Consider the following 57,671-nt stretch of genomic DNA (forward strand, 5'->3'; position numbering starts at 1 on the left):
CAATAAATTGCTCCGCTATATCTAATGGTACTTCTTTATGTATACGAGCACCGATCCATTTTCCATAAAGCGGACCTGAAATAATTGCAGTTGGAAGTCCGACAATTAATGCATATAAAATTGTCTTACCTACATCCGCTTTAAAAATACCTACCGCTGCCATCGCTGCTGGATGCGGCGGAACGAGTCCGTGTACAACAGATAGCCCTGCTACAAGCGGGATACCGATTGTAATAAGTGATACCCCAGTTTCTAACGCAATTGTAAATACTAATGGAATTAATAGTACAAATCCAACTTGGAAAAATACCGGAATCCCTACTAAAAATGCAACAAACATCATTGCCCAGTGAACACGTTTCTTCCCAAAACGATCAATTAATGTGTTAGCAATTCGTTCAGCACCGCCAGATTCGGCCATCATTTTTCCAAGCATCGTTCCTAGTGCTAAAACTATCGCTAAAAACCCTAACGTATTACCAAGCCCTAATTTAATAGAATCAATAATCCCTGGATCTTTTGGTGAAGTTCCAATCAATGGCATTCCCATTGCCAGCCCTACACCGATTGCTGTTAAAATTAATGCGACAAACGGATGCCATTTTACTACCGTAATAAGTAAAAGTAGTATGACAACTGCCGCTAGTACGATCCCAACTACCATTTCTCCCAATCCCCCTATTGTTTACGTTGGAAAGCAGCTATACAATCAAATTCTTCTTTCAGACGATTGTAAAGTCGTTCATACATATAAAACATTTCTAAATAAATAGCCGTATTTTCTTTATTCGGTACATGGTGATGGACAATATCAATCCAATCCTTTACCTCTTCAAGAGAATCGATTTTTCCTACCGCATATAAAGCAACTGCCGCTGCCCCAAGCGCAGATGCTTCATGACTTTCAGGAACAAGCAATTCTTTCCCCATCATATCGGATAACATTTGTCTCCAAAATGCAGACTTCGCAAACCCTCCTGAAACACGTATTTCAGTAAGCGGCCCTGTACAATCCCTGATTGCGAGTGCTACTGAATACACGCTCATACAAACGCCTTCCATAACGGCTCGTATAAAATGTTCTCGTTTATGCTGAAGGTTTATTCCAAAGAATGTACCACGAGCATTCGCATTCCAATAAGGTGCGCGTTCTCCAGATAGAAACGGTAAAAATAACAATCCACCCGCTCCAGCAGGTACACTTTCCGCATACTTAATTAATAAATCATACGGATCAATTCCAAGCTTCCTTGCTACTTCTTGCTCTGGACTACCAAATTCATCACGTAACCATCTCAATAATATTCCGCCGTTATTCGTTGGTCCGCCGATCACCCAATGTTCGTCTGTTAATGCATAACAAAATGTTCTTCCTTTTTCATCCGTATTAACACTTGATGAAATTGTTCGAACTGCACCACTTGTTCCAATCGTAATTGCAGCTGAGCCAGGCGATATTGCACCAACGCCTACATTTGCAAGAACCCCATCACTTGCACCAATAACAACTGGAGTATCTTTACGAATCCCCATCTTTTGTGCTAATTCTGGTTTCATACCCGATAAAATATATGTAGTCGGCACAGGTGTCGATAATTGTTCTGAAGAAATATTTAATATTCCCAACACATCAACATCCCAATTTAACGTTTCTAAATTGAATAACCCTGTAGCAGAAGCAATGGAATAATCAACTACGTAGCGTGAAAATAATTGGTAAATAACATACTCTTTAATAGAAATAAATTTATAAGCACTTTTATATAATGCTGGTTCCTCTTCTTTCATCCATAACAACTTAGATAGTGGAGACATTGGATGAATTGGTGTACCTGTACGTTTATAAATTTCATGTCCATTCATATGTTGTAATAATTTTTCTGCTTGTTTCGTACTACGATTATCTGCCCAAATAATAGAGTGCGTTAACGGCGTACCATTTTCATCTACTGCAATTAATGCGTGCATTGCTGTACTAATACCGATTGAAGAAATATCTTCTGGTAAGACATTACCCTTTTCGATGGCAACGCTTACAGTTTTATAGACAGCGGCACATATTACATCAGGATCTTGCTCAGCCCATCCGACGTTCGGTTGAATAATTGGATAATCAACTGCATGTGATGCAACGACTTTTCCTTTTTCTGTGAACACAACCGTTTTTGTACTTGTGGTACCGATATCAATCCCGATTACTCTCCCCCTTGTTTCCATGCGAATCTTCCCTTCGTTTCTAGCAAAATACGATCTAGTAAACCGTTTACATGAATTAGTATATAAAATATTTTTTCTTTAATCAAGTTTTAAAAAGAAAATTTTTTTCATAACGAAAAATAAATCCCCTAATTCCCTTTCATTTACATAATACCCTTTTTGAAACACACTCTTTTTCTAGTTTTTGGGTAACTAGTTCTTTAGCTTGATGGGTATGTGGTTCGTTGTACAAAACTAACATTTTTAGTAAGATTTCATAAGGTATTAGGAGATAAAAAGTTTTAAATTCCTTAACCAAATTGTTGTAATAGATCAGATACAAAAACGCCATCCTTTCCTATGATTCTATAGAAAGAATAGCGTATTTTTTCATTAAGGTATATTATTCTAAATTTATTGATGTAATTGAGATGGACTCACTTTTTGAATTTGAACAAGTATATCAAACGCTTTACCTAATGATATATCAACAGTTTTTGGTATATCAGGCCCTTCGGTAGTTACTCCAGCGAAAATTGGATGTTGTTCGTTTAACCAAGTTTTTGTCACGCCGTTTGCCTTACGTAAATCAATAAAAAATTGATCTTTTTTAACTTGTCCAAAGATATAGTTATAACTGTTTGGATCATCCGATTTTAATATTCCATATGGGCCAAATTCACCATCGCTATTCTTGACATTGTATTGTCCTTCATAAACTGACGTTCCAATAGATACGTACCGTTTTCCATAATACTCTGCTAAATGCTGCCCAGCTACTTTAGGGTATATAAAAGGAAGCATATTTGTTTTCGAAACGTGTCCATTATGTCCCCAGACAATGGTTTTTCCTAAATGTTCTTCAGTCCACTTCGCATTTTCATACATTGCAATATCATGTTTCAAATATAAATCAGATGGTTTATCAGGAGGTGACGTTAACATTGTAGTAAACTGTTCAATAATACGAGCATTTTGTTTTATCCATGCGAACTCTTTAGATTTCCCATTTAAATAATTCTTATTTCCCTCTAATAAAGCACTAATTTGTTTAGCATCTGAAATATACTTTTCTTTTTCTTCTTTCGTAAGGCTTTCAAAAGTATTCATATCCTTTGTTACAGGAATAAGACCTTTTATCTTCTCTTCTATCCTCGGCACAAGTTTTGAATTGGTTCTTTTAACATATTCTATTATATTATTATAAACATTCTCGTTTACTGATTGAATGTCCATCCCGATGATACGCACTTTAGATTTATGTTTTGGATTAGCATTATATTGCCGAATCCAATCAAGTAAATCTAACATTTCTTTCGTCTTAAATACAGGTGATAGATGTTGGCTTGGATTTCCCTCACCAGTAAGAACATATCGATCAAGTTCTAAAGCTCTGTCCCACCCCTCTTCTAAAACTAGGTTGGTAAAGCCCTTTTCAGATACTAAATAATTCACAATACGGTTTTTCATCATAAAAACTTCATGAGCCCCATGCGTAGCTTCACCTAAACCTACAATTGAAGCAGAACCTACCATATTTTTAAGTGGTTTTAAATCATTAAAAGATGCATTTGGATTCGTTGTTTCTAAAGGCTTTGCGTGCATTTCTAACCATTCCGTTATTTGACTTTTATTGTAGGGAGATGTAACAGAAACTCCTGTTTTCGAGTCTGCATAAGTACTTCCTACAAAATTGGTTAGTATTATAGCAGAAACACCAATTGCAGTAATCATGTTCTTTTTCATAAAACCCTCCTGAAATATTTTCTTAAAACGATAGCGTTCTTTTATACTTAATTACGAGTATTAAATTTTTTAGAGCAAGTTGTTTTTTGCACCAAAATGATATATTTTAAACTATAAACCTATGATAAAACTTATCCATTTCGCCTTTTTGCCTACTTCCTAAATTCAGCAAGTAAAATACTTTTAAAAGGATCCGGATTACTAAAGTTAAAGCTATTCAAATTGACGGCCAATGTATGTTTGCCTCCAAGTGTTCCACCAACAAAAGTGGAAAACCCTAGAACGCTACCTCTATGTCCCCATACCGTGACACCATTCGGAAGCTTAAATTCAACGATTCCAAGACCATATCCCGTTCCTTCTCTATCTGTAGGAACTGTAGTAAGCATTTGATTTAGCTGCTGTTCCTTCAGCAATTTACCACTGAGTAAGTATGAGAAGAATTTATTTAAATCGTCAGCAGTAGAAATCATATCCCCATCCGAGCTACCTGGGTTAATATACGTAACGTCTTTTAGCTCACTTGCTCCGTCTAGTTGGATATAGCCACGGGCATGCTTCGTGCCTGGAATTACGCTTGAATTACCAGGTAGAAATGTATTTGACAAATCAAGCGGTTCAATAATCCGATTTTCAATCTCTTCCGCATAGCTGTTGCCAGTTACTTTTTCAATAAGGATCCCCAGTAATACGTATCCTGTGTTTGAATAAGACCAACCCTTTCCTGGGGCAAATTCTGGGGGAAGTGAAATCCCCATCTTTACAAATTCTTCAGCCGTATACGATTTTTTTGTATCCATAATATCGAAGTCTTTTGAATTCATATAGTCAGCAATACCACTTGTATGATTCAATATTTGCCGGATCGTAATCTGGTTACCATCATATCCGTTTCCTTGAATGACACCAGGCAACCATTTTTCAATGGAGTCGTCTAAATTCAAACGATTCTCTCCAGATAATTGAAGTAGAACTGTTGCAATGAACGGTTTCGTTACACTGCCAATACGAAAGCGAAAATCTGCTTTCATTGGGTTCTTGGTTCTCACATCCGCTATCCCAGCGGCATAACTCCAAGTTTTACCACCCTTAGAAATGTTAGCGAGTATTCCCGGGTATCCAAGTTGTAGTGCATCCCGTATTGCGTTCTTAACGGAAGTACGATCGCTTTGCGTACTTGTTTGTAACGAACTAGATACATTTTGCGTGGGTTCTGCTCTTACAATTGATGTTGGTGTTATGTATAACAGGGAACTTCCAGCTATTAAAAGTGCTAGACTTGCACATGAAATTTTACTGCGTGTTTTCATAAAGAATTCCTCTCTTCTATTTAAATTGTATTGATGGTTGATAGCTATGTCATATGCTAACCACATAGCTATCAACCCTCCCAATGATAAAAGTCAACACTGAATTTGCAATCATCTATAGATCAATTATTTCTACAAGCAACTCTCTGACCTAATAAATGATTAATCCCTCTTCTTCAGATGTCTGTTAACATCTATAATTTCTTCTTTTCTTCCATAGAGTTTTATTAATTTGTTTTTATAAAAATATATAGTAACTATTCCCCCTCTCGTTCTTCTCTATATTTTGATCATACACATTGAAAATCTCTTTTTTCTTACTCCTTTCTTACAAATTCCTTACGTTCAAAACTACTTCTATATTTCGGTGGTTTTTATTTCAAGAAAACTTAGTTCTATTAACTTAATAACAATGGAATAGCACCAAATGCCAATCAACTGAAGAAAAGTAAATGCCTCGAAAATGGAAATACTGCGCATTTTTCTTAATAGACATAGGAATCGGCTCCTTACTACGACCTTTTAACAATACAAATACATATTACGCATTCCAAATATAAAACCTAATTAATTTCTTATTTTTCAGAAAAATAAGACAGTAACATTAAATTTATTGTATAATGTTGTAAAAAGATGTCGGAGGGATTTAATGTTAAATAAAATATCTCAATTCACAATAAAGCTTTCATCGATTCTCTTATCACTCTTATTGTTATTAAATTTACCTTATTTATTTATCACTCAAAATGGATTTACCTTTCAGCCAATTCTTTTTTTTAATCAGATCGTTACTATGTTAAAAGACGTTTTCTCCCCTGAATCATTAGTGGTTATAGGATCAGACCCGAAATTTGGTAGTTTCAAAAAAACACCCTTATTCCCAACCGTTTTAGAACCTTACCTATACTCATTTACTGTATTATTTTTAGCCTTTTTACTTGCGCTCTTTCTATCATCTAGCATGGCATTTTTTTATTTTTTAGCAAAAGATTATATAAAAAAATGGATAAATCGAATTGTGTTCATATTAGAAGCTGTCCCTGATATGATGATGATGATTTGTTTGCAAATATTTTTCATATGGGTACTTAAGAAATTCGGGGAATCTCCTGTCACCATTATTTCTTTTAATGAAAATCGAGCTTATTTACTCCCTATTTTATCTTTAGCAGTCTTACCTACATTACAAATGTTTCGGATGATGGTGTTATACATAAAAGAAGAACATGGAAAAGATTATGTAGAAGTTGCCTATGGAAAAGGCCTTTCATCAAGTTATATACTATGCATTCATTTATTCAAAAATATATCTATCCACTTCTTCCACCATTTAAAAACGATTTTTGTTTTCTTACTTTCTAATTTATTCATTTTAGAATTTGTTTTTAATATGGAAGGCATTATTCAATTTTTATTTAATAAGGCGTTTGTTTCACCTCCAGCTGCTTTTATCATACTGGTTATGATTATTTTACCGTTTTATACTATTTTTCAAATAATCTCATTCATGATGAATAGATGGCAAAAGCAATTGAAAGGAGTAGCATTATGAAATCTATTTGGAAATCAAAACGCTTTTTAATCGGCTTTACTTATTTATTCATACTTATTTCAGCTAGTTTTATTTATAGTTGGTTCTTTAAAGATAACATCCCAAAACCGCCTCAGTTACTTTACAATGACAATAACGAATTACTTGGAAAGGCCCCCTTTCCGCCATCGTTAATTCCGCCTTTTGGATCTGATCGTTTTGGAGAGTCTGTTTTCTTACAAATTATAGAAGGAGCAAAATTCACTATTTTATTAGCCGTGGCAATTAGCTTCTTTCGAATTTTATGCGGAACATGTATAGGGATTCTCTTAAGTTTATTCGCTCCAAAACTCAAGAGATTTTTCCAGGCATGCTCAGAAGTTTTTTATTATATTCCCACTCTATTTATCGCATTCATACTCATCACGCCCGTTAATATTGTAATCACATCAAATGTTGATGGGTTAAATCCAAATATTTCATTTACGTTTTATCAAGTACTCGTACTTATTTTCGTTGCTCTGCCTACACTTTCTTTATATATATCCTCAGAGGTTGATGAATTTATGAAACGAGATTACATTTTAAGTTCACAATTATTGGGTGCTAGCCGTTTTCATATTATGAAAAAACACTTACGAGTCTTATTACTTGACCGCTTATTTGTATTATTTATGGAACATATCGTCCAAACACTCATACTCGTTATCCATTTAGCGTTGCTTAACATTGTAATCGGCGGGATACAAATGCGTGAACTCTATGACGGAGTGCTCAAACCTGTTTCTCTATCTAATGATTGGGCAGGCCTTATTGGATTAAATCGTAATGAAATGAATCTTTCATGGTGGATTATTTTTTATACTCTCTCTTCATTCTTTATTACGATTCTATTTATTAAGCTTATGACACTCGGGATTCAAGATGCACTGAAAGCAAGAGATTCGCAAACTGTAGCAATTCAATCCGTTCCAGATCAAAAGAAATTTGTTAAACATAAAGATTCTTTTTCGTTTGCAAATAAAGTGAACCTTTAATCATGTCTTATTAATCAAGTATGAATTGGCATTGATATTAGTAGAATATAAAAAAGATGATCCCTATTGAATACAGGGATCATCTTTTTTATGCAGTTTAACTTTTTTACATGTACTTTGTTAGACTCATACTTTTTATATTTAAAGTGAATTATTTGCAATCACAATTATGCTGTTTAAAATCTATTACCATACGCCCTTGAATTCTACCTTGCTCCATTTCTTCGAATACATTTTGTACTTTATCTAAAGAACAAGTTTGAACAACCGGCACTACTTTCCCTTCTGCCCCGAACATAAATGCCTCCTCTAGATCCTTACGAGTCCCGACTAGAGAACCAACCACTTCAATTCCGTCTAGTACAAGACGCGGAATGTTCAAATCCATAGTTTCTACTGGTAAACCTACTGCAACGACCTTACCACAAGCACGTACTGCGTCAACTGCTGAATTGAAGGCTACTTTTGAAACAGCTGTTACTACAGCAGCATAAGCACCACCAAACTCCTCTTGAATAATCTTATCAGCAGGACCTTGAGAAATTGGATTGATAGTCATATCAGCACCAACCTCTTTTGCTAAGGCTAGTTTATCATCATTAATATCTACTGCAATTACCTTGGCACCAAATACATTTTTAGCATATTGGATAGCTAAGTTACCTAATCCACCACAACCATAGATTATAATAGGTTGACCAGGTTTAATATCTGATACTTTTATTGCTTTATATGTAGTTACGCCCGCACATGTGATTGATGATGCTTGAGCAGGATCTAATCCTTCTGGTACTTTCACCGCATAATCAGCTGTAACAATACATTGCTCAGCCATACCACCATCTACTGAATAACCAGCATTCTTAACTTCACGGCAAAATGTTTCTCTACCAGTCACGCAATATTCACAACGTCCACAAGATTGAAACATCCATGCAATACTTACACGGTCTCCTATCTTTAGTGAAGTAACATCATCAGCGATTTTCGTCACAATACCTACACCCTCATGACCAAGAATACGGCCATCTGTGTTTCCAAAATCATGATTTGCAACGTGTAAATCAGTATGACAAACCCCACAATACTCTACATCTACTAGTGCTTCACCTGAGTGTAACGGACGTAATTCCTTTTCAATAACTTCAATATTTGCTTTACTATTTTTATTAACTACTACTGCTTTCATATGTGATCTCCCCTTTAGTGTTTTAGAATTTTTTATGAGTTCATCTCACAACTTCTATCTTCACTAGTTTGGCTAATCATCGTGCCAAATGTAAGTGTTCAATCATCATTACATGTTTATCATAACATGACACTTCATAAACAAATTGTGAAATTATGAACAATATTTGAATTATTGCATAAGTCGGTTTTTATTTTATATTTTTAAAGATGAGATCCTATCACTGCCTAAAAGTAAGTCACATATTTATACAAGAAAATAAATCAGCAAACTATTTACCAATAAAAAAAGCCCTTCATTTGAAGAGCTTTTTTTATATTCGTTTCATCGAAATTGTTTCACGTATACTTTGTAAATTTTGCAATGTTTCTTCTTGGCGTTGTAACGATAAACCAACGTATAAAGTATCTAACAAACTTAACTGTGCTAATCTTGATGAACTTGCTTCTGTGCGGAATTCTGTCTCACGTGTTGAAGTATAGAGCGTTATATCAGCAAGTTGACTTAATGCCGATTTCTGATAGCTCGTAATCGCAATAATTTTAGCTCCTCTTGCTCTCGCTATTTCTAATGCTTCAAGTAACCCTTTATTGCTACCAGAATGAGAAATGCCGATAACAACTGAATTTTTCGAGAGTAAACCCGCTCCCATAATTTGAAAATGCGAATCAGTATGAGCGATACATGAAATACCCGTTCTCATAAACTTATGATACGCATCCATCGCAATAATACCAGAGCCACCATTTCCATAAAACTCGATTCGATCTGCTTCTTGCAATGCTTTTACAGCTTGCTCTAATGCTGTGTCATTTAACAAATGCAATGTATCTTGCAGTCCTGTAATATGTGAATGAAAAACTTTTTTAGCAACAGTTACCATACTATCTTCTGCTGATACTTCTTCATGAATATTTTGCATCGGTGTATGTACAATTTCACGAGCTAATGTAATCTTTAAATCTTGAAATCCCTGCAAACCAAGGTGTTTACATAAGCGGAATATCGTAGCTTCGGAACTATTCGTAACTTCTGCTAATTCAGTAATAGATTTATGTACAACATCTTGTGGATGTTTCAAAATATGTTCGGCAATACTTCGTAATTTCGGTGACAAACCGTTTAACGAAGCCTGAATCTTTCCAATCCCACTTCTTGTTCCAGGCATAGCATATCTTCCCCTTCCATCATAGCCTTATCCCGTAAAAACCCAATTGATGTGAGCTAATAATTAGCAGGAATAGACCCTCCACTAATTAAAGTTTCACTTTATTGTACCTAATTATTGAAAGAAGAAAAACCTTTATTCAGCTTTACTATAAACTTTTAATTGCTCCTATGTATTCTTTCATAATATGTGACACAATTATTCACACTTATTATTTCTCCCCGTGTTTCACTGCGTACAATGCAGCTTGCGTACGATCATCTACTTCCAATTTAGCTAAAATATTTGAAACATGTGTTTTCACAGTTTGTTCTGTAATATGAAGCTCTGCTGCAATTTCTTTATTACTTCTTCCTTTCGCAATTTCACGAAGTACCTCTTGCTCCCTTTTCGTTAACATGGAAAAAGGGTTTTCTTTTTCTTTCTTAACTGCTGACCGTCCTAATAGTGCTGGTGTTACTTTCGGATGAAAATTCGTATTTCCTTGATGTACTGCAATGATAGAAGCTACAAGTTGTTCAGGTTGTACTTCTTTTAATTGGTAGCCATCTGCTCCAGCTTCTAGTGCTGGTAAAACATAATCTTGCTCTGAAAAACTGCTTAGTATAAGTATCTTTATTGTTTCATCGTATTGTTTTATGTATTTTGTTGCTTCAATACCATCCATCTTCGGCATTGATAGATCCATTAATACTACATCTGGCCTTTCCGTTCGGACAAATGTTAATGCCTCTTGACCATTTTCTGCTTCCCCAACAATTTCAAATTCTTCTCTCGTTTTCAAAAAGAATACAAGTCCTCTTCGAACGATATGATGATCCTCAACTAGTAATAATTTAATCTTCAACCTTCTTCTCCCCTTCAAATTGGCAATTGAATTTCAATTTTCGTACCCTTTTTCAGCTCAGTTTTTATTTGAAATGATCCCCTCATTAACTGAATACGTTCCTTCATACTTTTTAACCCGAGCGCTGACTCTCTTACGCGATCTTGTATAAATCCTATTCCGTTATCCTCTATGTAAAAATACAACTGATTATTTTCTATTTTTAAAAGAACATTTACCTTTTCACACGAAGCATGTTTTTTACAATTATGTATTGCTTCTTGACTGATACGCCATAAAACTTCTTCTATTTCATCTCCAATTGAAACCATTCCCTCAATTCGGACTTCCACATGAACCCCTAACAACTTTCCATAATTTTGAATTGCTTCTGCTAATCCTTTTTCTAATCCTTCCGGTCGTAATTGCCAAATTAAAAGTGTCATCTCTTGTAATGCTTCTTGCGATAAATCTCCAATATAACTTAACATCTCCTGCAATTCTCTATCTTGTGTCATATTTAGTGTCCCTTTTGCTGTTAACATAATAGAAAATAACAATTGTTTTACTGAATCATGCAAATCACGAGCTAATCGATTTCGTTCTGCTACAACTACGTATTTACGTTCTTTTTCCACTAACTGAATACGTTGTATTGTCGTTCCTATTTGAAATGCAATTGATTCTAATAATGCTAATTCTTCCTCTGAAAAATTTGTTTTTTGAGGCGCAGCTACATTTAAGAGACCAAACTTCTCCGACCCAGACCTTAATGGAATTGTCGCATGATGCGTAACATCTTCGGTCTCTCCCCAATTACATTCAATCGCATCCTCTATTCGCTTACATTCAATAATATTAGTCGCTTTTTCCAATCTGCCATTCACAAAACGCTCTACACACCAGCAGTCTCCTTCACACATCGGCTTTTTCTCTTGCCACGTAAGAGCTGGCGGTAATTTTTCGTCTACAAGCATACGGTGCTTTCCACTTTCATCAATAAAAAAGATCCACCCTGTTTGCAAATTCATTACTTGTAACAATGTATGTAACACTTTTTCTAACATGTCCTGTAAGTCTGTTGCTTCATTTAATAATTCAGCAATTGATTTTAATGCTTCTAATCGATGCATCTCTTTTTCTTCAAAGTTCATTTTCATCACCAACTACCATTATAACATTAAGAAATTTCTAAATTCTACAAATAAAGAAAGAACCGAATTCCTTCAGCCCTTTCTTTATATCATTCATTTTATTATTGTTATTCTATACAATGTTGAAAGCAGAATTTTTGTTAACAAACTGTTCTACTTTAGCTGTCCGATAAAGATTGCCCACTGTGGATATGCTGTAAACTTTCAGTAGTAACAACCATATTGGCTGCTGGCATTTGCACTTGATTCTTATGAAACATAGACATTAATTCAAATCTTACTTGTCTAGAAGTTTCAAAATAATCTTCTGGCTTTATCAAACCTGTAATACAAAATTCATATCCAACGTATTTAAGATTCGGATTTAAATCTGTAACACCCACATATTTAAACGGTTCTGCAGCTTCATCATCTACTTTATAAAGACTTGGAGCCAATTTTTCATTACAATTAACACAAACTTCTTCTAACAACCCCTTAACTCTTGTAGGATCTTCCTGATAACTTACCGTAATCCGTTCAATTACTCGCATCCAGCCTTTATTAAAATTTTGAATCGTTCTAATCTCTCCATGTGGTATGGTAAGGAGTTTTCCTGACCATTCACGAATTTGCATAAAACGAATACTAATTTCCTCAATCGTTCCTGAGTTTGTTCCGTTAAAAGTAACAAAATCGCCAACACGAAACTCTTTGTCCGCTAATCTCGCAAAGCCTAATATAACATCTTTTAACATCTGTTGTGCAGCAAAACCGATAACAACCCCCGCTATCCCTGCACCTGCAATGATACTTTTTATATCTACAAATTGGCTAATTAAATATATGATTAGACTGATGATAATGATATATCTAAAAATAGATCGAATCACACTTTGAATCGTTTGCTCTACCTCTTCATCAAAAAAGCTTGATTTCCTAAAAAACCAATCAATAATGCGGTTTATTACAAAAGAAATAATGATCAGCACTAAAGCAAATAGTAAAAATCTTAAAAGCAAAAACTCCCTTACATAATTAAAAAATTCTTCAGTATACGTTAATAAACTCATCTAACCACTTCCTTACTAATTAAAAAATTCATAATCGTCTCAGTTTGTTCTAGAAAAATCTATTATCCTACTCTAAAATGCCGCTACCCTTACTATGTATTTTGACTTTAAACAGTATGTCTAGATGTTCTTTTCCTTTCCCTTTAAATATACCCTTTTTAATAACGTAAGGGGAGCTAATAGTAAAATTTTTTTAAACGTTAAAACTGTATTCAGCTCATTTCGATTTCAACTAACTTATGTATTAAATAAGTACAAAAAAAGAGCTGAATTTATCAGCTCTTTTATTCAATATTAATTGTTTTTTTACTGTTTTTTTCTTCTTTCAATTTTGGCAATTCAATTGTCAACACGCCATCTTTGTAATTCGCTCTAACATTTTCTTCCTCAACTTGTTTAAAACTAAAACGTCGAGTTACAGAACCTATAGAACGTTCTTTACGAATATATGTGCCATTCTCATTTTTTTCTTCTACTTTATTATGGTTAGTTGCTTGAATCGTTAATACATCTTGTTCAAATTCAACTTGAATATTTTCTTTTTGAAAACCTGGTAAATCTGCTTTCACAGTATATTTATCAGATTGTTCATGCACATCTACTTTAAAAGTATCCATGTTCATCGGTTTAAAGAAAGCATCTGTCATCCCCTCTAATAAAGAAGGCCCAAAATCAAAAATACCATTTTGACGTTTTGTTATTTCTGGAAATAAATCACGCATATTTTTTCCTCCTTATTGTTTATGAATGAAAGATTATCTCTTTCTGTCTTTATTATAACATTTGGTCAAAAAAGGTCAAAGATTTTGTTTGACCTTTTTTGATGTATATTTTACCAAATAACACAAATAAGTTATATGTCATCTCTCCCCTTATAAAGAGGAAATATTAACATAATAACGAATAGTTTATTTGCTCTTATTTTTTCTTACGGAGGTTACATACAATGGGATATATTGAAGAACTTAGAAAAGTTGTCGGATCGAGACCACTCAATCTAGCAGGAGTTGCTGTAGCTGTTTTCAATGAACAAGGACAAATATTACTTCAACAAAGGCAAAATGGTATTTTGGGTGTCCCTGGTGGATTCGTTGAACTTGGTGAATCAACAGAAGAAGCTGGGAGATGAGAAGTGCTCGAAGAAACAGGGACTGAAATAGGAACCTTACAGTTAATAAGCGTATTTTCTGGAAAAGAATTTTTTGTAAAATTACCAAACGGGGATGAATTTTATCCTATAACAATCGCATATCTTTGAAAAGATATTAAAGGCGGCTTGCTAAAAGCTGATGGGATCGAATCATTAAGTGTACAATTTTTTAATTTTGATGAGCTACCAGAGAATATTAGCCCATTTATAAAAAAATGAATTGAGCAAAACCTCGTCTCAATTTAAACGTAAAAAGAGACCTTTTTAAAGGCCTCTTTTTTTCACTTCACTTCTGCATGTAGGCATGACTTAAAATGTCCAAGTGCAAATTCATGCCCTTGCGCATTAAAAGATGCAACCGCCTTTTCAAAAACTACAATTTTAAATCCTTTATTATAAGCATCTACCGCTGTATGAAGAACACAAATATCAGTGCAAACACCTACAAGATGAACTTCTTCTATTCCTCTTTCTCGTAACTTCATCTCTAGGTCTGTTCCTGCAAATGCACTATATCGTGTTTTATCCATATAATATACATTCTCTGCATTTTTATATGTTTCGTACACATCTTGTAATTCACCAAACAACTCTCTTCCATTTGTACCGGCTATGTTATGAGGCGGGAATAACTTTGATTCTGGATGATATACATCGTTTTCTTCATGTTTATCGATCGCAAAGACAACGTAATCTCCATTTTCAATATATTGCTTCGTAATATGTACAATTTCCCTCTCAATTTCTTGTCCTGGTTTCCCGCATGTTAAAGCACCTTTTTCAGCTACAAAATCATATGTATAATCAATATTGATAAGAGCTCGTTTCATAACTACTATCTCCCCTTTTCCTGTTTCACAGTAAACAATAGAAAATTTGTTATTACGACATCGTATGTATTATTCGACATTTCAAATGAAATACCTACATTTTTCTTCTGAAACTTACCTTAGTCCGAGTTTATCATATAATAGATAAACAAAGGTAAAACAAATAGCTCCTATTAGCAAGTCATGAATTTGATAATTGAACGTAATTTGAATCACCTCTTGTATCGTAAACCAAAATACTGCCATCATCATACTAATCAAGACGATACGAATATACCGATTCACATCTTCAACCGCTTCCTCTATCATAGAAGTAATAAGTGATTTCTTTCTATTTAATCGTATTTGAAAACGAAACAAGTTATTCGCTATTGCACACTCTAATTCAAACAAAAAAGCACACTACTTTTTTTGAGTAATGTACTTTTTATCCTTATTAAGACGCAGGTTTTGTCTCAAATGTTGCTTGATTAAAACTAATAACCTTTCCTTTCGGGTCATTGTTTTCATACTGAACTGCAGTAATCGTATGACTACCTGTTTCAAGCGTCTTTTCTTTTAATTGTACTGTTGTCTGTGTTGTACTAGTTACTTGATGTTTATCTGCAAACACTCGATCTACAAATACGAATGTTTCTTTATCATTTTGAAAATTAGAAAGCTCTAATTCCACGTGTTGAATTAAAGTATCCTTTTTGATGAATACGGTTGGTATATTACCATTCTCAGAAGTACCATCTGGAGTAATAACTTTCACTTTTCCTTCTCCAATTGGCATTACTCCTTCAGGAAATACAACTATATTCTCATTACTTGCATTTACGACTTGTTCTTCTGGTTTTGATTGTGTCCCCTCTTTTTCCTTTGGAGCACCGCAACCAACTAATAACAATACAGACAATCCAGTGATTATGAATTTTTTCAAAATTCATCCCCCCTGTCATTTGATTATAATTTATTATACAAAAATAACTTTTGAATTTTAAAACTACTTTTAACACTTTCATGAACAATTAGAATCTTGCTCACGATTAATGTATCATACTTTCCTTAATAGAACATTAATTTTTTTTATGAAATAAATAGTAATTCCCTCTTATCTATCATTTTAGCCTAACAGATTAATTACATACCTATCCAAAATAAAAAGACATTGTTTATTCAATGTCTTTTTATTTTCGGCTTTAAAAAACAAATGTTGTAATCTCATCCACTTCTTTTCTCGGAAGTTTCTTCGGCTTATCCTTCGGAAAACCGAGTGAAATAACCATATTTATTTGTTTTTCAGACTCAATTTCTAAATATTGTCGTAGTTCATCTTGAGCTAATAATACCGGTCCTGTCATTGGGCATGTACCAAGCCCCTTCGCATGTGCAGCCAACATTAAGTTTTGTGCCGCTAAACAGCTGCTTTTAATTCCTTCTTCTTCCCAAACTGAATCTGGAACAAAAGCAATTGGATCAAATATCTTTTCACGAAACTTTGATTCATATGGCGTTGCCAAACATACGATTAATACTGGGGCCTCCGAGAAAGCTGTTGCATATGGTCCGAAAGATCGTGTAAGTAATTTCCCTGCTTTCTCTTCTCCGTTTTCTGCCGCTTTTGTCGCAAGTTTATGTAATGCATCCCATGTCATTTGTTCAATTTCTTTAATTTTCTCTCGGTTCATAATGACCAAGAACTCCCAAGTTTGCGAGTTCGTATCACTCGGTGCATAACGAGCACAATCAATAATTTCTTTTATATCACTAGTGGATACTTCTTGCTCTGTGAACTTTCTAACACTTCGTCTACCGTGAATTACTTCTTTAAAATCTTCATAATTCATACATTAAATCCCCTTTTTACAGCGTTTTCAAATCTTGTCCTATCCTTGAATTATATCATGAAAAAAAGCTGGAGGAATACCAGCTTTTTTTCATGATATTAGTTCGTAACTTTAAACAAACGAATACTTTCTTCATATGCAACTTGGAGTTTCTTTGTAATTGGCCCTCTTTCGCCGTTTCCGAACTGCTCGTCACCAATTTGAACGACTGGGAATATTTCAAGTGGTGTCGCTGTGAAGAAGCACTCATCGGCCTCATACACTTCTTGAAGTGAAAATTCTCTTTCTTCTACTTCAATATGTAACTCTTTCGCTAATGTAATAACGTAGTGACGTGTAATGCCGTGTAGAATGAAATTGTCAGCCGGATGTGTAATCAATTTATTATTTTTCACCATAAAGAAATTTGAATGACACCCTTCCGTTACAATTCCATCTCGTACTAATATCGCTTCTTGATAGCCTTGTTCGTTTATTTTATTTTTAATCATAATATTAGGCAGCAGATTTAAAGATTTTATATGACAGAACTTCCAGCGTATATCCTCTTCTACAGTGACTTTTATTCCTCGTTCCATAGCAGCAATTGGTCGTGGAAAAGAAACAATGTTTGCAAAATATGTTGGTTGCATATTTGACTCATATACATGATTACGTGCTTGAGCACCTCTTGATATTTGCAAATATACATTCCCATCTTCTTGAAATTGATTTTTTTCAATCATTTGATATAACTCTTCCACCAACTCTTCCTTAGTAAACGGAGGAATTAGTTTTATTTCTTCCATAGAATGAAAGAATCGTTCTAAATGTAAATCTAATAAATGTGGCTTCCCGTCATATAGTCTGAATACCTCGTATATACCATCACCAAATTGAAAGCCTCTCTCCTCTAATGGAATCATCGGCTGTTCTTCCTTCGTATTTACAATTCTTCCGTTAAATAATATCCAATCTTTATGAGTAGCTTTCATTTATTCCCACTCCTTTATTTCATGATTGTTTTAATTGTACAACTTATCTACACTCAAAAGAAGGAATTTTCTGTATTTTAATAAACAAAAAAATGCATCACCTATTTTAAGTGATGCACTCGTTAATTTACTTACTTTAGAAAATATTTTTCAATATCATCTAACATAAGGTTTGCAGCTACAATACCACCTGCTGTATTCCAAATTACTTCATCTACTTGGAATACTTTATTATCTTTAGAAGCCTTCAGCTGTTTAAATAGTGGATCTTCTGTCCACTCTTTTGCTAACGTGTTTCCTTCATTATTTTTATCTGCATCTTTATCAGATGTGAAATAGAATAAATAATCCCCATCCATATTCGGAATTTGCTCTTTTGTAATTCCTTTTATCGCAAATTCATCTTTATCTTGTAGTGGTGGTCGTTTAAATCCAATATCATTTAATACAACGCCTGAGAATGAATTTTTTTGATAAATACGAACATCACCAGGGACGAAGCGAATAATTGAAACTTTAGAATTAATTTTATCACCTAATTGTCCTTTTATTGCTGCAATACGCTTTTTATAATCATTAAGAGCATTTTGTCCTTCTTTTTCTTTATTTACAGCTTTAGTATAAAGTGTAAAGTTTTCTTTCCAATCACCGCGTAATGTTTCAGCATATACTGTTGGTGCGATTTCTTTTAACTGCTCGTATATTTTTTCGTGACGCATTTTATTTCCGATAATTAAATCCGGCTGAAGCTTCATTACTGCTTCTAAATTAATGTCACGCTCAGTTCCTACTACTTTCGTATCTTTTAACTCTTTTGCTACATGAGGATACCATTCATCACCAGCTCGTGGTTTTGTAGTTCCAACTGGCGTTACTCCAACAGTTAAAAGTGCCTCGGCACCTTCATTTGTTAAAACAACAACTCTTTTTGGCGTACCATTTACTGTCGTTTCACCCATTGCATGTTTTATCGTATATGAATCTTTCGCTTTAGCTGATGTATCATTTTCTTTCTTTTCTTCTTTACTACACCCTGCAATTATGATTGTTAGTAGCATAATGCAAAATATAAGCATATTTTTAGTGCGTGTCATAAGCCCTCCTAGTTGAAATTGATTATCATTTACATTTTAAAGATTAATGTATATCTCATACATTGTCAATAGATATATCAGAAAACTTTTTTAATATATATAATTTAGACCTCATTTTTATTCAAAATATTTTTGTGCTTATTTGCTACTCGCATTTTTTAACTGTAACATATGAAAAACAAGGACATAAGAAAGCAATTGGAATGCCTGTTAATACAAAAAACCGCCTTATGTAAGGCGGTTTCTATCATTTTGCTTTAACCAATTTAAAATAAATATATACGATTGATAGTGAATATAACGTATGCAAAATAAAAGAAATAAAAGGGCTATTCCAGTGATACTATACAGCAAACCGAACTTCAAAAAAATATTTAACAGCGGTGGAAAGTTCGTTATGTTTTGTAATGTAAGTAGCATACAAAACAAAAGGAAAAACACTGGAGCATATTGTAATTCATACGGCTTTCTCTTCTTATTCATTCTTTTTTGAATAAGCATATGGCTTAGCTCCGCTACTAAAAAACACCCTCCAATTAATACAAGACCAGAAGTCATCGTCATACATCCACCTGCCTTATATTTATCCCGCATAACTGCTCATCACTATATTTTCTTCACATATATCCCATCTTCCTCATTAAACCCAAAGCTCTCTATAAATGATTTTGCTTGTTCTGTTAATTCCGTTTGTACTACCTTTATCTCTTTCACATTTCTTTCTTTCATCATTGTTTCAAATGTAAAATACGTATTTGTTCCATAACCGTAACTTTGATAATCAAAGTGAATAATTAGCTGAGATAAAATCGCACTCTCTTCCTGAACACGATAATCTATTACACCAATATATGTATCATCGACTTTCACACAATACTGTACCTGCTTCTCACTTAAACTATGTGAGCGAAACATTTCTTTAACAACGCTTTCATTTTCTAGTGTTACTTTTTCAAACGTAATCATATGTTGTCCATCCTTTTACTATTATTGTATCAATTATACGTCCTATTTATGAAAAAAACCTTAAGACCGTATGCGATCTTAAGGTTTTTCTAATTAAACTAAGCTATACGCACGTTTCGTTTCTTCGTGGAACTTATTCGTATCGTATTTATGCTCAACATAAATTTGATGCCATACCATAAACGCAAGTACAGTCCAAATTTTACGGCTATAATCGCCTTTATCTGCACAATGCGCTTCCAGTAAGTTTAATACATACTGTTTGTCGATTAAATGCTCTGTTTTACTCTCGTTTATAATATTGATAGCCCAATCATGCATTTCGTCTTTTAACCAGTGACGAATCGGTACTGGGAATCCAAGTTTTTTACGATCTAATACGTGATCTGGAACGATTCCGCGTGCTGCTTCACGTAAAATAGCTTTCGTAGTTCCGTTAGCAATCTTAAATTCAGTTGGAATTTTAGATGCAACATCAAACACTTCTTTATCTAAGAACGGTACACGAAGTTCTAATGAATTCGCCATTGTCATTTTATCAGCTTTTAATAAAATGTCACCGCGTAACCATGTGAACATGTCAATGTACTGCATTTTGCTTACATCATCATAATCTTTAATTTCGTTATACAATGGTTTCGTGATATCCATATAGTTAACACTCTCATTGTAATACTTCATTAATTCCGCTTTCTCTTCTTCACGGAAGATTTTCGCGTTTCCATAGTAACGCTCTTCAATTGGCGTACATCCACGCTCTAGGAAGCTCTTTCCTTTAAAGCCTTCTTTAAGAGCACCACTTAATGCTTTTAGGACGCTCTTTCCTGGGCTAGGAATGTAAGAGAACATTTTTAGTGAGTTCGGCTCACGATAAATGTTATAACCACCAAATAGCTCGTCTGCACCTTCACCTGAAAGAACAACTGTTACATGCTTACGCGCTTCTTTTGCAACGAAGTACAATGGTACAGCTGCTGGATCTGCTAAAGGATCATCCATATGCCAAATGATTTTTGGGAACTCATCCATAAACTCTTTCGCTGAAATGAATACGTTATGGTTTTTAACGCCTAATTTTTCAGCAGTTTCTTTCGCAACATCAACTTCACTGAAACCACGTTGCTCAAAACCAACAGAGAATGTCAATAAGTTTGGATTCATTTCTCTTGCAATAGAAGCGATAATAGATGAATCGATACCACCAGATAAGAATGAACCTACTGGTACATCACTACGCATATGCACTTTTACTGAATCATATAGCACATCACGAATCGCTTGGATATGCTCCTCTTTCGTTGCACTTGAAGCATTGAAATAAGGCTTCCAGTAGCGATGGATTTCCATCTCTTTACCGATTTCTTTTACGAAATAATGACCAGGCTCGATTTTGTTAACATCAATTGTTAATGTTTCTGGCTCTGGACCATATTGGTACGTAAAGTAATGTTGCAGTGACGTTGGATTAACGCCTTTATCTTCCATCACATGCATAATACTTTTCTTCTCAGATGCGAAGAATGTAGTATCACCTTGTTGTGCGATGTATAAAGGTTTAATACCGAAGTGATCACGTGCACCGAAAAGTTTCTTCTCTTCACGATCCCAAATCATAAATGCAAACATACCACGAAGATAGTCTACACATTTTTCTTTCATATGTGCATACAATGCAATGATAACTTCTGTATCAGATTGCGTTGAAAACGTTGCACCTTTTTCAAGTAACATTTCACGTAATTCTACATAGTTGTAAATTTCACCATTAAAAATAATTACATATCGATCATTTTCATAAGTTAGCGGCTGATGTCCTGCCTCTAAGTCAATGATACTTAAACGGCGGAAGCCAAATTGTACATGTTCATCACGAAAATATCCTTCGTCATCTGGACCACGGTGGAAAATCATCGTGTTCATATTTTCAAATTGATGTTTTTCTGTTTCTGAAAACTCTCTAGGGTTTTCACATAAACATCCTACAAAACCACACATACTTCTTACCCTCTTTCAGTTTTCATTCTGTCTCTATACTACTATATCAACCCTATTTATACTAGCATAATCAACTGAATATGGCGACCAAAAACTATAAAAAAATCACTCCATTTCACATTTTTAACAATTTTTTATGAAAACATGAAAACTAGGCACTCACCTTTCTCCGCTTTTGTCATATGATATTGCAAATTGATTTTTAGGAGGGAATATCATGAGTGAAGAAAAAAAAGACTCTTCTCGCCCACCGGTTCGTAATTATTTAAAGCAAATCGATGATTTCTTCGAGCAAACACCACTTCGTAATGTAATCGCTGATTTAAATCATTTTTTCCAAAAAGGAAACCGTTTATTAACATTCCCTGTAGATTTATATGAAGTTGGTGAAGAACTCGTTGTTACAGCTGAACTACCAGGTATACAAAAAGAACAAATTCAAATTGAAATACAAAGTGAATACTTAAAAGTCTCTGTAAAAGAAGAAATACTCGAAGAGGCTGAAGAAGAAACATCTCATAACTATTATCGCCGAGAACGTTCCATTTCAGAAGCATCCAGATTGATTAAATTACCGTACTCCATTAATAAAAAAGCTGCGAAAGCTTCGTATCAAAATGGCGTGTTAGAAATTCGGGCACCAAAACTTCCTCAACAACATGACATTTTATCCATAGACTAATGTAAAAAAAAGAAGGGTGCTTTGCACCCTTCTTTTTAATCCGCTAATCGCTTCATATCACGTATAATGTCTTCGTACGGCGTATTACTAATGCCACTATACTTTTTCATTACTTTTCCGTTTTGATCAATTAAATAAAATGATGTACCATGCATAACTTGACCATTCTCAGGTTTATCTACAAGTGACTGAAAATTGTCTTTTGCAAACTTTGTAATATCTTCTAACGAATAACCCGTTAATAAATTCCAGTTACTAGTATCCTCTGTAAACTTTTGAATGAAAGCCTTCAAATTCTCCGGCTTATCAAGGTCTGGATCTACACTAAACGAAACAAACTGAACGTCTAATTTCTCTTCTTTTGCCATCTTTTGCAGTTTTGCCATATTAGCAGTCATTGGCGGACAAACTGTTTGACAGTTTGTGAACATAAAATCTGCAACCCAAACTTTCCCTTTTAAATCTTTTGTGCCAAATGGCTTTCCATCTTGATTTGTAAATTGGAAAGTTTCTAAATCCCAATTCAATGGTTTACGAAGCTTTGAACCTGATCCACTACATCCAGCAAGTACAAAGAGACAAAATACAACCATAAGACCAATTACTTTTTGATATCGCTTCATTTATAAACCTCTTTTCTCTCTCCTAAATTTAAATAGGTTATGTTTATCATAACAAAAGTTAACACTACGAGAAAATTGTTTACTACATTTGTTCACGAAATCGTACGAATTTACGTATGTTACTTCTTTATTTCAAGCGAATTACTAGACAAAATATATTTTCCCACTATTATTTCTCTAAATAGAAGTTGCAAAACTAATTTTATTTTTACTTTTGTAAATACCTACCCCTATTTTTTTACAATTACTTAAACATTCATCCATGTTATACACTGTATTCCTTAACAACATTTCGGTACAATACAATTACAACGATTTTAAATGAGGTGATGTTCATGGCAAAGCGCTATGAAAATATGGATAATGTTAGCACAAAAAAATCAATTCGCTCTTTTTTACGCTGGCGTAAAGAACGAAAGCAAAACAAAAAAGATTTTTCTTTCTTAGTAGAACAATCACCCGTTAAACAAAGTGCATTTTTGCAAAGTAATGTTGAAAAAACGACTGTCACATGGATTGGGCACTCCACTTTTCTTATCCAAACGAATGGACTTAATATATTAACGGATCCAGTATTAGCCAATAAATTAAAGCTAGTTCCAAGACTTACAGAACCTGGACTTTCTATAAAAGAACTACCTAAAATTGATATTGTCCTTCTTTCACATGGTCATTATGATCATTTAGATTTTTCAACACTTCGCCAACTTAACGATGACGTATTATACTTAGTACCCATTGGGCTAAAAAAATTATTTACTCGTAAAAAATTCAAAAATGTACAAGAGTATAAATGGTGGGGAAGTACGACTATTGATGACGTTTCCTTTCACTTCGTCCCTGCTCAACACTGGACGAGAAGATCATTATTTGATATGAATACTTCTCACTGGGGTGGCTGGATTATTAAGAATGACAATATGGAGGAAACCATTTATTTTTGTGGAGACAGTGGCTATTTCCAAGGTTTCAAAGAAATTGGTAAACGCTTTTCAATTGATATTGCTCTTATGCCAATTGGTGCTTATGAACCAGAATGGTTTATGAAAGTATCTCATGTTTCACCTGAAGAGGCAGTGCAAGCTTATTTAGATTTAAACGCTACGCATTTTATTCCAATGCATTACGGAGCTTTTGCACTCGCCGATGAAACACCCCGCGAAGCAATAACTAGACTTCGAAATAATTGGAATTTGCGTATGTTACCGTGGGAACAACTACATGTACTCTTCTTAGGTCAAACTTTCACTTATAATAGCATAACAAATGATAAGCAAGTGAATGAAAAAATTGAAACATTACATGTATAACTGAGCTACTTATTTTCTATAACTAACATATAATATAGAAAATTATAAAGGGTGCTTTCTATGAATGAATATTTACAGACGCGCTATATCATTAGCGGTAGTGCCTGTATAGCCCTACTTATTTCTTACTTTCTATTTACATAAAAAAGCTACTTGAAATATATTTTCAAGTAGCTTTTTTATTACTCTGCTAAATACATAAATCCGATTGCACCCGGACCTGTATGAGTACTAATAATAGGCGTTGTATAGAAAATTTCTGATTGAGCAAACCCACTCACTTTTTCAACCGCCTCTTTTACACTTTCAGCTAAAGGAATTGCTTTCGCATGCGGAATTGCCACAGCTTTTACAACTTTTCCAGCTGTATCTTCCTCAAATAACTTAGCTAACGTTTTTACAATTTGGCCTTGGCTACGCACTTTCGTTACAGGGTTATAAACACCATCTTCAAGGCTAGCAATTGGCTTTATATTAAGCAGTGAACCGATAAATGCTTTTCCTTTACCGATACGCCCACCCTTCACTAAGTTCTCCAATGTATTTACTACTACATATAAACGAGTATTCTTTCTCACTTCATCTACACGTTTTAAAATTTCTTCTAGTGGGTGTCCTTCATTTGCCATTTTCGCAGCTTCGATTACTTGATATGCTAAAGCATGTGTAATAAATTGCGAATCAATAACTGTTACTTTTGTATCAGTCATTGATGCAGCACTATTTGCAGTTGCCACAGTACCACTCATTCCACTTGTCATATGAATGGAAAGTACTTCACTTCCATCTTCACCTAGCTTGTCATACATTTCTACAAATGTACCCATTGCTGGTTGTGATGTTTTTGGTAGTTCCTCTGATTTAAGCATTTCTTCAATAAATTCATCCGGTTGTAGATCTACGCGATCTAAATATGTTTGTCCGTTTACAGAGATTGATAATGGTAGAACATGAATGTCATACTTATCAATTACCTCTTGTGATAAATCTGCCGTTGAATCTGTTACAATTTTAATTTTTTGCATATTATATTCTTCCCTTTCCAATACGCTCTCCCTGTTATTATACTAGTATTCCCATTGCTTTCAACAATTTGGAACGAAATTTCATCAAATTAATTATATTTTTATATCTAAATCGAAAAAGACAGAGTTTCTAACCCTGTCTCTACTCTATATCATGCATTTTTTTCAAGAGTATTTGTTTTATATACATTTAAATAATCATTCCACTTCAAACAATTTTGTAAATATTCACGGAAAGAATACGAAAATCTTGGGTGTTTTTGTTTTTGAATTTTTGCAATAAATAATTGAAGACGAGACTGAATTAGAAACGATAATGGATGCTGCGCCTGTAGGACAGGGATTTCAAATATTTTAATACAATCCCCTGTTGAATGAGTGAAATAAAAACTTTTCGTAATCACAATATCAATCCTCTTTTTCATTGGATTTTGAACTTTCTCTACTTTACGCTGTAACACGTGTTTAAAGTGGAGACTCCTATGAATACAACAGTATCCTTAGACAATCCCTTTAATCCTTATAGTTTGAAGATTTATCCTCTATTCATCTCCACCTAATCCATCCCCCATCCTAAATATCCTTTAAGACAGGAATCTCATTATCCGTAAATTACTTAATACATTCAGTATAAACTTATAAAAGCGCAAAGTTTGTCTAAATTTTGGAGATTCTATAATTTTTTTCTTCTATATATTGTATACGTTTATAGCTAGAGTATAACAAATAAATAAAAAAAGTGCCTTCATAACGAGGCACTTTTCGACTGAATTTCTTCTCTTTTCTTTTTGCGCTTAATAACAATCTTTGATAGAGCGATACTAATTTCATAAATACAAATAAGTGGGACAGCTACTAAACTGTGTGATAAAAAATCAGGCGGTGATATACACGATGCAATGATAATTAATGCTACGTATGCATACCTTCTTATTTTTATGAGAAATTCCGCTGTCAACAATCCAATACTTGTTAAAAACATTACAACTACAGGTAATTCAAAGATTACAGCAAATGGAACTGTTAAATTAAGAACAAAATGAAAATACTTTTCTGTCGTAAACATCGTATTAAACATTTCGTTACCTATCGTAGTTAAAAAATGAAATAAAAACGGCATTACAACGAAATATCCAAAACATAAACCAGCAATAAATAATATGGACAATACCGGTATATACATCACTGTCATCTTTTGTTCATTTGGATGTAAACCCGGTTTTACAAATAACCAAATTTGTATAGCAGCAAAAGGAATTGTACAAACGATAGCAAATACTGTAGCAATCGAGAAAAAAATCCACAATACATCACTCGGTCCCAGAACTGTTAACTTCATCGGCAAGTCTTTTACGAGCCAAAAATATATATCCTTCGTAAAAGTAAATCCAATAATTAAAAATAATACAAATGATAAGACTGTATATATTACTCGTTTACGAAGCTCAACAATGTGTTCTACTACGCTCATTTCTTGATCTTCCATCTCGTTCACCACACTTTATTTATCCATTCCAAGGAAAATACATTACATTTTTTCCTTCTTTTCCTTCTCTTGAAATGCGTCATCTGTCAATTCTTTCGTTGATTTTTTAAACTCTTTTAACGTTTCCCCTAAAGCCTTTCCGATCTCCGGCAATTTTTTAGGCCCAAATAAAATGAGTACAGCTACTAAAATTAAAATTAACCCTGGAAAGCCAATATTTGAAAACATTTCTCCATCCCCTTTATTAGTAGATTCCTTGTCCTACTATTACATAATTTTATTTTGTCAAAAAAGTTTGAAAACGTCAACAAATCCATTGCCTTTTGTCAAAAAAATTCAAAAATATAATCAATTATACAAATTTCATTTTCTATTGCCCTTGTGTATGATATGGTAAGGGAAACGACATATTATTTTATGATAGTAGAAAGGATTTGCATTATGACTGAAAAAATGACACGAATGACACAATTTGTTAAAGAAGAAATTGCAAATGCAATTACACATGGTATCGGTGCCATTTTAAGCATCCCTGCCTTAATTATATTGATTATTCACGCCTCTAAACATGGTACCGCATCTGCAGTAGTTGCCTTTACGGTTTATGGTGTAAGCATGTTCTTACTGTACTTGTTTTCAACATTGCTACATAGCATTCACCATCCAAAAGTAGAAAAATTATTTACTATACTAGATCACTCAGCCATTTATTTATTAATCGCTGGCACATATACTCCTTTTTTACTTATTACACTTCGCGGAACATTAGGCTGGACGTTACTCGCTATTATATGGACACTAGCAATCGGAGGTATCGTCTTCAAAATTTTCTTTGTACGTCGCTTTATTAAGGCATCAACATTATGTTATATCATAATGGGATGGCTCATAATCGTAGCCATTAAACCACTTTATGAAAATCTAACTGGACATGGTTTTTCACTACTTTTAGCAGGCGGAATTTTATATTCTGTCGGGGCTATATTCTTCCTTTGGGAAAAGTTGCCTTTCAATCATGCCATTTGGCATCTTTTCGTCTTAGGTGGTAGTGCGATGATGTTCTTCTGTGTACTCTTTTACGTCTTACCTGCAGCATAATAAAAAGGTTTCAGCTTATATCAAGCTGAAACCTTTTTTATTACTTATGTAATTGTGATGCGATAACTTCCTGTGTATGCTTCGTTAACTCTTTAATATCCATATTCGCATACTCTTCAGGTGTAATCGGCTTAGAAATTGTTACTGTTGCATGAGCTGGTTTCATACGGTTTCCATTCGCTTCAAACATTTTATATGTCCCATCTAGTGTTACAGGTAAAATTGCTACACCAGATTTTACTGCAAGGTGAAAACTTCCAGCTTTAAACTCTCCAACTTCGCCACCCTTACTTCTCGTTCCTTCAGGGAAAATTACAATAGAATGTCCATTCTTTAAAAGTTCAATTCCATCTTTAATCGCTTGAAGAGATTGACGACGATCGCTACGATCCATAAATACACAATTCATCAGTTCCATCCAAGTTGGTACAACTGGAAACTTTTTAATCTCTGCTTTTGAAACGAATCCAATTGGTTTATTTAAGTAACCTAGTAAAATAGGGATATCCATATTACTTTGGTGATTACTTACAACTAGTACTGGCTTGTCTTTCGGAACATTTTCAAGTCCTTTCACTTCTACTGTCCCTCCAGCTACACGTACCATTTTCTTACCAAACCAATTTGTTGTTTTATACACAGCATTATCTTTTTCTTGTGGCGCCATCGTATTTACTTGTCTTTTAAGACGCCACATTCTCGGTGTAATCGCAATTACGATTAAAATTAAATAAAAGATTTTAAAAAACGTTTGAATCATACAGAACCCCCACCTATTATCATTCCGACCTTCATTATACTAGACAAACGAAGGAAAAAGAAGAAAAAAAGTCCAAACAGCAAGTGTTTGGACTTTTTAAGCATTCTATATTAGAAACGTTTTGCTAATTCACGAGCATTAGCAATTGCTGCTTCTTTAATTTCTTGTGCTTTTTCAGGGTTTGCATTCATACCTTCAACTGCAATATATTCAGTATCATTTACACCGACAAATCCTAATACAGTTTTTAAGTGATTGCGACCGAAGTCTACAGCTGCGTATGCTCCTTCAGAATATACGCCACCTGTTGCTTGAATATGAAGCGCTTTTTTACCTTCTAATAAGCCGACTGGACCATTTTCAGTATATTTGAATGTTTTACCTGCGATTGCTACGTTATCTAAGTATGCTTTTACTACTGGTGGGTAGCTAAAGTTCCACATTGGAGTTACGAATACATAACGATCTGCATGCATAAATGTTTCTAAGTTTGTGTTCATTGCTGCAACTTTTTGTTGTTGAACTTCAGTTAAAGTTTCAAAACCTTCACCTGCTGCAAATTTACCCCAAGCAGCAAATACATCTGCATCGATTGCTGGTACTGTAGTGTTGAATAGATCAATTGTTACAACTTCGTCTTGTGGATGTTCGTTTTTATAAGCTTCGATGAAAGCTTCCCCTACTGCCATTCCGAAAGAACCTTCTGCTGAATTTGGATTTGCTGTAATAAATAGTACTTTTGTCATTGTATTCTCTCCCTTTTTTCTTTTTATCTTTAATTCAAGATTTGTTTTTTAAAAGTTAATAACTTACCTTATGTAAGTATAATACAAAAAGTTTTAATCGATGTCAATAAAAAATAGCTACTTTTTTTTCGTAAGTTAATGATTTATTTCGTTTCCTTAAAATTCAGTATACAAATATTAAGAATTCCTTCATATAAAAAGGCTAGCTCTACAAATTATAGAGCCAGCCTTTTATTACATATTATTTTTGAAATACATGTTTTACTTTTTCAGCTGGAATGTTACTTCCACCTCTACCTTTTACATCTTCAATCATCATGGTAATGACCATATCTGGTGAATTTAAATCAAATGCAGCGAACCAGCCTAGTTCTTTTCCTTCGGCCTCTTTTGATACTTTTAATTCTGCTGTACCTGTTTTTCCAGCAAGAGTCATGCCATCAATTTTAGCAATTTTCCCAGTACCATCTGGATCATTAATTACTTTCGTCATAGCAGTTTTTAATATATCCTGATTGCCTTTTGAAATTACATTCTCTTTCCAAACTTTTGGTTGCTTATCTGTTTTAATAATATATGGAGAAGGTATGTTTCCATCATTAACAATTGGTGCGTACGTTAATGCTAGATGGAGTGGCGTCATTAATACTTGCCCTTGTCCATAACCTGTGTCTGCCATTTGAATATCATTTTTAATACCATCATTTGCGATTTTAGAAGCTGGGAATCCATATTCAATTGGTAGTTTCTCATCGAATCCGAATTTTTTCGCTTCACTCATAAACTTGTCTTTTCCGATTTTCAAAGCTTCTTGTGCGAAGTAAATATTATCCGAGTATTTCATCGCCTTATCAAGATCAATCGGATTTGCATCTTTTACACGCGTTACATAATAATTACCCCAAGAAGAATCTTTTGTCCATTTTAATCCTTCAATTTTCAACTCTTCTTTTGGATCAATCGTTTTCGTTTCAAGACCAATTGCAGCTGTAATTGGTTTAAATACAGAACCTGGTACCGACAATTGTGTAAATCGATTTGTCATTGGTTTTTTCGGATCATTATTCCATGCTTCGCGTTGTGCTTTTGATGTCCCTCTTGCAATTATATTAGGATCATATGCTGGACTACTTACTAGTGCAATTGTTTCTCCACTTTTCGGATTAATTGCTGCACTTGAACCAGCTTCGCCCTTCATTTCATTATACGTTTTTTCTTGAACAGCACTATCAATCGTTAAAGTTACATTTTCTCCATCAACAGCATCTGTTTTTGCCAAGTTTTTAATTTCTTTTCCTTGCGCATCTTCTACAAAGACACGGCCACCTTTTTTACCGCGTAGCTTTTCCTCTAATACTTGCTCTAAACCAGCTTTACCAACTGGGTCATCAGCTTGATAGCCTTTCTTTTGTAGCGTTTTTAAATCTTCAGCATTAACCTTTCCAATATAACCAGTCAGATGAGCTGCCGCTTCCCCTAACGGATATGTACGAACATTTACAGGTTTTGTTGCAACACCTGGTAAATCAATGTACGTATTTTGTGTTGCCCCTTCAGGCAAAATTCCAATTGGTACGAGATACCCTGGTTTTACCCATTTAGCAGCTAATTTTTGATCAATTTCTTCTACAGACATATTTAACAACTTCGCTACTGTTTCTTTCGTTTGCGGAGCAGCATCCCCTAGCTGTTCAGGAATCATTCCGATTTCAGAGGCTTTACCATTTACCGCAAGATATTTACCGTTACGGTCATATATTTCTCCTCGTTTTGGTTGCGTCGTTTGCATGCGTACTTTACTATCTTTCGTCATGCCTGGGAATATGAAATCAGGAGTCCAATCTACTTTCCAAGATTCTTTATCTCCATCTTTTTCTTTCACCATTTTTGCTTCATGGCCAAAAGTGATTTTACCACCCACTGTATCCATGCTTACTTTAAAAGGGACAGGACCTTCATCTTTTTTATCTTCTTTTACTTCCCCTGTTTCTACTTTTAAATCTTTCACTTCAATGCCAGAATAAATTTTTTCATATTTCTCAGTGAACTCTTTCTTTGAAATATCTTTTTTTGCCTTTTCTGATAATTGATCATACATTTCTGCAAATTTTTGTTTATTCCATGCTTTTGCATATGTATCAAATGCTTCTTGTGGTTTTTCTTCTTTACCACATCCAACTAACATGAATGTTAAGCAAAGAAAAAGAATCCCCCATATCTTTCTCAATCGATTCTCCTCCTTTTTCTACACAAATACTTTAGAAAATTTTAGCATTTTTACATGCATCTTTCATTATAGCACTATCGAATGTCATCTATAAACTCATATTGATGAATACAAATAAAAAGATTGATGTGAATTTTCACATCAACCTTTATTATTATTGCTGCTTCTCATATACATGGTAATAGTACGTATAAGGATTTTTTTCATCTGTTAAACCTTTTTCTACAAAAACTTCTTTCCAATTTGTCATATCGATTTCTGGGAAGAATGTATCTCCTTCAAATGCATGATGGATTTTTGTTATATATAACTTGTCTACGTAAGGTAAAAAGAGATCATAAATTTGCGCCCCGCCAAAAATAAAAATTTCCTCTTCATTTTTGCATAGCTCAAACACTTCTTCTACAGAATGTGCTACTTCACAGCCTTCCACATGATATCCTTCATTACGAGTTACAATAATATTACGTCTTCCAGGCAGTGGTCTACCAATCGCTTCATAGTTCTTTCTGCCCATAATAAGCGGATGACCCATCGTTGTTTTTTTTACATACTGTAATTCACTCGGTAAACGCCAAGGTAAATTATTATCTTTACCAATTACTCTATTCTCGTCCATTGCGACCATAAATGAAACTATCATCTTTTCATCTCCTCTACAATTACACTGCAACTGGTGCTTTAATTGCTGGGTGTGGATCATATCCTTCAATCGTTAAGTCTTCCATTTCAAAATCGAACACAGATTTCACATCTGGATTTAATGTAAGTTTCGGGAATGGACGTGGTTCACGTGCCAATTGCTTTTCTATTTGCTCAAAATGATTTGTATAAATGTGTGCATCTCCAATTGTATGAACAAATTCACCCACTTCAAGACCACATTCATGTGCAATTAAATGTGTTAGTAATGAATAACTTGCAATGTTAAATGGAATTCCAAGGAATATGTCACCACTTCTTTGATATAGCTGACAAGAAAGTTTGCCATCTGCTACATAAAATTGGAATAGCGTATGACAAGGCGGTAATGCCATACTTGGTACATCTTCAGGGTTCCAAGCAGAAACGATTAAACGACGTGAGTCTGGTGTTTTTTTAATCATTTCAATTACATCTTTTAACTGATCAAGCGTCTCACCAGCTGTCGTTTTCCAAGCACGCCACTGCTTACCATATACGTCTCCTAAATAACCATATTTATTTGAGAAATCATCATCTTCTAAAACGTTCTTTTTAAACAATTCCATTTGCTCATCGTACTGCACTTTAAATTCCTCATCTTGTTGTGAACGAAGACCGAAATCAGTCATATCAGGACCAGTATACTCATCGCTTTCTACCCAGCTCTTAAATGCCCATTCATTCCAAATGTTATTATTATGCTGCAATAAATAGCGAATATTTGTATCACCTTTCATAAACCAAAGCAATTCACTTGCTACAAGGCGAAACGGCACTCTCTTTGTCGTTAATAAAGGAAAACCTTTACTTAGATCAAAACGCATTTGATAACCAAATACAGATACAGTGCCTGTCCCTGTACGATCTTCTTTCTTCGTACCGTGCTCCATTACATGACGGCATAAATTTAAGTATTCATTTTCAGCATGTTTCATATGTAGAAAAACCTTCTTTCAATCTTATATGGAATTTATCATAACATGAAAAATAGTAAATTTAATCATCCTAACCAATAAAAAATATTTCTATATAAACAGAATTCTACTCCAATATATTTTTACAAAAAGTAAATTTATAATCGCCCGATCCTAAATCCCTTTCCATATTATGTTCTGCCTGCCAATTCATTTCATCTATCCGTAATGTAGCGCTTGTATTAGGTGGTACAGAAATTTGTAGAAGGGCTTGTTCATTTTCTACACGCCACTCAATCTTAATTTCTCCATAAGCTGTCTCACGTTTTACTCTAATCCATTCTAAATTCGAATCAAAATGTGGTTGTACATAAAAATGTTTATATGCGGGATTTGTTTCATCCACTTCTATTCCAACAATATATCGATATATCCATTCAACGATAGAGCCATATGCGTAATGATTGTACGAATTCATACTATCATTCCAAAGTGTTCCGTCCTCTTTCACGCCATCCCAATGTTCCCAAATCGTTGTGGCACCTTTTTTCACTTGATATAACCATGATGGATAATCTTCATGAAATAGAAGCTTACAAGCAAGGTCATGACGGTTAAACTTGCTTAATATTAAATTTAAATACGGTGTTCCTATAAAACCTGTTGTTAAATGATTTTTATTTTCTTTTAAAAGCTCAATTAAGCGATTAAATACTTTCTCCTTCACATTATCTTTCACTAGTTCAAAAAGAAGTACTAATATGTGGGCTGTTTGGGTATTTGAAATTAACCTACCATTCGGTGTAACGAATTCATTTTGAAACGCTTGAACTATATTTCCATGTAGCTCTGCATAAAACTTAGCATCTGTATTTTCACCTAAAATCTCAGCAACCTTTCGTAAAAGCGATGTAGAATACGCATAATAAGCTGTCCCAATAAAATGCTTGTCTGTTCCGCCTTCATATACATCAGGTTTCGTATCTAATGCGAGCCAATCTCCTAAATGATAGCCTGTATCCCATAAATACTCATTTTCACCTTGTGAACGTATGTAATCTATATACTTCTTCATACTGTCATATTGTTCTTTTAAAATCGATACATCTCCGTAATGTAAATAATGAACCCACGGACATATAATTGCTGCATCGCCCCAACCACCAGAAGTATGTAAATCAAAATCCGCTCTTTTCCCAAACGCATCTGGAATAACTAACGGCACAGCTCCATTAACATTTTGATCTAATGATAAATCTTGGAGCCACTTTTTAAAGAACAATTGCACATTCATAATTTGCGTAGCTGTCCCAATAAACATTTGTGCATCTCCTGTCCATCCAAGTCGATCATCTCGCTGAGGACAATCTGTTGGCACATCAAAAAAGTTCCCTCTTTGAGACCATTCCACATTATGATGCAGTTGATTAATTAATGGATTCGACGTTTCAAATTCAGTCGCTTTTTCCATATTTGTATGTAATACAACCCCTTCAAAATCTGCTATTTGAGGTGGCTGGGTTAATCCACTTATTTTCACATACCTAAAGCCTTGATATGTAAAATGAGGTTCAAACGTCTCCTCTTCCTCTCCTTTTGCTATATACACTATTTTTTGTTTTGCCTTTCGGAGATTTCCAGCGTAAAAACTACCGTCTTTATTCAATATTTCAGCGTGATGCAATTCTATCTTTTGGCCACTATAAACATAACGGACTATAAATTGAACCCAACCTACCATATTTTGTCCCATATCAATAAGCCATTCATGATTTGGTAGTTTTGAAATAGCGATCGGTTTTATAATTTTCATTTTACGAATTGCTTCATTTTCTTGTGCAACAATTATTTGCTTAGAATGCACAATTACTTCAACATCTTCTAGCTCTTGATCACTTTCTTCTAGCCTAGCGTCATAAACCTCCCCTTCATATATTTCCGAATACAAAATAGGGCTTGGCGTTACTTTCCATGTTTCATCTGTTACAATTTTTTCTTTCGTTCCATCTTCATATGTTATATGTATTTGAGCAATTACCGCACGTCTTTTCCCATAATAATTACGTACATGATGCATGGTAATCGGCCCTTTATACCAGCCGTTGCCTACTAGAGTAGAAATATCATTATGCCCAATCTTTAATACATGCGTTATATCATATGTTTGATACAATACCCTTTTATCATAACTTGTCCATCCGGGAGTAAAATAACAATCTCCAATACGCTCTCCATTTATAGAAGCATCGTATAATCCTAAACTAGTAATATATAAACGTGCTTTTTTAACTATTTTTTTAATAGAAAAGCTTTTTTTAAAGGACATAACTTGCGTGCACTCTTTTTTCGCAGCAATCCAATTCCCGCTCCAGTTATCTTTCCCTTGTAATCCAGTCTCCCAAAATGCAACTTTAGACCAAGATGATTCTTCTCCGTAATTATCCCATACCTTTACCCGGTAAAAATAACGCGTCTCTGCTTTATATGAAAATGAATTGACTGGTATATGTACACTTTGATCTGTTTCTACTTTTTGTGAATCAAACATTATAATCTCAAAATCTCTATCCTTCGCAACCTGCAATTGATAAGCAAGTTGTTTTACATTTCGGTTCCTCGACTCAAGCTGCCAACTCATTTTAACAACTTTTGAATCTATACCTATCGGATTTTTTTTATTATCACAAAGCACTCTCTTTATTGTTAGCACACTTCTTCACCATCTTTTCTAAATCTTAATTTAAATTAATTATAATAAAAATAAAATTCTAAATAAATAATAATTTTATTCATTCTTACAAAATTATTAACTTTCCATATTTATAAAGGTTTTTATTTTCTATTACCGAAAGTATAGTGCGGTAGAACAAAATTTATATTTGGAGGTTAGAAGTATGTCTAAAATTGAAACGCCTGTTATGACATCTTTACAAACAACGGTTGAAAAAATGATGAAGGATTTACATGTTCCTGGTTGTGCTGTAGCTGTTATAAAAAATGGTGAAGTTATTATTTCAGAAGGTTTCGGCTATCGTAATATAGAGACAAAAGAGGCTGTTACACCGAGTACTCGGTTCGCAATTGGTTCCTCAACGAAAGCTTTTGGCACACTTTCATTAAGTTTATTAGCACAACAAAAAAAATTTAATTGGGATAGTCCTGTCCAGTCTTATATACCTAACTTCTCTTTATCTGAACTACTTGCTAGCTCACAAGTTACCGGACGAGATTTAGCTTCTCATCGAACTGGTGTAAGCCGTCATGAGGCTCTTTGGTATAGCTCTTCCTTATCTCGAGAAGATCTTGTCGAAAAAATAAAACATTTACCGCTTGATGCACCGTTTCGGACTTCATTTCTTTATAACAACTTAATGTATGCGACAATTAGTTATATTGTAGAAAACATTACGAATCAAACATGGGAACAATATGTTACAGAACATATTTTAGAGCCTTTAAATATGAGGCATACAAACTTCTCTGTTACAGATTCACAAACTACAGATGACTATGCTTTACCTTACATTGAAAATGAAGGTGATATAAAAGAAGTTCCATTCCATAACATCGATACAGTCGGCGCTGCTGGGTGTATTAATTCTACAATTGAAGATATGGCAAATTGGGTACTTCTTCACTTAAACAAAGGGAAATTTGGAGACCATGAATTACTCTCCTCTGAATTATTACAACAAATGTATACACCACATAATTCCATTCCAGATCAACCAGTTTTATCACTTCCTGAATCTCCATTAAATAGTTACGGTCTTGGATGGTTTATAAGCGCTTATCGTGGTAAAAAGGTGATTCATCATGGCGGTAATATTGATGGATTTTCAGCGCTTGTTTCATTCATGCCAAATGAAAATGTGGGTCTTGTTATATTAACGAATGCCGGAGGCACATTACTACCTACTTATCTCGCTAATCAAATTTATGACGAACTACTTGAATTAGAATCTATCGCTTGGCATAAACGTGCTGTAGAAGATACTGAAAATATGAAGGAAATGATGAAAGAAGCAACTGAATCACTTCCTGAACAAATTAAAGGGACTACACCTTCTCATAAATTAGAGGATTATACTGGTAATTTTGAACATCCTGCATATGGAACATTACAAGTATACAAACGAGATAATTCGTTATTTGTACAATTTATGGAGATGGATATTCAATTAGGGCATCATCATTACGACATCTTCTCTGCAAAAGTTGATTTATTCCAAATGAAAATGAGTTTATTATTCGCTTATGAAATGAATGTAAGTGGTGATTTCCCATCTCTTCAGTTACATGTGCCAGCTATGTTAAGTACTCAGCCGCTTGCATTTAAGAAAATTAAATAAAGTTTTAATAGAGGGATGATAACACTTCCCTCTATTTTCCATTACAATTCCCATCCAAATAAAGGATTTTACGTATTGAACAAAGAATCACTTTATTTAACTATTTAAATTGTAAGGAGGAAAAGCCGTGTACTCAGAAATTTTTAAAGAAGTTGTTTCGATTACTCATCACGATTATTCAGGCTGTATAGATAAGGAAGGATGGGACGATCCTACTACTTATTTACAGGCAGTTGAGAAACTAGAGAGACTAGGGGAACTAACACCAGTACAATTTACTGAAATCGTACGTGATTACTTACTAGACTTTAAAGACAAGCATATGTTTTTCAAAATGTACTCTAACAATCAACCTCTAAACAGTGTTGGCTTCCAGGTGAAAAGATACGAAGACCGCCTATATATTACATCTACGTCTGAAGAAAAACGAGTAAAAAAAGGACAAGCTATCCTTGCATTAGACAATATGAAAATTCCTGATCTAATAATAAAATATAAGAAATATTTAAACGAGAATACATATGAACATGAAAAATGGGATTATGTTTTATTACAATCATCAAATTGTACACTTATAGATGAAGATGAAGTAACCGAAACCATTACTTTACAAAAGTATAAACAAAGCGAATACACGCCCATTTATTCATTTAAACAATATAATAAAGATACACTCTTAATTACTTTGACGGATTTCGCAAATGCTGAAGCTATTAATACATTATTAGACTCACACAAAAATAAGCTTAATGCTTTTCCGAATTTAATTATAGATGTGCGATTAAATCGTGGCGGAAGTGATGATGCATTTTTTAACCTACTTCCTTACTTATTTGAAGACAAAGAAATTTCTCTTTTCGATTCTTCAGAAACAATGCAATTAAATCATACAGAACGAAACTTTCATTTAAGAATGAAAGACATAGAAATAGAAGATTATGATTCTTTAGATGAACTTTCCAAATTATTCACTAATATGTTTATTCAAGATTTAAAAAAGAATTATAAAAAAGGATTCGTTACATTTGATACTTCTGGGTTACCAAAAGAACTCCAGACATTAAAAATACATGGGCGAAAATTACCGAGTAGAGTAGTTATATTAACAGATGTTACATGTGGGAGTTCTGGTGATTCTTTTGTAGAAGTTGCAAAAAAATCATTGAAAGTAAAAGTAATAGGTCGTCCTACTGCTGGTTTAAATGATTATTCTAATTTAGCAGTAATGGAATGGGCTGATACATTCGCTCTTTACTACCCTACTTCACGACTTTCAATTATAGATAAGGGCAAAGGAATGTCCGGAATTGGTATACAACCACATATACATATCCCGTGGACTCCGGAACATATACAAGAAGATGTGGATTTAAAATTAGCATTGCAACTACTTCAAAACGAAGAATGGTAAAAAATAAAAGGTAGATGTGACCCACACCTACCTTTTCTATTTCATATCAATTTTTTCTGGTTGAAACCAATTTGGCTTTAATAGCTCAAAGTCTTTATGATCCTCTAAAACTACAGCAAGACGTTCTAACGTATCATCTAACATATGCGGTGCTGCTCGTAATGTCCAGACAACTGAAGAGAAAACCGTCATGCCAACGTACACCGCATATAATCTCCAGAACTCCTCAGGTATTCTTCCGTTATAATATCCAGTAATTTGTCCAATCGCATATGGGATACTAATGTCCCGTGCAAATAGTGCGATTTTTACGAAATCATGAAGTGGGTCGCCCCAGTCGTAGCCATTAAAATCAACAACTCCTACATACTTTCCATCCCGTACAATTATATTTTCTAAATGAAAATCATCGTGTTGAAATCGATTGGGGCGGTTTTGTAAATATTTTTCATTTTCATCGATAAACTTAATGATTTTATCATCATTTTTTATTTTTATTCCGCATGTTTTGTATGCCTCTAAATATTTCCGATGTTTTTTCATAGCCCTTTCATACCATGGAAGTATATCATTAGGAGCTTTATATGTATGCATTTTTGCTAAATCTTTTCCTGCCTCTATACCAATATTATATTGTTCTTTTGGTGAATACGTAGGCAATAGCTTCTTCGCATCTTCCCCTTCTAAATATGAAAAAATGCCATAGCATAAACCTTCTTCTGCCAACAAACCCATTTCAATTGGTTTTTGTGCTTGCACACTACGGTTTTGCATTTCATTTAAAATTTGAAACTCTATTTTCTTTCTTTCATACTCTTTTATATCGCCTGTCCGCAATAAATATTTTTCATTATTTGCACTCGTAATTATATATTTCTTATCAGGTGAGAAACCTTTGAAAATTTCCTCAATACCCACTGCTTCTTTTACTATTTGTATATTATTTTGCCATGCTGTAATTGTCTTCATGTTTATTCCCCTTACATTTCTACATTTGGTGTGTAAGCTACTTCTATAATAAACCCATTCGGATCATAAAAATCAATCGTATAGTACCCTTCCGAATGATGATTCCTTTCAATCGGACCACGTATTACGTTAACTTTCATACTAGAAAGAAAATTTGCTACCTCATCAACAACTTCTCTTTTAATAGCTCGGTAACAAATATGTCTTGGTCCTAAAGTCTTTACAATCTCCCCATCTACTTCTTTAAAATATATTTCACTTTTACCTGCACTATATGATACATCATTTAACTTCCTCTATCCAATTGTGGAAAATAATACATCATAAAAAGAAATGGACCCCTCTAAATTTGCTACCCAAAATTCAATATGATGAATACCTGCTCGAAGTGTATTCATATTAAGAATACGCTCCTTGTACTACTTGCACAATTTCCATCGGCTTATGAACCATATAATCTGGTGCATCTTTTTTCACTGTTTCAATGACATCATATCCCCAAGATACCCAAATTACGTTCACCCCAGCCTTTTTACAAGCTGCTACGTCTCGCTGTTCATCACCGACATACAACATATCTTTCTCTGTTATTTTTTTCGATTTTAAAAACTTTTTTATCATTTTATCTTTACCGAACAAATTTTTAGAACAATACACTTCTTGTATATTTTCTATACCATTATTGTGTAAAAATGCCCGAATATGCTCTTCTGAGTTCGATGATATGACTGCAATTCCGTAACCTTTTTTATGTAGTTCATCTAATACTTCCTTCATCCCATGGAACAAAATAAGATCTTTTATGGCAGGTTGATACAATTTATAAAACTCCAGCGCTAATACTGGTAGTTTATATAGCGGTACATCGAGTTGTTTACATCTCTCCGGCATCGTTAACTTGCGTAAATACTCGATTTCGTCTTCCCTTACCGTTTTATATCCGTGCTTTTCAGCAAGTTGATTATAAATTGGTACAAATATATTTTGTGAATCTACTAATGTGCCATCAAAGTCAAAAACAATATATTTTTGCATTTCCATACTCCCTCTGCTTCTTTTTTCTAAACCTATCTTATTCAACAACATAGTTGTCTTACCCTTTTATCAACATAAAAAAAGAACAAGATTTTCACTTGTTCTTTTTACGAAAGCCATTTTGGTGGTACATTCGTATTCCAATAAATATTCCCTAATTCATGATGCCCATTGTATCCATCATCAAAACGATGATAATGGAAATTAAAATAATAACCATCTTGCGGTGGATGATCTCTTCTTACGTGGAAACGCAATAAGTCATTTCCTGTTTTCGTATCGTAAACGTGAAAAATCTTTTCATTATTTCCACCAGCTGGCTTTTGAGAAATCGCTAATGATTGTAGCGAATCTTCCGGTACATCATTTGCTAGTTCAGCAATTGCCTCTTCAATCTTCGGTAATATTACATCTTTAAACTCATCTTCAATTACTGGACCAATTTTAGTGCCAAACTTTTGCATCGACTGCTTCTCTGCTTCTTGCATTGCATAAGTAATAAAAGTATCGGTGGTTAACCTGTCATTCGTTTCTTCATATGTATAGGACGTACTCTCCAAATTTTGTTGCCCAGCTGTGCTCGTAGGCTTGTCCGCAGCTTTGGCATTATCAAGCAATATGGAAGGAGGCGTCACTAGACCAAATGTAAATACGGTAATTAATGCGACTAAGGTTTTTCTAAACCAATTTGGCATGTATGTTTCCTCCCCTTTCACTCATTATATATATAACGGTTGTTTCCTCTATTATACAAAATGATTGTAATTTTTGCACTTTACAATTTTGTTAACGTTCACATATTTTTCACTTGAATATGAAATTGTAAGATTTCATACAATAAAAATACAACAATAATGAGGAGGAGATCCGATGACTTTAGATGTCATGTATTCCGCCGCAAGCATCCTCGTTTTAGTATATTTTATTTATCAATGTGTTACGGATTAGAAAAAAGAGCCATTTTCCGGCTCTTTTTTCTATGGTAAGAATACTATCCAACCAATTAATACTATAAAAATAATCCCGGCAATTGTAGCTGGTAATAAATAAAAATGAGAAAGTATAACTATTCCATACAAAAGTATTACTGGCAACAATAAATAGCGATCGGCCTTCCATCTTAACAAGAGTAATTTGCCTTCATCACAATATAAATGAAGAAACATTTTTTTCGTAAATTCAGTCCAATAATCACGCGCATAGCGGGAAATTGCAACTAAAGTAAATACAAGAATTATAGCTGAAATCCACCTCGGACTCATAATAATACTTACAGTGCTTATACATACAATTTGAATATAAAATATTCGCGCACTACTTGTACGGAAAAATTCTTTCAAAAAGGATTCAACAATACGATAATCCTTTTTCTTCCCTAAAAACTTTTTAGAACGAGGAAACATCCACGGTTTTTTATTCGAACTACTCGGTTTAGCCGCATGACCACCAACTTGCATAATCCCACTCGTCCAGCGCATACTTTCTTCTTTCTCTTTCTCAACCTCCTTAAAAAAGGAATTTTTATAATTTAGTTTTTCTTTTATCAATACGATAATGAGAAAAACTGCTAGACCGATACATAGTATAGAATAAAATGGATTTTTATAAATAAAAAATAGACTCACTCCAAAAAAGGATAGACTTATAGAAAATATTACATTTTTGATAATCCACAGTAACCATCGTTTCCCCACACGTACATGAATACATCTCGTTAATAACGACAACATAAATCGAAATACAGTAAAGAATAGCCAAAATAATACGACTTGTACCTTCGTCACTCCAATACTTTTCAGCAACACTGGTAACATAACAACTACTACCACTACATTCGTTATCACTATCCGAATAAACGTATATGTCAGACCATACTGGATTAACTTTTTCATATGAGCAGGATATGAAATTAAAAATAAACTATCCGCTTGTTCAAAAAATGAACGAACTCCTCTTACATATGTCATCACGTAAAATGCAAGTAGACCTAATCCGAAATAAACCGTCTCTCCCATCGATAGTTCTTCTATCCATAGTGAACGATAATAAATCCCTATAAATATAAGTGCTGGAATGATAATATATAGCGCAACCGTCCAATCAGTTATAGAACGTATAGACTTCCATTTCCGCCTTAGTTCATGGCGCAACCTATTATAAAATTGTTTTTTAATCATGCTGTTCACGCCTTACGATTACATCAAAACAATCTAACAGTGAATTCCCTGGCATTTCTGCTAACGTTTGAATTGCCTCTAAATGGCCATCTGCGACTAATGTACCTTGTGAGATGAGTAAAAATCTTTCGCAAATTCTTTCAGCTGTATCTAATACGTGCGTACAAAGTAAAATTCCTGCCCCGCGTTCTTTTTCTTTATATAAATAATTTAAAAACTCTTTCGTAGCTACCGGATCCAAACCAATAAAAGGTTCGTCAATGATATAAAAATCTGGCTCAGTTAAAAAAGCTAATATAAGCATCGATTTTTGTTTCATTCCTTTTGAAAACTTTGATAAATACTCATGTTTATGTTTATCCATTCGAAACATATGTAATAATTCTTCAGCTTTCCGTTCCCAGCTTCCGGCTTCGTTCTCACGAGCAGCCATTAATAATTCAATATGTTCCCAGAGCGTCAAATAATCATAATAAGTTGGATGTTCGGGCACGTATGCATACGGATTTTTCTTTTCGCCAAATGATATTTCACCATTCACATTTACGAGTAACCCGAGCATCGTTTTAATCGTCGTACTTTTCCCGGCACCATTTGCTCCAATAAGAGCAACTAATTCACCTTGCTCAATCGAAAAGGCAATATCATGAATTGTTTTTTCACCTATTTCATATCCAGCAGAGCGGATATTTACTTCTAACATACATTCCCCTTCTTTCCATTTCCAATACAAACAAGGAAAAGAATAACATATAACTATCTATATATCATTATAAATATTTATTTTCCTAGCAGGAAAAAATATTTTTTAACAGAATAATAAATGTTTGATTACATTTTATTGGAGTGGATAATATGTCTTTTCAAATTCGTGAAGCAACGATAGACGATATAGATGCACTTTGCTCTTTGACGAAAGAATTAAAAGGTTCCTCTATTTCCTATGAAGATATGAACAACCGATTGCAATTCGTACAAATGAGTCCTTTTGATTTTTTATATGTTTATGAGGAAGAAGAAACTATATCTGGATTACTTGGGTTTCGTATACGTGAAAATTTAGAAGATGTAACTCGGTATGGAGAAATTTCAATTATTAGCGTCGATTCTACAATACGACGAAAAGGCATTGGACAAGTGTTAATGGCTTATGCAGAGCAATTAGCAAAGAATCATAATTGCATTGGCACATGGCTAGTTAGTGGAACAAAAAGAGTAGAAGCTCATCCTTTTTACAAAAAATTAGGATACGAAGTAAATGGTTACCGATTTGTAAAATATTTTTAAACTACTTTTTAATGGAAAGGACTATAACTATGACAAACATTCAAGCAATTTTCATTGATCGTGACGGTACAATTGGTGGCGATACTACAATACATTACCCAGGATCTTTTACATTATTCCCTTTTACAAAAACATCCTTACAGAAACTAAAAGCTAATAATATAAAAATTTTCTCTTTCACAAATCAACCAGGTATTGCGGATGGAATAGCGACTATAACCGATTTTTCACAAGAATTAGAAGGCTTCGGTTTTGATGATATTTACGTATGTCCTCATAAACATGGTGATGGTTGTGAATGCCGAAAACCAAGTACAGGCATGCTGCTTAAAGCAGCAAAAAAACATGGGCTTGATTTAACACAATGTGCTGTAGTGGGTGATCGCTGGACTGATATTGTTGCAGGAGCAAAAGTAAACGCGACAACGATTCTAGTCCGAACAGGCGCTGGATATGATGCTTTACATACATACCGAGACAAATGGGCTCAGATTGAACCAAACTACATTGCAGAAAACTTTGAAGATGCAACAAATTGGGTTTTAAATCAACTATAATGCAATTTAAAAGAGACGCCTTCAAAATGAATGCGCCTCTTTTTCATCTAATATTTTTTAAAACGTTAATTCATAATGGAAATAACGATTATCTCTCAAATATCCATTTTCAGCGTATAATCGCTGCGCTGATAAATTGTCTATCTCTGTTTGTAATTTTACACCTTTTGCACCATTTTCTAAGGCAAATTCTTTCGCTGCTTCTAATAATTTTTTTCCTGTTCCTGCTCCGCGCTTAGCAGCTTGTACAAATAAATCATTTAAAATCCATAATTCTTTCATCGAAATAGACGAAAATGATGGATATAATTGCGTGAATCCAATATATTCACCGTCTTCAACTGCCACAAAAATAACAGATTCTTTTCTCTCCATTCGATTTCGTAAAAATACTTTTGCTCCTTCTATATCAGAATCTTGTCTATAAAACATACGATAGTTATTAAAAACTGATGCTAGTCCATCTAAATCTGCAATTGTTGCCTCATATATTCTCATTTTACTCCGTTCCCCTTCCAATACTGTCTCATTATATCCGTTGCCCATTTAGGCTGTAGAATTTCTTCTTTCGGCATAAACTCTTTCATTATTGGCTTTATATCCAATATAGGGGTGCCATCAATAGCATCTAGCCCCTCAACAATAATTGATTTACCTTCTCTTTTAATCACCTTTACAATTGTTGCTCCTATGCGATTCGGACGATTTTTCCCACGCTGTGCAAAAATGCCTACTTTAGGATAATCATGATTATTTCTAGGGTGTCTAGCAACATATTGAATTTGTTCATCAGTTACTTTATGAAAATAAAAAACTACTTCAATATGAGAAAAATCTTCAATCCCTTGTATACTTTCCTCTGTATACATTTCAGTTAAAGTAATATAGGATCTTACTTCTCCCCACTCATCATCTTTTATTTCCCTTCTTTCATTATGTACAAATGCGATTGGTTGAACTGAAAACATACGCATTCCCCCTTAAATGTAACCACTTACATTATAAAATATTTTCTGAATGTTTTCCACACATGCGAACTAGGTTACATAATATAATTATACTCTATTTTTTAAGGCGAAATTAACTGCTTCAACTGCATGTATATGGGTTGTGTCGAATATCGGAATGGATACGTCTTCCTGCTTTATTAATAATCCTATTTCTGTACAACCTAATATGATTCCTTGTGCCCCTTCTTGTACTAGCTCTTCTATAACTCTTTTATAATATACTCTAGATTGAGATGTTATCTTTCCTAAACACAATTCCGTATATATTACTTCGTTTATCTTATCTCTATCCTTTTCTGATGGTACCATTACTTTTATATGTTTCTCTTCAATACGTGATTTATAGAAATCTTGCTCCATTGTATATTTAGTTCCAAGCAAACCAACTGTTTGAATATCTTTTCTTTTAATTTCTTTTGCAGTTGCATCAGCAATATGTAAGACTGGAATATGAATATTCTCCTTTATTTTCTCAACTACTTTATGCATTGTATTTGTACAAATAATTATAAAATCGGCTCCTCCCCTCTGTAACGAATATGCTGCATTCCCTAATACTTCTCCTGCTCCATTCCAATCTCCGTTAGACTGGAATCGTTCAATCTCTTCAAAGTCCACACTATTAATCATACATTTTGCTGAATGTAACCCTCCTAATCTCTCTTTTATTTCTTCATTTATGATTCGATAATATTCAGTAGTTGATTCCCAGCTCATACCACCAATTAATCCTATTGTTTTCATAACAACACCTACCTCACACTATTTTTTTAGCTAATTATAACATTTTATTGTATATATTATATATAATAAAACAAGACTTTACGTTTGAAATATAAAGTCTTGTTTTAACTATTTCCAAGGAAATTTTATAAGAATATTCTGAAATTAATTATCTGATATTTTTATAGAATCTTCATATCGATAATGAAAACATTCTCGATACAACTGCTTGATTTCATCATAGGATGGTACTCGTGGATTATTTCCTGGACTTCCACTTTCAATTGCATCTGACGCCATTTTAGAAACAGCTTTTTCAAATTCACCTTCACCAATTCCATATTCTTTTAAATTTGGAATACGAAGATCAAAACAAAGTTTTTTTATTTCCCTCAGCGTGTAGTCGGCTATTTCTTCATCACAATCTGAATACAAATCTTTATTTAAACAGCGGCCAATTTCCGCTAATCTTTTTACCGCACTACCTTTTGTATATTCTAAAACTGTAGGTAATAGTATTGCATTCGATATACCATGTGGTACATGAAATAATGCTCCTATAGGCCTCGACATTCCATGAACTAATGTAACAGATGCATTCGAAAATGCAATTCCAGCTTGTAAAGAAGCAATCATCATCGCTTCTCTTGCCTCCATATTCTCTCCATCTTCATATGCAATACGTAAATACTTCATAATACTTTCAATTGCTGAAAGAGCGAGTACATCTGTAAGTGATTGTGAAACTTTAGAAATATATGCTTCGACTGCATGACATAATGCATCTATCCCTGTTGCTGCTGTAATATGAGGTGGTACCGAACGTGTTAAAATCGGATCAATAATTGCTACTTGCGGGGTAAAACTCGGATGCTTCATCATCATTTTTACATCTGTTCGTTTATTCGTAATTACTGCTACACTTGTTACTTCCGACCCAGTACCCGAAGTTGTTGGAATTGCAATGAGTGGCAGCGGATCATTGTCTATTTCCATATCCTTTTGGACATAATCTTCCACTTCTCCGCCATTTGTATATAACACCGCAACTGCTTTTGCTGCATCAATACAGCTTCCACCACCAAGGCCGATAATAAAATCACATTTTTCTTCTTTACAAATAGTTAACGCCTCTAACACGTGTATATTTGTAGGCTCAGCATTTACTTTATTATATGTAATAATAGTAATCCCTTTCGTATTTAATTGTTGTATACACCTCTCAACATATCCTAAATTCTCCATAATTGTATCAGTTATTATAAATGCTCTTTTTCCAAACTTCTTGGATTGTTCCCCCAGTTTTTTAAGCGAATTTCTTCCATATAATACAGACTTCGGCATACGAAATTCAGCAACTTCTTGCAAGTACTCCACCCCTTCTTTCCCCTAATTCATGTTTTTGTCTATAAAATATCTATTTAATAAATTCCTGTTAAAGTATAGAACGCGATAACTAAAAATACAGCAAGCGTTTTCAAAACTGTAATTGCAAATATATCTTTATATGACTGTTTATGAGTTAATCCTGTTACTGTAAGAATAGTAATAATAGCCCCGTTATGTGGTAGTGTATCCATTCCACCTGATGCCATTGATACGATACGATGCATTACTTCTAACGGAATATCAAATTGATGAGCCGCTGCAATAAACTTATCTCCCATTGCACTTAAAACAATTCCCATTCCTCCTGATGCAGAGCCTGTAATACCTGCTAAAATATTCGTCGTAACTGCTCCATTCACTAAAGGATTTGTGAATGTAGCAGAAATGCCATCTCTCATAATCGCAAATCCCGGAAGTGCTGCGATGACACCACCGAATCCAAACTCAGCTCCTGTATTCATCGTTGCAAGTAATGCTCCACCAATACTTGTATTCAATCCAGCTTGAAATCCTGTTACTACTCGTTTCCAATATAATAATAACGTAGTTACTATACCTATAATAAGTGCCAATTCTACTGACCAGATTCCAACTACTGCACTTAATTCTACTTTTCCAAATGCTTTCATACCAATTGTAGAAAAATCAAAACCGTTCGGATACCACTTCGGTATCATAATAGTAAAAACTTTATTCATTACACCTACTAAAATAAGTGGAATAAAAGCAATTACTTGCTGTGCTCTTGTAATTTCAATACTTTTAAGTAACGGCATATCTTTTTGTTCTACTTGTAAAGATGCTGCCATTTCAGTATTCCCATCGTTAAAACCAAAGTACCCTTCACCTGCTGCCTTCGCCTTCTTACGTCTACTCTCTAAATATAGTAAACCTAATGTAAGAACAAAAATTGCTCCTACAATTCCAAGTATTGGCGCAGCATAAATGTCCGTTTTGAAAAATGTTGTAGGTATTACGTTTTGAATTTGTGGTGATCCAGGTAGCGCATCCATTGTAAATGTAACTGCTCCAAGCACGATTGTCCCAGGGATTAAACGCTTTGGAATATTCGCTTGTCGAAACAACTTAGCTGCGAATGGATATACAGCAAACACTACTACATACACACTAACACCACTATACGTTAAAATAGCTCCCATTAATACAATCGCTAATATCGTACGTTTTTCACCAACTAACTCTATAATTGTCTTTGCAATAGAGTCCGCAATCCCTGACATTTCTACCACTTTCCCAAATATTGCTCCTAGTAAAAATACAGGGAAATATAACTTTATAAATCCTACCATTTTCTCCATAAAGATATTAGAAAAGAAAGGTAATACAAAACTAGGCTCTGTCAAAAATACCGCAAATAATGCAAATATCGGTGCAAATAAAATAACAGAAAACCCTCTATATGCTACAAACATAAGTAAACTAAGTGCTAATAATATAATAACTAGCTCCAATTATACCCCTCCTTTAAACTGAAAATTCAAACTTTTATAGATAAACTTCTACTACTAATCTTTTGATTCTGACACCCCTCCTCTTATTCATACAAATTTTTCATGCTAAAAATGTCTAATTATAAGTATTCGATTACATATAAAAAATCCCTTTAAACAAAAAACGATTTCATCGTCAGACGTTATAAAGGGGGGGCTAGTCTCTATATTTACTGCTTTATTAAACTATTCTCTATACAAAAATGATGTAGTTCTTTTACATCATTCGCAATATGAGTCGCACCAACTTCAGTCAATTCCGTTTCACTACCATAGCCATATAAAACGCCGATCGATGCAATTTCATTACGATTCGCACCAATTATATCGTGCTTTCTATCTCCAATCATAACAATTTCTTCTTTATTAAGTTCTTCATTTGTTTGTAAAATATGAGCAATGATTTCTTCTTTTTTTATTCTTGTACCATCTAAATTACTTCCAACGATATCTTCAAAATAATCCGTTAATCGAAAGTGCTCTAGTACTTGTTTTGCAAATACTGTAGGCTTTGAAGTTGCTACAAATAAACGATTAGCTGGATTTTTTAATTGTTGTAAAAGATCCGGAATACCTTCATATACATTATTTTCAAACAAACCACGCTGCTTTAAATATTCACGGAAATAAAAAACAGCTCGTTCAGCCTCTCCTTCACTCATATTATATCTCTCTATGAATGATTGCTGAATGGGAGGACCAATAAATGAATCTAACTCGCTTACATGTAATTCTTCTATGCCAACCTTTTTTAATGCATACAATACTGAATTTATAATGCCTTCTTTCGGATCCGTTAATGTTCCATCTAAATCAAATAGAAATGTTGTGTACATGTTTCATTCCCCCGCTCATTTTACTTTATAAGTAACGTATAACATCTTTTCCCTTTTCTCCTTCTATTATACTATCATTATCTTTTTTCTGAAAAATTACTTTTCCTATGTCACATACTTTCAGTTACAAAAAAAGATACATATGGTAAAGTAAAAAAGTTACAATTATTTTAATAGAAACTGGTGAAACAAATGTCAATTACGTTAATTTTTATAATGGCTTTCACAATTATTATCCATGCTGTTGAAACTAGCTCTTATAGTATTCGATTAGCTGGTGTACGTTTAAAAAAGATTGCCGTTGCCTTATCCGTCGTAGGAATGGTACTGCTTATTTCAAGAACATCTAACTTACTACAAGCCTTTTTAATCGGTGGTATTGTCGATGAAGCAAAACTAGATTCTTCTATTGATTTAGAGCATATTATACGGCTCGTTCTATTATCTGCTTCTATCGGTACATTGCTCGCGATTATACTGTATCCAACTTTGACAAAACTATTTGGATACGTCATTCAAAACTTTGAAACAGATGGTTCATTCATTCGAATGATGAAAACGAATAACATTCAAAAATTAAAGTACACAAACAAATATGTACGGTTTCCAAAGTTAGAAATGATTCATAGACTGCGTATCGGTGGTATTCCAAAACGTATTATGCTTATTAACATGTTTGCTACTGCTATTTATACAGCAGGTGTTCTTTCTGCCCTTTACGCTTCTTTTCTAAATCCAGACTATGCAACAAACGCAAGTACAGCTTCTGGTCTTGTAAATGGTTTTGCTACAATTTTATTAACAGTACTACTCGATCCACGCATCGCTCTTTTAACAGAACGTGCTTTACAATCAGAGCATGGTGCTGAATCTATGAGTAAAATGTACGGTTGGCTAATGATTTCTAGACTTTTCGGTACATTATTAGCACAACTACTATTTGTACCAGGTGCTTACTGGATTTTATGGATTATTGAACTAATACATTAATTTACTAGAAAGGTGAGTTTATCAATGAATATACAAACAGAGCAAGATATAATTCATTTAATAGAAAACGATGAATGGATGATGAATGTATTACAAATGGCGAAATCATTAGAACTACCTGATTGGTGGATTTGTGCCGGATTTGTTCGTTCTAAAATTTGGGATACTTTACATGACTATGAAGTAAGGACGACTACACCAGACGTTGATGTCATTTATTTTGATCCTTTTCGTAAAAATGAGGTATACGAACAATTATTAGAAAAGAATCTAATAAATTTAGATGCCTCTATACCTTGGTCAGTAAAGAATCAAGCTCGTATGCATGTAGTAAATAATATGCCACCATATTCTTCTTCTGTTAATGCTATTTCTAAATTCCCTGAAACAGCAACAGCTTTAGGGGTTACACTTGATGAACGAAACAACGTCATATTAACAGCCCCATGTGGTATTGAAGATGTTCTTTCCTTACAAGTGAGACCAACAGCTCATTTTCTTGAATCGAAAGAACGATTACATATGTACAAAAACAGAGTTATAAAAAAGAATTGGCAAAGTAAGTGGCCTAACATCACAATCACATATCCAGAAATTTAGAAAGGGTGCCTCTCATTTATAGAAGCACCCTTTTCTAAATTTCAAAAAATCTATGACTGTTTCTGCAAATCGATCTGCTTCCTCATAATGAGGTGAATGACCGCTCTCTTCAAATACGATATACTTGCCGTTTCGGGCATCTTTATTAAATGTTTTAATTTGTTTTTCACACGTTACCACGTCATGTTTTCCTACTATTAATAACATTGGACTTTGTACATCTTTTATTTTTGATAATAATGATGTGTGACATGCTCCCTCTAATTTCAATCTATCAAAGTGAATTTTGGAGCGATTTGAAAATATTTCCCACTCTTCATCACTGTATAAACTCTCATCTGTCCTATCTTCCTTATTATTGTAAATCTCCATTCTTTTTTCTTCTAATTCATCACTTAGCCTTATATAAGCTTCTAACAACTCTGCTGAACTAGCATTGCTAGATGAATAAGCGATGGACTCTTCTGCTACTTCTTTTTTTCCGTACTTTTTTAATAAATGCCCTGTTTTTTGTAACAAAGCCCTACTTGTTAATGCAAAATCAAAAGTTGGTCCTTCAATTATTATTTTCTCTATTGAACTTGGATAAATCGACGCATATAGCAATGCTAAATATCCACCGAAAGAGTGTCCAATTATAGACCACTTCTCAATTTGTAATACTTTTTTTAATTCCTCACAGTCTTCAATCAAATCATTTAATCCAAAAGCTTCGTCTTCAGTAATTTCTTCTGAGCGACAAACACCTCTTTGATCAATCATAATTACATATAGAGAATCTTTTAAACGTTCCGATTGATGAAATGAAAAATCATAGCAACTTTCCCCTGGTCCACCATGCAAATATAAGACTGGATTGTTTTTAGCATTCCCATGCGTTTCAACGTATAGCTTTTTCCCTCTAATATGCATGTATTTCCCTGTTTCTATCAAATGCGTCTTTATAATATTCACCTTCTTTTTTACTGAATATTATAACATTTAATATTAAATAATCCCTATTACATTTAAAAAGACAATAATTATTGCGAGCGGTGCTACAAATCGAAGTAAAAATGCCCAGCAAGTAAATACTTTCTTTCCATAATTTCCACCTACAAAAAACTCTGCTTCTAGCATCTTCTTTTCCATTTTGAATGAAACGAAAATACTAATAAATAGTGCTCCAAGTGGCATTAATATATTACTAGATAAGAAGTCTACTGCATCAAAAATATTCTTTCCGAAAATCGTAATATCACTCCATACTCCAAATGATAACGCTGATGGTATACCTACTAAGAAAATGCAGAAACCGATTATCCATGATAATTTTCTTCTTCTTTCTTGTTCACCATTTGCTAATGCTGAAACAACAGTCTCTAGTAGAGAAAATGCCGATGTTAATGTCGCAAATGTAAATAGTGCAAGGAATACTGTTAAGAAAAACCCACCGAATGGAATTTGACTAAATACAGATGGTAATACGATAAATAGTAATCCAGGCCCTTCTGTTGGCTCCATTCCTAATGAAAATACAGCTGGAAAAATAGCAAGACCCGCAAATAATGAAACAAATAAATTCAATCCAACAATTGTTATTGCTGATTTTGGTAAACTTTCTTTTTTATTTAAATAGGAACTATACGTGACCATTATCGAAATCCCGATACTAATCGCAAAGAACGATTGTCCCATTGCGAACAAAATACTTTCTGAAGTAATCTTTGAAAAATCTGGTTGTAAGAAAAACTTCACACCTTCCATTGCATTATCAAGTGTTAGTGAGCGAACAATAAGAGCGACAAATAAAACAAACAATGCTGGCAACATATATTTACTTGCTTTTTCAATTCCGTTTTGTACACCTTTGGATACAACCCAAATCGTAATGAACATAAAAGCGAAATGACCCGTTATCGCCCAAGCGGGATTTCCAATTGTTTCAGTAAATAATGCACCGTAATTCTGTCCCGGAGTAATAAGTTGCCCAGTTATTCCTCTGAATAAATAAATGAATACCCATCCACCTACAACACTATAAAATGAAAGTAGTATAAAACACGTTCCAACGCCAAGACGTCCAATCCAATGCCATCCTGTATTTGGTGCAATACTTTTAAATGCTCCAACTGCTTGTTTTTGTGTACTGCGTCCAATCATAAATTCAGCTATAAGTAGTGGTAGTCCAATTAAAACAGTAAATAATATAAAGATTAAAAAGAATGCTCCTCCCCCGCTCTTTCCAGCGATATAAGGAAACTTCCATATTGCGCCAAGTCCAATTGCTGATCCTGCTGCAGCCATTATAAAACCTAATTTCGAAGTCCATTGCTCCGTCTGTTTCATCTCATTTTCCTCCTAATTAAATCTTTTTATATAAATAAATGAATTTTATAAACCTATCCAAATAAACCCTCCATTTCTTTTTCTATAAAATAAAAAAATGGCTTAGCATCTCTTTATTTAAAGAGACGCTAAGCCATTTACTTAACGCGGTACCACCCTTATTGATTCCATTATGAATCCACCTTAGTAGTAATCGTTTGATTACAAACCTAATATCGAAGGTTAACCGTTAAGATTTACTAAGAATGTGATTCCGTTCCACCTTACTGCTCCTAGGCGAGTTCAGGATGTCATTTGACTATGTCACACCAACCCATAGCTCTCTGTACAAATATACGACCTTACTACTCCTATTCAACACATTTTAATATTTAGAATATATTTTCTTTTGAAATTAATATGAAGTATATCGGTTATATTGGTAACTGTCAAGGTATCTATTAAAATTTAATGAGAAATCCTTTTTTATTTTTCATTATCCTTCGTCATCAGTACCTTCTTCTTGATCATCGTCATCTTGTTGTTGTGATGACTCCTTTTGTTGAATAGCGTTATTTACCGTTGTAGTAGACATAACTCCACCTCTTATTATATGTATTCTTACATCACCCGTTAAAACGTACTTTACGATGATTTCAAAAAATAATACAACCCCTCTACTATCGTCATACACTACACATAGCCATTACAATCTATAAAAATTTAACAATTAATGCACTTATAAAATTATTATTCTCTTTTAAACTTTCACGTTACAACACAAAAAAGCACTTGTTGCCTTTCATAGACAATCAAGTGCTTTAAGTTCATATGTTTTTTAAGTAACATGAAAACTTACGAGTTTGTACGAGTTCGTTAGTTTAATATATATTCCATGTGTTTATATTCAGCACCCAATAAAATGTCATCTCGCCTAAGCTCGTACTTCGTTTTCTATTCTATCATTACACACAGTACTCCATAATGGTACAACCATCATGGAGTTTATTCTTCAAAATAGCCATTTCTTTTTCTACCCACTTCTCATATATGCTTATGCCTGTTTACGTTAAACCACTACAAGCTTTTATCATATATGGTATTGCACTCAATTTTCTGTATCTTCAAGATTTTTAAGATGTTTTTCTAAGTATTTTTTCCCTGAATTACTTTTAGGCATAAGACCAAGATGTTCATATTCCCAAATAATCATTCTCTCGTGCGAATTTTCATCCGAAAGGTCATCATAATATTTGTAAATTTTGTAGTAACAGTATGACACCTTTTGTACATCATGACACATACTATATTAAAGCTTACGAGTTTGTACGAGTTTGTTAGTTTAATATACATTCCATGTGTTTATATTTATCGCCCAGTAAAATGTCATCTCGCCTAAGCTCGTACTTTGTTTTCTATTCTATCATTGCACATTGTACTCCATGATGGTACTACCTTCATGGGCTCTGAATTTCAGCATATCATCATTCATGTTGTCCAAAGCATAAATATCTCATAAAAAGCACCTGATGCCCTAAAAGGAAATCAAGTGCTTTTTAGTTAATTACATCATCAATTCATAATTTAAAAATATTCTTGTTCAATTTCGCAAATAACTACTCGAAATAAGGGTTATAATCTATCTCAACCTTACTAAGACCATCTAATACTTTCTCTATCCTATTAGTCAAATCTTCTATTTCTTCATGTGTCAGTTCGTTTGTAACATCTAAATCTTTAAACATACTTAATCTCTTTGTTATCCCTTCAACATACCCAATAAAGACCTTATTTTTGGATAACAATATTTCACCTACAGCAGTATCAACAATAAAGTCTTCTACCTTTCCAAGATTTATATATTCATTAACAGTTCTTGCTATTGCATATTCATGTCCCCTATTTAATTTTAAATAATCATTATAGTCTTCGTTAATCGCCTCAAATATTTCATTATATTCCCAGTCTTCCATGATATAACTCCTCTTTTATGGTTTAAGTCTTTCACCGTTATTGTAAATAACTTCCAATTCAATATTCTTATATTTATTAGCAAATTCAGCTATTACTTTGCTACAACTATCACACGTATCTAGTTCTGTGAATAACTTAATTTTACCAGTAGCATTTACATCATCACCCAGTTTTAAAGCAATTTCATTCAAAATCTTATACTCAGTGTCAGAATCTCGCATATAAGGTTTTCCATATTTACCAGGTGCTAGAGATGCCTCAAAAATTGTCTCATTTGGTTTTAATGAAATTTCAGGAACTTTTTCTTCTAATTTCTCTTTAAATTCATCTATTTTACTTGAAGCATAAAACTCCTTTTTGTTTAAACTATTAACATCCACCTCTGCAAGGGCAAAATTATCAGCTTTTTTATATTTACTTGATAAATTCCCTCTTAGCTCTTTCACTCTATCAATTATATGTGCTTCCGCTACTGAATCTATTTGTCTCATTGGATACACTTTACCCGTACCCTTATAGTTGTTATCTCACGCTAATTTTTAATTAGAGATTTTTCAATACACTCAACAAAAGAGACCTCAAATATGAGGTCTCTTTTGTTGGGTCTTCTTCATCTATAACTTCCTCTTTACTTATTCAATATCAGACATTCTTCCTTATTGAAATATAATAAAATCCTAATAAAAATGCATTCTTCAAAAAGTTCTTTTTCTGCCCTTCGAATCTAGTAAAATGGCTATAAGATATTACAAATTTAAGCTACGCTTAACTTGCACTAATAAATCCATTAATCCATTTCTTTCTGGATTTTTTTCCACTTCTTTTTTCACATGTTCTTCCAAATAATTATAAAAAGTTTCAAAGTCCAAATACACTTGTTGTTCAGACTCAACAGCTGGAGAATCTAATTCAACTAACACATGCTTATCATCTAAAGG

General features: G+C 33.8%; 57 protein-coding genes, 4 pseudogenes and 1 other annotated feature (2 of these 62 cut by a window edge). Of the genes and pseudogenes, 12 read left to right on the forward strand and 49 right to left on the reverse strand.

Annotation, left to right across the window (positions count from 1 at the left end; all coding sequences use genetic code 11):
- The 4 genes from DN390_RS14145 to DN390_RS14160 all read right to left on the reverse strand — a co-directional run.
- Positions 1-664, reverse strand: partial view of a GntP family permease gene (locus DN390_RS14145; RefSeq protein WP_063223445.1) — the beginning only. The gene continues 686 nt to the left of window position 1, outside the view; 664 of the gene's 1,350 nt are visible here — the first part of the coding sequence; it begins with the start codon at positions 662-664; its stop codon lies beyond the left edge, outside the window.
- 14 nt (positions 665-678) lie between these two features.
- On the reverse strand, positions 679-2,217 hold the full coding sequence (gntK, locus tag DN390_RS14150; RefSeq protein WP_147807619.1) for a gluconokinase: 1,539 nt from the start codon (positions 2,215-2,217) through the stop codon (positions 679-681).
- A gap of 393 nt (positions 2,218-2,610) precedes the next feature.
- Positions 2,611-3,942, reverse strand: a complete 1,332-nt coding sequence (locus tag DN390_RS14155) for an erythromycin esterase family protein (RefSeq protein WP_147807620.1) — start codon at positions 3,940-3,942, stop codon at positions 2,611-2,613.
- Between the two features lie 152 nt (positions 3,943-4,094).
- Positions 4,095-5,252 (reverse strand): serine hydrolase domain-containing protein, encoded by a 1,158-nt coding sequence (locus DN390_RS14160; protein ID WP_147807747.1) that lies wholly within the window; start codon positions 5,250-5,252, stop codon positions 4,095-4,097.
- 649 nt (positions 5,253-5,901) lie between these two features.
- Here DN390_RS14160 and DN390_RS14165 point away from each other — a divergent pair.
- Entirely contained in the window at positions 5,902-6,804 is a 903-nt protein-coding gene (locus DN390_RS14165; protein WP_147807621.1) for an ABC transporter permease subunit, read from the forward strand.
- Complete coding sequence (locus tag DN390_RS14170) at positions 6,801-7,820, forward strand: ABC transporter permease (protein WP_147807622.1); 1,020 nt, start codon at positions 6,801-6,803, stop codon at positions 7,818-7,820. The genes DN390_RS14165 and DN390_RS14170 overlap by 4 nt, the downstream gene beginning before the upstream one ends.
- Positions 7,821-7,971: 151 nt before the next feature.
- On the opposite strand, the gene adhP is transcribed toward DN390_RS14170, so the two are convergent.
- The 6 genes from adhP to DN390_RS14200 all read right to left on the reverse strand — a co-directional run bounded on the left by adhP (position 7,972) and on the right by DN390_RS14200 (position 13,931).
- Complete coding sequence (gene adhP, locus DN390_RS14175; protein ID WP_147807623.1) at positions 7,972-9,009, reverse strand: alcohol dehydrogenase AdhP; 1,038 nt, start codon at positions 9,007-9,009, stop codon at positions 7,972-7,974.
- 313 nt (positions 9,010-9,322) lie between these two features.
- Positions 9,323-10,177 (reverse strand): MurR/RpiR family transcriptional regulator, encoded by an 855-nt coding sequence (locus DN390_RS14180; protein ID WP_097949284.1) that lies wholly within the window; start codon positions 10,175-10,177, stop codon positions 9,323-9,325.
- Between the two features lie 211 nt (positions 10,178-10,388).
- Positions 10,389-11,024 (reverse strand): response regulator, encoded by a 636-nt coding sequence (locus tag DN390_RS14185; protein WP_147807624.1) that lies wholly within the window; start codon positions 11,022-11,024, stop codon positions 10,389-10,391.
- 14 nt (positions 11,025-11,038) lie between these two features.
- Positions 11,039-12,157, reverse strand: coding sequence for a two-component system sensor histidine kinase CasK (gene casK / locus DN390_RS14190; protein ID WP_060630687.1), 1,119 nt, complete (start codon positions 12,155-12,157; stop codon positions 11,039-11,041).
- Between the two features lie 158 nt (positions 12,158-12,315).
- Positions 12,316-13,209 carry a mechanosensitive ion channel family protein gene (locus tag DN390_RS14195; protein ID WP_060630686.1) on the reverse strand — a complete coding sequence of 298 codons (894 nt, stop codon included), beginning with the start codon at positions 13,207-13,209 and terminating at the stop codon, positions 12,316-12,318.
- 284 nt (positions 13,210-13,493) lie between these two features.
- Positions 13,494-13,931 (reverse strand): Hsp20/alpha crystallin family protein, encoded by a 438-nt coding sequence (locus tag DN390_RS14200; protein ID WP_147807625.1) that lies wholly within the window; start codon positions 13,929-13,931, stop codon positions 13,494-13,496.
- Positions 13,932-14,155: 224 nt separating this feature from the next.
- Between DN390_RS14200 and DN390_RS14205 the strand changes: the two are divergent.
- A pseudogene (locus tag DN390_RS14205) lies at positions 14,156-14,578 on the forward strand (NUDIX hydrolase).
- A 62-nt stretch (positions 14,579-14,640) separates the two neighbouring features.
- Here DN390_RS14205 and DN390_RS14210 read toward each other — a convergent pair.
- The 9 genes from DN390_RS14210 to asnB form a co-directional block, all read right to left on the reverse strand.
- On the reverse strand, positions 14,641-15,189 hold the full coding sequence (locus tag DN390_RS14210) for a cysteine hydrolase family protein (RefSeq protein ID WP_147807626.1): 549 nt from the start codon (positions 15,187-15,189) through the stop codon (positions 14,641-14,643).
- A 114-nt stretch (positions 15,190-15,303) separates the two neighbouring features.
- Entirely contained in the window at positions 15,304-15,498 is a 195-nt protein-coding gene (locus tag DN390_RS14215) for a hypothetical protein (RefSeq protein ID WP_147807748.1), read from the reverse strand.
- 127 nt (positions 15,499-15,625) lie between these two features.
- Positions 15,626-16,114 (reverse strand): hypothetical protein, encoded by a 489-nt coding sequence (locus tag DN390_RS14220; protein WP_060630683.1) that lies wholly within the window; start codon positions 16,112-16,114, stop codon positions 15,626-15,628.
- 259 nt (positions 16,115-16,373) lie between these two features.
- On the reverse strand, positions 16,374-17,021 hold the full coding sequence (locus DN390_RS14225) for a nitroreductase family protein (RefSeq protein WP_147807627.1): 648 nt from the start codon (positions 17,019-17,021) through the stop codon (positions 16,374-16,376).
- 98 nt (positions 17,022-17,119) lie between these two features.
- Positions 17,120-17,995, reverse strand: a complete 876-nt coding sequence (dat, locus tag DN390_RS14230) for a D-amino-acid transaminase (protein WP_060630681.1) — start codon at positions 17,993-17,995, stop codon at positions 17,120-17,122.
- A gap of 131 nt (positions 17,996-18,126) precedes the next feature.
- Positions 18,127-19,089, reverse strand: coding sequence for an ABC transporter substrate-binding protein (locus DN390_RS14235; protein WP_147807628.1), 963 nt, complete (start codon positions 19,087-19,089; stop codon positions 18,127-18,129).
- A 228-nt stretch (positions 19,090-19,317) separates the two neighbouring features.
- A complete protein-coding gene (locus DN390_RS14240) occupies positions 19,318-19,647 on the reverse strand; it encodes a hypothetical protein (protein ID WP_147807749.1) in 330 nt (109 codons plus the stop codon).
- A 48-nt stretch (positions 19,648-19,695) separates the two neighbouring features.
- Complete coding sequence (locus tag DN390_RS14245) at positions 19,696-20,055, reverse strand: GNAT family N-acetyltransferase (protein ID WP_147807629.1); 360 nt, start codon at positions 20,053-20,055, stop codon at positions 19,696-19,698.
- Between the two features lie 93 nt (positions 20,056-20,148).
- The gene (asnB, locus tag DN390_RS14250) at positions 20,149-22,050 is read right to left on the reverse strand and encodes an asparagine synthase (glutamine-hydrolyzing) (protein WP_147807630.1); all 1,902 of its coding nucleotides are present in this window, start codon (positions 22,048-22,050) and stop codon (positions 20,149-20,151) included.
- 217 nt (positions 22,051-22,267) lie between these two features.
- Here asnB and DN390_RS14255 point away from each other — a divergent pair, with 217 nt between their 5' ends.
- A complete protein-coding gene (locus tag DN390_RS14255; RefSeq protein WP_001288083.1) occupies positions 22,268-22,732 on the forward strand; it encodes an Hsp20/alpha crystallin family protein in 465 nt (154 codons plus the stop codon).
- Between the two features lie 35 nt (positions 22,733-22,767).
- Here the strand turns inward: DN390_RS14255 and DN390_RS14260 are convergent, their stop codons facing one another.
- Entirely contained in the window at positions 22,768-23,355 is a 588-nt protein-coding gene (locus tag DN390_RS14260) for an SCO family protein (RefSeq protein WP_097949271.1), read from the reverse strand.
- 335 nt (positions 23,356-23,690) lie between these two features.
- Between DN390_RS14260 and DN390_RS14265 the strand changes: the two genes are divergently transcribed.
- A complete protein-coding gene (locus DN390_RS14265) occupies positions 23,691-24,665 on the forward strand; it encodes an MBL fold metallo-hydrolase (protein ID WP_147807631.1) in 975 nt (324 codons plus the stop codon).
- A 182-nt stretch (positions 24,666-24,847) separates the two neighbouring features.
- Here the strand turns inward: DN390_RS14265 and DN390_RS14270 are convergent, their stop codons facing one another.
- The 4 genes from DN390_RS14270 to DN390_RS14285 all read right to left on the reverse strand — a co-directional run bounded on the left by DN390_RS14270 (position 24,848) and on the right by DN390_RS14285 (position 27,404).
- Complete coding sequence (locus DN390_RS14270) at positions 24,848-25,690, reverse strand: DegV family protein (RefSeq protein WP_147807632.1); 843 nt, start codon at positions 25,688-25,690, stop codon at positions 24,848-24,850.
- A gap of 152 nt (positions 25,691-25,842) precedes the next feature.
- On the reverse strand, positions 25,843-26,094 hold the full coding sequence (locus DN390_RS14275; RefSeq protein WP_000629012.1) for a DUF2535 family protein: 252 nt from the start codon (positions 26,092-26,094) through the stop codon (positions 25,843-25,845).
- A 341-nt stretch (positions 26,095-26,435) separates the two neighbouring features.
- The gene (tatC, locus tag DN390_RS14280) at positions 26,436-27,176 is read right to left on the reverse strand and encodes a twin-arginine translocase subunit TatC (protein WP_147807633.1); all 741 of its coding nucleotides are present in this window, start codon (positions 27,174-27,176) and stop codon (positions 26,436-26,438) included.
- Positions 27,177-27,218: 42 nt separating this feature from the next.
- Positions 27,219-27,404 (reverse strand): twin-arginine translocase TatA/TatE family subunit, encoded by a 186-nt coding sequence (locus DN390_RS14285; protein WP_000492443.1) that lies wholly within the window; start codon positions 27,402-27,404, stop codon positions 27,219-27,221.
- 213 nt (positions 27,405-27,617) lie between these two features.
- Between DN390_RS14285 and trhA the strand changes: the two genes are divergently transcribed.
- On the forward strand, positions 27,618-28,274 hold the full coding sequence (gene trhA, locus DN390_RS14290) for a PAQR family membrane homeostasis protein TrhA (RefSeq protein ID WP_060630675.1): 657 nt from the start codon (positions 27,618-27,620) through the stop codon (positions 28,272-28,274).
- A 40-nt stretch (positions 28,275-28,314) separates the two neighbouring features.
- Here trhA and DN390_RS14295 read toward each other — a convergent pair whose 3' ends face one another.
- The 6 genes from DN390_RS14295 to DN390_RS14320 form a co-directional block, all read right to left on the reverse strand.
- On the reverse strand, positions 28,315-29,034 hold the full coding sequence (locus DN390_RS14295; protein WP_147807634.1) for a lysophospholipid acyltransferase family protein: 720 nt from the start codon (positions 29,032-29,034) through the stop codon (positions 28,315-28,317).
- A gap of 110 nt (positions 29,035-29,144) precedes the next feature.
- Positions 29,145-29,780, reverse strand: a complete 636-nt coding sequence (locus DN390_RS14300; RefSeq protein WP_060630673.1) for an FMN-dependent NADH-azoreductase — start codon at positions 29,778-29,780, stop codon at positions 29,145-29,147.
- A 241-nt stretch (positions 29,781-30,021) separates the two neighbouring features.
- On the reverse strand, positions 30,022-32,007 hold the full coding sequence (gene pbpC, locus DN390_RS14305) for a penicillin-binding protein 3 (RefSeq protein WP_147807635.1): 1,986 nt from the start codon (positions 32,005-32,007) through the stop codon (positions 30,022-30,024).
- Positions 32,008-32,161: 154 nt separating this feature from the next.
- Complete coding sequence (locus tag DN390_RS14310) at positions 32,162-32,650, reverse strand: dihydrofolate reductase (RefSeq protein ID WP_060630671.1); 489 nt, start codon at positions 32,648-32,650, stop codon at positions 32,162-32,164.
- Positions 32,651-32,669: 19 nt separating this feature from the next.
- Positions 32,670-33,626: a thymidylate synthase gene (locus tag DN390_RS14315; protein WP_147807636.1), complete on the reverse strand. Its 957-nt coding sequence runs from the start codon at positions 33,624-33,626 to the stop codon at positions 32,670-32,672.
- Positions 33,627-33,732: 106 nt separating this feature from the next.
- Positions 33,733-36,315, reverse strand: coding sequence for an alpha-L-rhamnosidase (locus tag DN390_RS14320; protein WP_147807637.1), 2,583 nt, complete (start codon positions 36,313-36,315; stop codon positions 33,733-33,735).
- Between the two features lie 184 nt (positions 36,316-36,499).
- On the opposite strand from DN390_RS14320, the gene DN390_RS14325 reads away from it, so the two are divergent.
- Positions 36,500-37,957, forward strand: a complete 1,458-nt coding sequence (locus DN390_RS14325) for a serine hydrolase (RefSeq protein WP_147807638.1) — start codon at positions 36,500-36,502, stop codon at positions 37,955-37,957.
- 127 nt (positions 37,958-38,084) lie between these two features.
- A complete protein-coding gene (locus DN390_RS14330; protein WP_147807639.1) occupies positions 38,085-39,368 on the forward strand; it encodes a S41 family peptidase in 1,284 nt (427 codons plus the stop codon).
- Positions 39,369-39,404: 36 nt separating this feature from the next.
- On the opposite strand, the gene DN390_RS14335 is transcribed toward DN390_RS14330, so the two are convergent.
- The 6 genes and pseudogenes from DN390_RS14335 to DN390_RS14360 all read right to left on the reverse strand — a co-directional run bounded on the left by DN390_RS14335 (position 39,405) and on the right by DN390_RS14360 (position 44,252).
- On the reverse strand, positions 39,405-40,337 hold the full coding sequence (locus DN390_RS14335; RefSeq protein ID WP_147807640.1) for an aminoglycoside phosphotransferase family protein: 933 nt from the start codon (positions 40,335-40,337) through the stop codon (positions 39,405-39,407).
- An 11-nt stretch (positions 40,338-40,348) separates the two neighbouring features.
- Positions 40,349-40,735: pseudogene (locus tag DN390_RS14340) on the reverse strand (VOC family protein).
- A 1-nt stretch (position 40,736) separates the two neighbouring features.
- Complete coding sequence (locus DN390_RS14345) at positions 40,737-41,372, reverse strand: HAD family hydrolase (protein WP_141541878.1); 636 nt, start codon at positions 41,370-41,372, stop codon at positions 40,737-40,739.
- A gap of 107 nt (positions 41,373-41,479) precedes the next feature.
- Entirely contained in the window at positions 41,480-42,067 is a 588-nt protein-coding gene (locus tag DN390_RS14350) for a YpjP family protein (RefSeq protein ID WP_060630664.1), read from the reverse strand.
- Positions 42,068-42,349: 282 nt separating this feature from the next.
- Positions 42,350-43,549, reverse strand: coding sequence for an ABC transporter permease (locus tag DN390_RS14355; RefSeq protein ID WP_147807641.1), 1,200 nt, complete (start codon positions 43,547-43,549; stop codon positions 42,350-42,352).
- Entirely contained in the window at positions 43,542-44,252 is a 711-nt protein-coding gene (locus DN390_RS14360; protein WP_147807642.1) for an ABC transporter ATP-binding protein, read from the reverse strand. Before DN390_RS14360 ends, DN390_RS14355 begins: the two co-directional genes overlap by 8 nt.
- Before the next feature lie 152 nt (positions 44,253-44,404).
- Here DN390_RS14360 and DN390_RS14365 point away from each other — a divergent pair, with 152 nt between their 5' ends.
- Entirely contained in the window at positions 44,405-44,836 is a 432-nt protein-coding gene (locus DN390_RS14365; protein WP_147807643.1) for a GNAT family N-acetyltransferase, read from the forward strand.
- Between the two features lie 29 nt (positions 44,837-44,865).
- Complete coding sequence (locus DN390_RS14370; RefSeq protein WP_147807644.1) at positions 44,866-45,393, forward strand: HAD-IIIA family hydrolase; 528 nt, start codon at positions 44,866-44,868, stop codon at positions 45,391-45,393.
- 57 nt (positions 45,394-45,450) lie between these two features.
- Here DN390_RS14370 and DN390_RS14375 read toward each other — a convergent pair whose 3' ends face one another.
- The 6 genes from DN390_RS14375 to DN390_RS14400 all read right to left on the reverse strand — a co-directional run bounded on the left by DN390_RS14375 (position 45,451) and on the right by DN390_RS14400 (position 50,862).
- The gene (locus tag DN390_RS14375; protein WP_001223856.1) at positions 45,451-45,891 is read right to left on the reverse strand and encodes a GNAT family N-acetyltransferase; all 441 of its coding nucleotides are present in this window, start codon (positions 45,889-45,891) and stop codon (positions 45,451-45,453) included.
- The gene (locus tag DN390_RS14380; RefSeq protein ID WP_063223296.1) at positions 45,888-46,361 is read right to left on the reverse strand and encodes an SAM-dependent methyltransferase; all 474 of its coding nucleotides are present in this window, start codon (positions 46,359-46,361) and stop codon (positions 45,888-45,890) included. Before DN390_RS14380 ends, DN390_RS14375 begins: the two co-directional genes overlap by 4 nt.
- Before the next feature lie 87 nt (positions 46,362-46,448).
- Positions 46,449-47,147 carry an aspartate/glutamate racemase family protein gene (locus tag DN390_RS14385; RefSeq protein WP_147807645.1) on the reverse strand — a complete coding sequence of 233 codons (699 nt, stop codon included), beginning with the start codon at positions 47,145-47,147 and terminating at the stop codon, positions 46,449-46,451.
- A 144-nt stretch (positions 47,148-47,291) separates the two neighbouring features.
- Positions 47,292-48,494 (reverse strand): alcohol dehydrogenase EutG, encoded by a 1,203-nt coding sequence (gene eutG / locus DN390_RS14390; RefSeq protein WP_147807750.1) that lies wholly within the window; start codon positions 48,492-48,494, stop codon positions 47,292-47,294.
- Between the two features lie 53 nt (positions 48,495-48,547).
- Complete coding sequence (locus tag DN390_RS14395) at positions 48,548-49,987, reverse strand: GntP family permease (protein ID WP_060630657.1); 1,440 nt, start codon at positions 49,985-49,987, stop codon at positions 48,548-48,550.
- Between the two features lie 209 nt (positions 49,988-50,196).
- Positions 50,197-50,862, reverse strand: coding sequence for an HAD family hydrolase (locus DN390_RS14400; RefSeq protein WP_147807646.1), 666 nt, complete (start codon positions 50,860-50,862; stop codon positions 50,197-50,199).
- Between the two features lie 192 nt (positions 50,863-51,054).
- On the opposite strand from DN390_RS14400, the gene DN390_RS14405 reads away from it, so the two are divergent.
- Both DN390_RS14405 and DN390_RS14410 read left to right on the forward strand, forming a co-directional pair.
- The gene (locus tag DN390_RS14405) at positions 51,055-51,852 is read left to right on the forward strand and encodes a lipid II flippase Amj family protein (protein ID WP_060630655.1); all 798 of its coding nucleotides are present in this window, start codon (positions 51,055-51,057) and stop codon (positions 51,850-51,852) included.
- Positions 51,853-51,876: 24 nt separating this feature from the next.
- The gene (locus DN390_RS14410) at positions 51,877-52,452 is read left to right on the forward strand and encodes a nucleotidyltransferase family protein (protein ID WP_097949254.1); all 576 of its coding nucleotides are present in this window, start codon (positions 51,877-51,879) and stop codon (positions 52,450-52,452) included.
- A gap of 12 nt (positions 52,453-52,464) precedes the next feature.
- On the opposite strand, the gene DN390_RS14415 is transcribed toward DN390_RS14410, so the two are convergent.
- The 7 genes and pseudogenes from DN390_RS14415 to DN390_RS14445 all read right to left on the reverse strand — a co-directional run.
- Positions 52,465-53,364 (reverse strand): alpha/beta fold hydrolase, encoded by a 900-nt coding sequence (locus tag DN390_RS14415; RefSeq protein ID WP_147807647.1) that lies wholly within the window; start codon positions 53,362-53,364, stop codon positions 52,465-52,467.
- Positions 53,365-53,439: 75 nt separating this feature from the next.
- Positions 53,440-54,780: a sodium-dependent transporter gene (locus tag DN390_RS14420; RefSeq protein ID WP_147807648.1), complete on the reverse strand. Its 1,341-nt coding sequence runs from the start codon at positions 54,778-54,780 to the stop codon at positions 53,440-53,442.
- A gap of 118 nt (positions 54,781-54,898) precedes the next feature.
- Positions 54,899-55,147, reverse strand: a binding site (T-box leader).
- A gap of 108 nt (positions 55,148-55,255) precedes the next feature.
- Positions 55,256-55,396: pseudogene (locus DN390_RS31760) on the reverse strand (PepSY domain-containing protein); the annotation flags it as partial.
- Between the two features lie 471 nt (positions 55,397-55,867).
- Positions 55,868-56,008 (reverse strand): annotated as a pseudogene (locus tag DN390_RS14430) (immunity protein YezG family protein); the annotation flags it as partial.
- 367 nt (positions 56,009-56,375) lie between these two features.
- A complete protein-coding gene (locus DN390_RS14435; RefSeq protein ID WP_147807650.1) occupies positions 56,376-56,732 on the reverse strand; it encodes an Imm3 family immunity protein in 357 nt (118 codons plus the stop codon).
- 15 nt (positions 56,733-56,747) lie between these two features.
- Positions 56,748-57,224, reverse strand: a complete 477-nt coding sequence (locus DN390_RS14440) for a deaminase domain-containing protein (protein WP_255443972.1) — start codon at positions 57,222-57,224, stop codon at positions 56,748-56,750.
- Positions 57,225-57,479: 255 nt separating this feature from the next.
- Positions 57,480-57,671, reverse strand: the final stretch of a protein-coding gene (locus DN390_RS14445) for a hypothetical protein (RefSeq protein WP_147807652.1). 198 nt of this gene lie beyond the right edge of the window; 192 of the gene's 390 nt are visible here — the last part of the coding sequence; its start codon lies off the right edge, out of view; the stop codon is at positions 57,480-57,482.

It is taken from the genome of Bacillus sp. SH7-1, assembly GCF_008042405.1.
Classification (GTDB): domain Bacteria; phylum Bacillota; class Bacilli; order Bacillales; family Bacillaceae_G; genus Bacillus_A; species Bacillus_A thuringiensis_N.

Coding starts and splice junctions, on each gene's coding strand:
- gntK (WP_147807619.1), bottom strand. CDS start 2,217: ATGGAAACAAGGGGGAGAGTAATCGGGATTGATATCGGTACCACAAGT.
- DN390_RS14155 (WP_147807620.1), bottom strand. CDS start 3,942: ATGAAAAAGAACATGATTACTGCAATTGGTGTTTCTGCTATAATACTA.
- DN390_RS14160 (WP_147807747.1), bottom strand. CDS start 5,252: ATGAAAACACGCAGTAAAATTTCATGTGCAAGTCTAGCACTTTTAATA.
- DN390_RS14165 (WP_147807621.1), top strand. CDS start 5,902: ATGTTAAATAAAATATCTCAATTCACAATAAAGCTTTCATCGATTCTC.
- DN390_RS14170 (WP_147807622.1), top strand. CDS start 6,801: ATGAAATCTATTTGGAAATCAAAACGCTTTTTAATCGGCTTTACTTAT.
- adhP (WP_147807623.1), bottom strand. CDS start 9,009: ATGAAAGCAGTAGTAGTTAATAAAAATAGTAAAGCAAATATTGAAGTT.
- DN390_RS14180 (WP_097949284.1), bottom strand. CDS start 10,177: ATGCCTGGAACAAGAAGTGGGATTGGAAAGATTCAGGCTTCGTTAAAC.
- casK (WP_060630687.1), bottom strand. CDS start 12,157: ATGAACTTTGAAGAAAAAGAGATGCATCGATTAGAAGCATTAAAATCA.
- DN390_RS14195 (WP_060630686.1), bottom strand. CDS start 13,209: ATGAGTTTATTAACGTATACTGAAGAATTTTTTAATTATGTAAGGGAG.
- DN390_RS14200 (WP_147807625.1), bottom strand. CDS start 13,931: ATGCGTGATTTATTTCCAGAAATAACAAAACGTCAAAATGGTATTTTT.
- DN390_RS14210 (WP_147807626.1), bottom strand. CDS start 15,189: ATGAAACGAGCTCTTATCAATATTGATTATACATATGATTTTGTAGCT.
- DN390_RS14215 (WP_147807748.1), bottom strand. CDS start 15,498: ATGATAGAGGAAGCGGTTGAAGATGTGAATCGGTATATTCGTATCGTC.
- DN390_RS14225 (WP_147807627.1), bottom strand. CDS start 17,021: ATGAATTATGAAGATTTTAAAGAAGTAATTCACGGTAGACGAAGTGTT.
- dat (WP_060630681.1), bottom strand. CDS start 17,995: ATGAAAGCTACTCATAAAGATTGGATATTATTTAACGGAAGAATTGTA.
- DN390_RS14235 (WP_147807628.1), bottom strand. CDS start 19,089: ATGACACGCACTAAAAATATGCTTATATTTTGCATTATGCTACTAACA.
- DN390_RS14240 (WP_147807749.1), bottom strand. CDS start 19,647: ATGACTTCTGGTCTTGTATTAATTGGAGGGTGTTTTTTAGTAGCGGAG.
- DN390_RS14245 (WP_147807629.1), bottom strand. CDS start 20,055: ATGATTACGTTTGAAAAAGTAACACTAGAAAATGAAAGCGTTGTTAAA.
- asnB (WP_147807630.1), bottom strand. CDS start 22,050: ATGTGTGGTTTTGTAGGATGTTTATGTGAAAACCCTAGAGAGTTTTCA.
- DN390_RS14255 (WP_001288083.1), top strand. CDS start 22,268: ATGAGTGAAGAAAAAAAAGACTCTTCTCGCCCACCGGTTCGTAATTAT.
- DN390_RS14260 (WP_097949271.1), bottom strand. CDS start 23,355: ATGAAGCGATATCAAAAAGTAATTGGTCTTATGGTTGTATTTTGTCTC.
- DN390_RS14265 (WP_147807631.1), top strand. CDS start 23,691: ATGGCAAAGCGCTATGAAAATATGGATAATGTTAGCACAAAAAAATCA.
- DN390_RS14270 (WP_147807632.1), bottom strand. CDS start 25,690: ATGCAAAAAATTAAAATTGTAACAGATTCAACGGCAGATTTATCACAA.
- tatC (WP_147807633.1), bottom strand. CDS start 27,176: ATGGAAGATCAAGAAATGAGCGTAGTAGAACACATTGTTGAGCTTCGT.
- DN390_RS14285 (WP_000492443.1), bottom strand. CDS start 27,404: ATGTTTTCAAATATTGGCTTTCCAGGGTTAATTTTAATTTTAGTAGCT.
- trhA (WP_060630675.1), top strand. CDS start 27,618: ATGACTGAAAAAATGACACGAATGACACAATTTGTTAAAGAAGAAATT.
- DN390_RS14295 (WP_147807634.1), bottom strand. CDS start 29,034: ATGATTCAAACGTTTTTTAAAATCTTTTATTTAATTTTAATCGTAATT.
- DN390_RS14300 (WP_060630673.1), bottom strand. CDS start 29,780: ATGACAAAAGTACTATTTATTACAGCAAATCCAAATTCAGCAGAAGGT.
- DN390_RS14310 (WP_060630671.1), bottom strand. CDS start 32,650: ATGATAGTTTCATTTATGGTCGCAATGGACGAGAATAGAGTAATTGGT.
- DN390_RS14315 (WP_147807636.1), bottom strand. CDS start 33,626: ATGAAACATGCTGAAAATGAATACTTAAATTTATGCCGTCATGTAATG.
- DN390_RS14325 (WP_147807638.1), top strand. CDS start 36,500: ATGTCTAAAATTGAAACGCCTGTTATGACATCTTTACAAACAACGGTT.
- DN390_RS14335 (WP_147807640.1), bottom strand. CDS start 40,337: ATGAAGACAATTACAGCATGGCAAAATAATATACAAATAGTAAAAGAA.
- DN390_RS14345 (WP_141541878.1), bottom strand. CDS start 41,372: ATGCAAAAATATATTGTTTTTGACTTTGATGGCACATTAGTAGATTCA.
- DN390_RS14350 (WP_060630664.1), bottom strand. CDS start 42,067: ATGCCAAATTGGTTTAGAAAAACCTTAGTCGCATTAATTACCGTATTT.
- DN390_RS14355 (WP_147807641.1), bottom strand. CDS start 43,549: ATGATTAAAAAACAATTTTATAATAGGTTGCGCCATGAACTAAGGCGG.
- DN390_RS14360 (WP_147807642.1), bottom strand. CDS start 44,252: ATGTTAGAAGTAAATATCCGCTCTGCTGGATATGAAATAGGTGAAAAA.
- DN390_RS14365 (WP_147807643.1), top strand. CDS start 44,405: ATGTCTTTTCAAATTCGTGAAGCAACGATAGACGATATAGATGCACTT.
- DN390_RS14370 (WP_147807644.1), top strand. CDS start 44,866: ATGACAAACATTCAAGCAATTTTCATTGATCGTGACGGTACAATTGGT.
- DN390_RS14375 (WP_001223856.1), bottom strand. CDS start 45,891: ATGAGAATATATGAGGCAACAATTGCAGATTTAGATGGACTAGCATCA.
- DN390_RS14380 (WP_063223296.1), bottom strand. CDS start 46,361: ATGTTTTCAGTTCAACCAATCGCATTTGTACATAATGAAAGAAGGGAA.
- DN390_RS14385 (WP_147807645.1), bottom strand. CDS start 47,147: ATGAAAACAATAGGATTAATTGGTGGTATGAGCTGGGAATCAACTACT.
- DN390_RS14400 (WP_147807646.1), bottom strand. CDS start 50,862: ATGTACACAACATTTCTATTTGATTTAGATGGAACATTAACGGATCCG.
- DN390_RS14405 (WP_060630655.1), top strand. CDS start 51,055: ATGTCAATTACGTTAATTTTTATAATGGCTTTCACAATTATTATCCAT.
- DN390_RS14410 (WP_097949254.1), top strand. CDS start 51,877: ATGAATATACAAACAGAGCAAGATATAATTCATTTAATAGAAAACGAT.
- DN390_RS14415 (WP_147807647.1), bottom strand. CDS start 53,364: ATGCATATTAGAGGGAAAAAGCTATACGTTGAAACGCATGGGAATGCT.
- DN390_RS14420 (WP_147807648.1), bottom strand. CDS start 54,780: ATGAAACAGACGGAGCAATGGACTTCGAAATTAGGTTTTATAATGGCT.
- DN390_RS14435 (WP_147807650.1), bottom strand. CDS start 56,732: ATGGAAGACTGGGAATATAATGAAATATTTGAGGCGATTAACGAAGAC.
- DN390_RS14440 (WP_255443972.1), bottom strand. CDS start 57,224: ATGAGACAAATAGATTCAGTAGCGGAAGCACATATAATTGATAGAGTG.